The organism is Streptomyces sp. ME19-01-6, from assembly GCF_033793745.1.
Taxonomy (GTDB): Bacteria; Actinomycetota; Actinomycetes; order Streptomycetales; family Streptomycetaceae; genus Streptomyces.
This window is the reverse complement of record NZ_JARAXF010000004.1, coordinates 664,723-707,858: the sequence shown is the minus strand read 5'-3', so window position 1 is coordinate 707,858 and position 43,136 is coordinate 664,723. Positions and strand designations below refer to the sequence as shown.

Here is a 43,136-nt window from a genome sequence, read left to right as displayed (position 1 = left end):
GCGATCGCGCACGCCCGGCGTGGGTGTTTGTCACCGCACCCGCACCGGCCCCCTGACACCTGTCGGGGGCTGGGTGGATGCGACCCGTGACCGTCCTGTCGTAGAGGGCAGTCGGGAGCGCGACGAGGTGCGAACGACCGAGCGTACAAGCTCGGCCGTTCACGGCCGAGAAGGTGACATCGGGAGGTTGGACACCATGACCATCACCATCCCGGAGCTTGGCATCTGCGAGGTCGTCTCCAAGGGCAACAGCATCAAGGACACGAGCGAGATGGTCGGCTGGTACGCCGACGCAGCATCCCTGCCTATCTTCTGGTCGACCCCCGAGACGGGACCTGGACCCTGTACACCGTCCCTCGCGATGGCGCCTACCAGGGCGTACTCCACGGGCTGTACGGGGAGGACGTCGAAGTCCCGGCGCTCGGCGTGAAGATCTCCACCAGAGGCTTCACTCAGTACGCATGACGGCGGCGCCGAACCAGTGACCTGGTCCGGCGCCGCCGTCATGGGGCCGCGCGGAAGCGCTCAGAGGCGCTCGGGGGTGCGGATGCCGAGCAGGTCCATGCCCTGGTGGAGGGTGCGGGCGGTCAGGTCGCACGGGAAGAGGCGGTTCTCGACCTGGGCTGGGCCGCCCTCGGCTTCAGGACCGGGCACTTGTCGTAGAAGGTCGTGTAGTGCGAGGCCAGCTGGTACAGATACGCGGCCAGCTTGTGCGGCTCGTGGCCCGCCGCGACCTCCCGCAGCGTCTCCGCGAACTGGTCCAGGTGCAGGCCCAGCGCCCGCTCGGCAGGGGCGCAGGGGCAGCTCGGGGTGGGCGACCGGCTTCTGGCCCTCGGTGGCGAGGCGCAGGATCGACTGGATCCGGGCGTACGCGTACTGCAGATACACCGACGTGTCGCCGTTGAGCGAGACCATCTGGTCCAGGTCGAACTTGTAGTCGCGGGCGGCCGAGGTAAACAGGTCCGCGTACTTCACCGCGCCGATGCCGACCTGGGTGCCGCGCTCGGCGATCTCCTCCTCGGTGAGGTCGATCTTCCCCTCGCTCTTCTCACGGACGACGGCAGTCGCCCGCTCGATGGCCTCGTCCAGCAGGTCGATCAGCCGCACCGTCTCGCCCTCACGGGTCTTGAACGGCTTGCCGCCCTTGCCGAGAACCGTGCCGAAGGCGAGCTGGTAGGCGTGAGTCTTCTCGTTCAGCCAGCCGTACACCAGCGAGTCGGCCTGCAGGTTCAGGACGCGGTCCCGGATCGCGGACAGGTCGGTGGCCGCGTAGCCGAAGCCGCCGTCCGACTTCTGGACGATCAGCGGCACCGGCTTGCCGTCCGGGCCCTTGACGTCGTCGAAGAAGACGCACAGCGCGCCCTCGGAGCGCACCGCGATGCCGGACTCCTCCAGCAGCCGGCAGGTCTCGGCCAGCATGTCGTTGTAGCCGGACAACCACCCGGCGCCGGGACCGCTCCTTGAACTCCTCGTCGGAGTCGAAGAGCGCCCGCGCGGCCTTGTAGAGGCGGTTCAGGTTGGACATGGCCTCCTCGCCGGAGGCGGCCAGGTCCTTGTCGGCCTTGTGGTCCAGCTCGTGCGGGTGCTCGATCAGATACTGGATGAGCATGCCGAACTGGGTGATCACCGCCGAGCGCAGATGGCCGACGTGCATCTCCTTGGCCACGTTCGGCTGGGCGTAGTCGACCACGGTCGTGCCGGGGCGCTCCGCGTACGGAACGCCGAGGCGGGGGTCGGCTGCGCGGGCGGCGAGGGTCTTCTCGATCGCCCCGTCCGTCACCGTGATGTTGAGGAAACCGGGGCCGGAGACCTCGATGTCCGCGATCACCTCGCCGGCCGGCAGGCTCTCCACCACCTTCGCGGCCAGCTCGCGCGGGTTGCCCTTGAGCTTCTTCGCGCGCGCCAGCATCCCGTTGGCCTGGAAGTCGGCCCGGTCGCTACGTCGCAGCAGCGGGTCGGCGGCGCCGGCCTCCGGCAGGGCGGCCGAGAGGGCGTCCGTGAGACGCTGGTGGACCGTGGCGGCAAGGGATGGGACCGAGGCCATGGGAGGTATGCCGTGCCGATAGATGGTTGGATGCACCTCAGTATTTCACGGCGTGTCCAACGCTTTGTCCGGCGCTTCGGCCCCCTGTGGAAAACCTTTGGGGGCCTCGTTCCGTCTGGGACAATGGTCTGGCCATGACCGCAAGGAAGGAAGTGCCGACCGTGGCTCAGAGCACCGAGACCGACTGGGTCTCCCGATTCGCCGACGAGGTCATTGCCGAGGCGGAGCGTCGCGCCCCCGGCAAACCTATCGTCTGCGCCTCGGGCCTCAGCCCGTCCGGCCCGATCCACCTCGGCAATCTGCGCGAGGTCATGACCCCGCACCTGGTCGCCGACGAGATCCGGCGGCGCGGTTACGAGTGCGTGCACATCCTGTCCTGGGACGACTACGACCGGTATCGCAAGGTCCCGGCCGGGGTCGACCCCTCCTGGGCCGAGCACATCGGCAAGCCGCTGACCTCCGTCCCGGCCCCGCCCGGATCCCCGCATCCGAACTGGGCCGAGCACTTCAAGGCGCCGATGATCGAGGCGCTGAAGGAGCTGGGCATCGAGTTCCACGGCATCAGCCAGACGGAGCAGTACACCTCGGGCGCGTACCGCGAGCAGGTCCTGCACGCGATGCGCCACCGCGGGCAGATCGACGCCGTGCTGGACCGCTACCGCACCAAGGACAAGGCCAAGGCTGGGGCTGGGGCGAAGAAGGCCGCGGGGCAGCAGAAGCCGGTCGACGAGGCCGAGTTGGAGGCCGCCGAGGGCTCCGGCGCGGCCAGTGAGGACGACGGCAGCGCGGGCGGCGCGGGCTACTACCCGTACAAGCCGTACTGCTCGGTGTGCGAGCGCGACCTGACCACGGTCACCTCGTACGACGACGAGACGACCGAGATGGCGTACACCTGCGCCTGCGGCCACGGCGAGACCGTCCTGCTGCGCGAGCACGACCGGGGCAAGCTGGTCTGGAAGGTCGACTGGCCCATGCGCTGGGCGTATGAGGGCGTGGTCTTCGAGCCCTCGGGCGTCGACCACTCCTCGCCCGGCTCCTCGTTCGTGGTCGGCGGGCAGATCGTGCGCGAGGTCTTCGGCGGCGAGCAGCCCATCGGCCCGATGTACGCCTTCGTCGGCATCAGCGGCATGGCCAAGATGTCCTCGTCCAAGGGCGGCGTGCCGACCCCGGCCGACGCGCTGGAGATCATGGAGGGGCCGCTGCTGCGCTGGCTGTACGCGCGCCGTCGGCCGAACCAGTCCTTCAAGATCGCCTTCGACCAGGAGATCCAGCGGACCTACGACGAGTGGGACGCCCTGGAGCGCAAGATCGTCGAGGGCACGGCCCAGCCGGCGGACACCGCCGCGTACGGCCGCGCCACCCGCACCGCCTCCGGCGAGCTGCCGCGCACCCCGCGTCCGCTGCCGTACCGGATGCTCGCGTCGGTGGTCGACATCACCACCGGCCATGACGAGCAGACGTTGCGCATCCTCAGCGAGCTCGACCCGGAGAACCCGGTCAAGTCCCTGGACGAGACCCGGCCGCGGCTCGACAAGGCCGAGCGCTGGATCAACACCCAGGTCCCGGCCGAGCAGCGCACCCGCGTCCGGGACGAGCCGGACACCGAGCTGCTCGCCTCGCTCGGCGAGACCGAGCGCGAGTCGCTGCGGCTGCTGCTGGACGGGCTCGACACCCACTGGTCGCTGGACGGGCTGACCACGCTGGTGTACGGAGTGCCGAAGCTCCAGGCCGGGCTCGCGGCGGACGCCAAGCCGACGCCGGAGCTGAAGGTCGCGCAGCGCACGTTCTTCGCGCTGCTCTACCGGCTGCTGGTCGGCCGCGACACCGGCCCCCGGCTGCCGACGCTGCTGCTGGCGGTGGGCGCCGACCGGGTGCGCAAGCTGCTCGCGGCCTGACAACCCTCCAAGGCGCCTCCAAGGCGCCTCCAAGGCGCCTCCAAGGCGCGTCAGCGCTTCTCAAGCGCCGGGCGGGCCGGACTCCTCGGGAGTCCGGCCCGCCCGCGCTGTAGCGGATGGATGCGTTACGGGATGGACTCGGTCCCCATCTCCAGCTTGTAGCGCTCCTTGCAGTCCTCCAGGTGCCTGCGCACATCGCCGTCGTTGAGGTCGGTGATGCCGTACCTCTCGCGCAGCAGCCGGCCGAACTGGTAGGGGGAGGGGAACTTGCCGTTGTTGGTGACGTGCTGGCGGAAGGCCCCGTAGTACGCCTCGTCGCGCGGCATGTCGTCCGGCAGGTTCGCGGGCGGTATGGCTCCCTCGGAGAGCTCGGGCTCGCCGAAGGGCTCCAGTCCCCGCTGGGCCGGCACATACGGGACCTGGCTGCTGGTGCCCTGCCCGCCCAGCGCGCGGACACGGCCCGGGCCGACCGGGACGGTCAGCTGCGCCCCGGCGGCCTGCGCCTCGTCGGTCTGCGGCGGGAACTGCTGCGTCTGCGGCTGCTGGGCCGCCTGGGCCTCGGGCCGCGGCTGCTGGGTCTGGGGCTGCTGCCCCTCGTCCTGCGCCTGCGCCTGCGGCTGCCCGGCCGCCGGATGCCCCGCGGCCTGCTCGAAGCCGGTCGCCGCCCGCCCGTCGTGCTCGGGCGTGGCCGGCTGCTGGTACCCCTGCTGCTGGTACACCGGCAGGGGGAAGGAGAGCGGAAGCTCACGCTCCTGGGCCCCGGCCCGGTCCGCCCCCGCGGCCCCGACGGCCCCCTGCGCCCCCGCGGCCCCGGGAATCCCACCGGCCCCGGGAATGCCAACGGCACCGGCAGCCCCGGGAACGCCCGCGTTCCCGCCCCCGTAGGGCAGCGCGGGCAGCGCCGCAGGCGTCAGCTCGGCCGGATCCAGGCCCGCCGCCGCCAGCCCCGCCGGGGCGGTCTCCGCCAGCGGCACCCCGTAGCGCGCCAGGCGCAGCGGCATCAGCGACTCCACCGGGGCCTTGCGGCGCCAGGCGCGCCCGTAGCGGGCCCGCAGCCGGGCGCGGTAGACGAGGCGGTCCTGTTCCAGCCTGATGACCTGGTCGTAGGAGCGCAGCTCCCACAGCTTCATCCGGCGCCACAGCCGGAAGGTCGGCACGGGCGCCAGCAGCCAGCGGGCGACGCGGACCGACTCCATGTGCCGGTCGGCGGTGATGTCGGCGATCCGCCCGATGGCGTGCCGGGCGGCCTCGACGGAGACCACGAACAGGACCGGGATGACGGCGTGCATGCCGACGCCGAGCGGGTCGGGCCAGGCGGCCGCGCCGTTGAAGGCGATGGTGGCGGCGGTCAGCAGCCAGGCTGTCTGGCGCAGCAGCGGGAAGGGGATCCGCAGCCACGTCAGCAGCAGGTCGAGCGCGAGCAGGACGACGATTCCCGCGTCGATCCCGATGGGCAGGACGTTGGCGAAGGCGCCGAACCCCTTGTCGTGGGCGAGGTCGCGCACGGCGGAGTAGGAGCCCGCGAAACCGATCGCGGCGATCACCACCGCTCCGGTGACGACCACCCCGATCAGTATGCGGTGCGTACGTGTCAACTGCATCGCGGCCACCCGCGACCCCTCCCCCGTGCTACGGCATTCGGCGCCCCAGCGTCGCATACACGTCAAGGGCGGTGGACGGGAAGGGGGTCGCAACGGCTCTGACCGACGGCCGGTAGCGGTTACGCGGCGCTGCTGCTCGCGCCGCTGCCCGCGCTGCCCGCGCCGCTCGCGCCGCCCTTTTCGGCGTCCTTCTCGACGGAGGCGACGACCTCCCTGGCCCCGGTCTGGGCGTCCTTGAGCAGCGCCTTGGGGTCCGGGGTCTTCTCGTCCTCGTAGCCCGCGCCGTTGTACTCGAGGGTCAGGACCACGTTCGCGACGCGGACCACGATGGTCTGGTTCCGGAACTCGTCGCCGTCCTTCTTCGACTCCGTGCTGACGGTGGTGGCCGCGTCACCGATGCCGGACACCTGCCCCGTCTTGGCGTTCTTCGCGCCGTCGGAGCTGGTGGCCTTCTGGGCCTGGTCGGCGGCGTAGGCCTGGGCGCGCTTGTCGCCGGAGCCCAGCGACAGCTCGGATCTGAAGAGTTTGAGGGAGACGGTGAGCTGCCGGTACTTGAACCCGTTGAGGCCGGTCCACAGGCAGCTGGCGGACTGGTTGGCGTCGGCGGAGGGCAGTTCCTTGCCCTTCTTGCTCTCGGCCTTCGGGACCAGCTTGTCGATCGTCTTGGCGGACAGGGTCGGGCAGACCGCCGGGAGCTTGCTGTACTTTGCTGCCGCGACGGTCGGCGTCGGGCTGGGCGTGGCCGACTTCGACGCGCTGGACGAGTCCTTTGAGTCCTTGTCGGAGCCGGAGGAGCAGCCGGCGACGAGCACCACCGGTACGGCTGCGCTGACGAATATACGGGCGAGTCGAGGGGCTGTTCGGTGCATGGGTCCTTCGCTCGTTCTCGGTCGATGGGCGGCCGTCCCGCCCTCGTCATGAGACGGCACGGTACGCGGCCAATGCGCGCACGGCCCAATTCGGGCGCCTTGCGCAACACCCCGTCCACCGGTCTACTCGTTGAGCCGCCCGGTCAGCTCCTGGGCCAGATCTTCGGCGTTGACCTGCAGTTCTTCGCTGCTGGGAATGTGCTTCTTGTTGGTCGACCACTGGTCGTACTCAATGGTGGCAATCACATTCGAGGACCTGAAGACGACGGTGACATCGCGGTGGATGCCGGAGTCGCTGGTGATGAGCTGGTCGTCGAGGAAGGCGTCGTCGGCGAGGTCGTCCAGGCGGCGCGGCGCGGCGGTCTTTGAGGTGTCGGAGTCGCCGCCGGAGGCGTCGGTGCCCGGCTCTTCGGTGCCGGAGGCGTCGGGCGTGGCGCCCTCGACTTTGGCACCGTTTGTCTTGGAAGCGTCTTTCCCGGAGCTGTCGTTCCCGGAGCCGTTCTTCCCGGCGTCGTCTTTCCCGGAGTCGGAGGAGGCCGACGCGGACCCCTTCGGGGTGTCCTCGTCCGACGACCCGGAACCGGAGCCGGAGGGGGCGCTGGGGGTGTCCGAGGCGCCCGGGACGTGCGCTGCGGTGGCCTTCTTCTCGTACCGCTCCTTCGCCTGGTCGTCGTCGCTGACCGTCGGGTCGTACGAGACGACGCGCTCGAAGTCGAGCGTGAGATAGCGGGTGCCGCTCCCCGTCTCCAGCTTCCAGCGGCAGCCGACGCGCCGGTTGGTGTCGTAGGTGACGGTGGCCTGGCCGTCGTAGACCGGGTCGTCCTCGTCGGCGCCGGGCAGCAGCTGGCGCAGCGTCTTGGCGTCGACCGCGCCGCACGCCTCGGGGAGGGTGCGGTACTTGCCGGGCGCGGCGGCGGCCGGCGCCCCGGAGTCGCCGGGCTTGCCGTCGTCGAGGCCCGTGTGTGAGGCGGTGCTGGTGCAGCCGCTGAGGCCGATGGCGGCGAGTACGGTGGCGAGCACGGCGGCGGCCCGTGCGGCACCCGGTACGTACGCCCTTCGCTGCTGCGCTGGCTGCACTGTCCCCGTCCCTTCAAGATCTCCGAGCGAACACAGAGGGAAAACTGCTTGCCGCCCGTGGGCGGGGCCTGCAGACAATGTCTATCGCACGCGCCGCCACGTCCGCCGGTCGCCCGCCGACATCGGGGGCCTTGGTCCGGCTTTTGCGTTTTCGGTCTTCTATGGGGGAATGAGTAAAACATGTCGTATGTCGAGCTGCCCGGGGCGCGGGTTCCGATCCGTATGTGGACCGATCCCGCGACGGTCGAAGGTGTGGCCATGCAGCAGCTGCGCAACGTCGCGACGCTGCCGTGGATCAAGGGCCTGGCCGTGATGCCGGATGTGCACTACGGAAAGGGCGCCACCGTCGGTTCGGTGATCGCGATGCAGGGCGCCGTATGCCCGGCGGCGGTGGGCGTGGACATCGGCTGCGGCATGTCGGCGGTCCGGACCTCGCTGACGGCCGAGGACCTGCCCGGGGACCTCTCGCGGCTGCGGTCGCGGATCGAGCAGGCGATCCCGGTCGGCCGCGGGATGCACGAGGATCCGGTCGACCCCGGGCAGCTGTACGGATTCTCGGCGCCGGGATGGGACGACTTCTGGGGGCGGTTCGGCGAGGTCGCCGAGGCGGTCAGGTTCCGTCAGGAGCGAGCCGTGAAGCAGATGGGTTCGCTCGGCTCCGGTAACCACTTCATCGAGTTCTGCCTCGACGAGTCGGGCTCGGTCTGGCTGATGCTGCACTCCGGTTCCCGGAACATCGGCAAGGAGCTGGCCGAGTACCACATCGGCGAGGCCCGGAAGCTGTCGCACAACCAGGGTCTGGTCGACCGCGACTTGGCGGTCTTCATCGCGGACACCCCGCAGATGGCGGCGTACCGGCACGATCTGTTCTGGGCGCAGGAGTACGCGAAGTACAACCGCGCGGTCATGATGGCGCTCTTCCAGGACGTCGTCCGCAAGGAGTTCAAGAAGGCCAAGCCGGTCTTTGAGCCTGTCATCTCCTGCCACCACAACTATGTGGCGGAGGAGCGCTACGAGGGCATGGAACTGCTGGTGACCCGCAAGGGCGCGATCCGGGCGGGCAGCGGGGACTACGGGATCATCCCCGGTTCGATGGGCACCGGTTCGTACATCGTCAAGGGCCTGGGGAACCAGGCGTCGTTCAACTCGGCCTCGCACGGCGCGGGTCGGAAGATGAGCCGTAACGCCGCGAAGAAGCGCTTCTCCACGCGGGACTTGGAGGAGCAGACGCGAGGCGTGGAATGCCGTAAGGACGCCGGGGTCGTGGACGAGATCCCGAGCGCGTACAAGCCGATCGAGAAGGTGATCGACCAGCAGCGGGACCTCGTCGAGGTGGTGGCGAAGCTCAAGCAGCTGGTGTGCGTGAAGGGCTGACGCCCGCCCGGGTGCCGCGAGACGACGGCCCGCCCCGGTGTCGTACCGGGGCGGGCCGTCCGCGTGTGCGTGAGGGGGTCAGCGCTCCCGGTGCACCTTGTGCTGGGCTGCCTGCGCGCGGGGGCGGATGACCATCAGGTCGATGTTGACGTGCGAGGGCCGGGTGACCGCCCACTCGACGGTGTCGGCGACGTCGTCGGCGGTGAGGGGCTCGGCCACGCCCTCGTAGACCGCGGCGGCCTTGTCCTCGTCGCCGCGGAAGCGGTTCAGCGCGAACTCGTCCGTCCGGACCATGCCCGGGGCGATCTCGATCACCCGCACCGGGTCGCCGCACAGCTCGAGACGGAGGGTGGCGGCGATGGCGTGGGAGCCGTGCTTGGCGGCCACGTAACCGCCGCCGCCCTCGTAGGCGACGTGGCCCGCCGTGGAGGACATCACGACGACGGTGCCGTCGCCGGAGGCGATCAGCGCGGGCAGCAGGGCCTGTGTGACATTGAGCACGCCCACCACGTTGACCTCGTACATCGCCCGCCAGTCGGCCGGGTCGGCGGTCGCGACCGACTCGGTGCCGAGGGCCCCGCCCGCGTTGTTGACGAGCACATCACAGCGGTCCAGGCCCGCGGCGAAGGCGTCCACGGCGGCGCGCTCGGTCACATCCAGCGCGTACGCCTCGGCCTCGTGCCCGGCCTCGGTCAGCTCGGCGGCGAGGGCCTCGACGCGTTCCTTGCGGCGGGCGGCGAGGACGACGCGGAATCCGGCGGCGGCGAGGCGGCGGGCGGTCGCGGCCCCGATCCCGCTGCTCGCACCGGTGACGACTGCGGTACGGGTGGTCATCAGCCCTCCTGAGGCGACGTGTTGGGCGGGATCAGCGCATGTGCGATGTGCTTGTCATCCATACGCAGGATATGACGTACAGATTTGCCGCCAATCGGGGGACTGAAGATCGAAATCCGCTACGGCGGCAAGGGCCCGGGGAAGGGTGCACTGCGTCCGGCGCACTGCCAGGCCGGAGCCCCCTGTGCCAAGGAGTGAATACAGCCCATGACCCAGCACATCAGATTCACCCAGCTGCCCCGTCGTGCCCTCCGACGCTGGGGTGTCGCATCGGCCGGCGCCATCGCGGCCGCGGCACTCGTCACCGGTGCGCCGACGGCCGCCTGGGCGGCCGGCAGTGCCACCCCCGGCCCCCACTCGGGGGCAAGCAGCAACTGCCAGCAGGGCCACGAGGGGCAGCACGGGAACGGCCACGACAACGGCCGTGAGCATGAGAACAACGGTGAGCACGAGAACGGCGAGCACGACAACGGGCGCGAGCACAACAACGGCCGTGAGCACGACAACCGCCGTGAGCACGAGAACAAGGGCGAGCACGAGAACGGCGAGCACAACAACGGGCGCGAGCACAACAACGGCGGGCAGTACGGCGGCGGCCAGAGCCGGAGCCTCGCGCAGCCCTCCGCCGGCCAGGCGATGCATGAGGAGAACGCCGCCGAGCCCGAGGGTTACCAGGGCGACGACTACCGCTCGCTCCCCGTCGCCGGCCCGGCGTACGCCGGCATCGCCAAGTACACCGCCGGTCTCGCGCAGCCGTACGGCGCCGCCGAGTCCGACGCCGCCGCGAAGCCCCGCCAGGAGGCGCGTCACGGGGACGAGAACCGTCACGGGGACGAGAACCGTCACGAGGACGAGAACCGCCACGACAAGGGCGCACGCCACGACGACGAGCACAAGCGCGGCGGAGACCCCGTGACGCTCGAGGAGGCTGTCGAGATCGCCGAGTGCGAGGTCGGTGGCCGGGCCGTCAGCGCCGAGCTGGAAGACGCGTGCGAGGAGGAGGACGAGGCCAACAAGGGCCAGGCACACGACCAGGACCACAAGCGCGAGGACTCCAGGCGCAAGGAGGACTCCCGCAAGGACAACCACGGCAAGTACCCGCAGCAGCGGACCGCCGACAACAACAAGGACCGGGACCGGGACGACAAGACCCGGGACCACAAGAGCTGGGAGGACAAGAAGCGGGACCACGAGGACCCGCGGCACGAGCAGTCCAGGAAGCAGGTCTGGGACGTCGACGTCAAGCGCGGCCACGAGGTCTGGGAGGTCCTGATCGACCCGGACACCGGCTGCGTCCTGAGCGTGACCCGGGAGGCGGACGAGGTCGTCACCGACCACGCGGCGAATACATGATCACAGCCACGCCGACCAGGCAGATGAGCGCTCCGGCCACGTCGAAGCGGTCAGGGCGGTAGCCGTCGGCGACCATGCCCCAGGCGAGCGACCCGGCGACGAAGACGCCCCCGTACGCCGCGAGGATGCGGCCGAACTCCGCGTCCGGCTGGAGCGTGGCCACGAACCCGTAGGCGCCCAGCGCGATGATCCCGGCGCCGGCCCACGCCCATCCCCTGTGCTCGCGCACCCCTTGCCAGATCAGCCAGGCGCCTCCGATCTCCAGAAGGGCGGCCAGGCAGAACAGGGCAACGGAGCGTGCGACGAGCATGGGGGAAGGGTACGGGGGGCCGGTCGGCCACCTAGAAAATTCCGAGCTCTTATGAGAGCGACGGCCCATTACAACGGTCATTATTGATCAATTACAAATCTTGCTGGCTAACTGGGTAATTCCCCTGCTATAACTCGAATTTGGGTTGGCGCTAGGGGGAGGGGCAGCCCGATGGCCGGTGGGAACGGGGTCCACGTACACGGCGATGTCGAGGGACAGGTCGTCGTCGGCGATCGCAACGTCGTGATCAACGCCGAGCGCGGCTCCTCGGTGACCGTGCGGAGCGAGCCGCCGCCCTCGGCCCGCCGCCGCGCCCGCCCCGCGGGGCGCGCACTGCCGCACCGCGCGCCCGAACTGCTGGGCCGCGAAGGGGAACTGGCGGCGCTCCGGCGGTGGCTGTCGCAGGGCCACCCGGTGCAGATCTGCGGCCCGCCAGGCGTCGGCAAGTCCGTACTGCTGCGCCGGTTCGCGGCCGACGCCGCGGCCCGCGGTCAGGACGTGGTGTATCTCCCGGCGGCCGGGGCGCCCGTCGACGACCTCGTCCAGGAGCTTTTCCAGGCGTGCTACGAGGCGCCCGACTACAAGCCGGCGCCCGCGGTGACACAGCAGCTGATGGCGTCGGTCCACGCCCTGGTCGTGGTCGACGACTTCCAAGGCTCGGCCGAAGACCTGACGGAGCTGGTGGCGGCCGCGCCCGGGTGTGACGTCCTGGTGGTCACCGCCGAGCGCCAGGAGTGGGCCGAGGGGCGGACCCTGCGCCTGGACGGGCTGCTGGAGGAGCCCGCGCTCGCGCTGCTCACCGAGGAGCTGGGCCGCCCCCTGCGGGGCGATGAGCGGGACGCGGCAGAGCGGCTGATCGCCACCGTGCGCGGCCACCCCCTGACCCTGGTCCAGGCCGCCGCGGCTCTGCGCGCCGCGGGGCGTGCGGGGCCCGGTGGTCCTGCCGGTCCCGCCGGGCCTGCCGAGCCTGCCGGACCTCCCGGGCTTGCCGTGGACGAAAGAGCGCTCGCCGTTGGGCTGGCGGGTGAGCTCAGTGATGGGGCGGGCAAGCTCTTGCGCATCCTGTGCGCCGTCGATCCCCTGCCGCTGTCCCCGGCGCTCCTGTCCGTGATCGCTGCCGGACCAGCCGGACCAGCCGGACCAGCCGGCGCTGCCGGACCCGCCGGTGCCGCCCGAGTGGACCGGGGTGCCGTCGCGGAGCTGGAGGTTCTGCGTCTGGCCTCCCCGGAGGGCGGCGGCTTACGCGCCACGGGTCGGCTCGCCTGCCTGGTCGCCGAGCGCACCGGTCCCGCCCAGGACCCGGCCGGCCTCGCCGCCGCGCTGGTGGGCTGGGCGCGGGGGGCCACGCGCCATGACCTGGCCGCCGAGTCCGCCGTGATCCGCCGCGTTCTGGAGGTGGCCGCGCTCGCGGGCGGCCATGAGGCCGTCCGCGACCTCGCCCGCTTCACGGCCCCCGCCCTGGCCCGTTCGCTGCGCTGGGGGGCCTGGCGGCAGGTCCTGGGCCTCGGCGCGGGCGCGGCCCGCGCGCTGGGAGCCGCCGCCGACCTGGCGTACTTCACCCATGAGGAGGAGGCGCGCAGACGGGCCCTCGGCCTGGCGGTCGGGGTCGCGGCCGGCCTGTCCTTCGGCGTCGGCACGGCCGCCGGCCACCTCGGCGGCCCCGCCTCGGGCCACGCCGCGAGCCAGGCGGTGGGCCACGCCGCGGGCCATGGCTCGGCCGCGGCCGGCAAGTCGGCGCTGAGCTCGTTCGCGGCAAACCCGGTCGCCATCGGGACGGCGGCGGCCCTGCTGGTGGCGGGTGGCGTCTTCGTGGCGTTCGCGGGCACGGGAAACGAAAGCCCCCGCGCCGATCCCACCAGCTCCATCACGACCCTCGGCCCGACCCGCGCCCCAAGCCCGACCACCTCCGCCACCCCGACCGCCACGGTGACCACCGGCTCGCCCCCGACGAGCGCCGCCCCGACGACCACCATCGCCCCCGCCACCGCGACCACTCCCGTGCCCACCACCGGGCAGCCCACCTACGGCCCCGGCCAGTGCCCGCCCGTCGACCTGTCCGTCGACCCCTTCGGGCCGGTGGCGGCTGGGCAGCAGGACAGCAAGAGCGTCACCTGGACCAGCTACTGGGAGTGCGACGACGAGAAGACGCTCACCGTCAGCGACCCGAGCGCCTGGCGTGTCCGCGCGACCTCATGCCCCGCCACCCAGAAACCAGGCCCCCCGAGGTCCGCCTCCGGCAACTGTGTCTTCGAGGTCGTCTTCATCCCTCCCGCGTCCGCCGAGCCGGGCACCACATACACCGCGGAGGTCAGGATGCGCGACGACTGGGGCCATGTGGCGATGACCCTGTCCCTCAGCGGCAGCACCGCCTCCGCCCTTCCCACCGGCCCCGCCGAGACCCCCTCTTCGCCGCCGTCCGACCCCGTCGGCGGCTAGAGCCGCTTCGCGCTGCGGAGCAGTTGGGCGTAAAAGCCGTTGCCGTCGATGCGCGAGGCGCCGCCCTTGTCGCCCATGGTGGGGCCGTTGACCTCCTTGCGGCTGGAGATGAACACCCGGTGGCCGTCGGTGTCCACGCCGAGGTACAGCGCGACGTGGTCCATGTGGTTCCCCGTGCGGTGGTCCATCTTGAAGAAGAGCAGGTCGCCGGGTTGCAGCACATCGATGTTGGCCGGGCGCTCGTACCAGGGCGAGGGTCCCTGCAGCTTGATGATGTCGGTGCCCACCTGTGAGCGGGCCATGCCATCGGCGGTGCGCGGCAGCCCGTCCCCGACGGTGTTCGTGGCCCTCAGCGGGTAGCGGGCGCGATATCCCCACACCATGCGCATGAAGCCGGAGCAGTCCAGCGCGCGGTAGCGGTCCTTGCGCGGCTGCATCGTGGTGCCGTCCCGGAAGGTGTACGGGATGCCCAAGTAGTCGTAGAAGTCGTTCTGTTCCAGGCGGTCCACACCGTCCTGCTTGAACGGCCCGAAGACGGCGTCACCCGCGTACGGTATGCCCTCGTCGTCTTTCTTGACCGGCGAGCCCTGGCTGTACTGGAAGGCGATCGCGAAGATGTCGTCCTCCTCGCTGCCGTAGTACTGCTTGAACCAGTCCTTGAACCACTGCTCCTTCTCCGCCCCCTGGCGCCAGGGCTCGGGCATCAGCCGCACCCAGTCCTCCGTCACCACGCGGGACTTGGTGTTGGCGGGCTCGGAGAAGGTGCGGCTGGCGCCCTTGAGGGTGGCGGTGCGGGCGCCGTCCGTGAAGGTGGCGAGCACCTGGCCCTTCGAGCCGCGCAGCACGGTGCGCTCCGGGTTCTTCAGCCGCTCCCAGGTCCGGGCCCCGGTGTCCTGGGCGCTGGTCTCCAGCTGCGGGTCGTCCGTGACCTTCTGCACCGCCGGGGCCTTGGAGTCCTCCTCCTTCCGCAGCTCCACGGTCAGATAGGCGCTGGTGCCGAGCAGCGCGAGTACGGTCACGGCGTGCAGCACGCCGCGTTTCTTCGAGGTCTTCTTGGCAGACATGGTCGGCTCCGATGGTGGGGTCAGGCGGACGGCATGACGCCGAGCAGGATCCCGGCGGTGAGGACGACATACGCCATGAGCGTCACCGAGCCGGTGGCCAGCAGCGTGGGCCCCTTGGGCTGGCGCACCAGCTGGTAGGCGATCAGGCCGGGGACGATGAATCCGAGCGTCTGGTTGCTGTACATCAGCGGGAACTCGATGGTCAGCGCGATCATCACGGTGGCCTGCAGCAGCACGCCGGTGAGCACGACCGCCGCGAACAGCCGCTTGCCGTAAAGGATCACGAAGCGCTGCAGCAGCAGGACGCATACGTAGGTGAGGACCGTGACGCCGACGACCATCGCGGCGCGCTGGAGGTCCTCGACGAGGGTGAGCGCGAGCCAGCCCGGAGTGATCATGCCGCCGGGCGAGAGGTTCGTCGTCAGATAGCAGACGAGCGAGAACATGAGCCCGAGCGCGATACCGAGCGCGGCGATCTCTGGGGTGAGGACGGAGGGGATCAACGCGGCTCTCCTGAGCTGTGCCACTGCTGGTCTTCGGCGGGGGGCTGGTCTTCGGCAGCGGGCTGGTCTGCTGCGAGGGGCTGGTCTGCTACGGAAGGCTGGTCCGCTACCGGGGGCGGGTCTGCCATGAGGGGCGTGGGCGGTACTCGGGGCTCGAAGTAGCCGCGGGGGCGGGCCTGGCCGTCGTGCGCCGTCGGCTGCGGGGTGTGCTGCCGCTGCGCGTAGCGCGTCTCGTACGCCTCCGGGTACCGCTGGTAGGGGTCGATGCGGGGCGCGTACAGCTGCATCGTGTCGACGTGTTCGGGCAGGGCGGGCCGGGCGGGCAGGGCGGGCCGGGTCGGCTCGGTCGGCCGGGTGCCCCCGGCATCGGCCGGGGCGTCGGCGGGCGCGGGGGTGCCGACACCGTCGCCGGCGCCGTGGGCGCCGGCCCTGGCGCTGCTCCCGGCACTGGTCACGGCGCTGGGCTCGTCGGGGGACTCGTCGGGGGACTCGTCGGGCGGGAGCTCGGCGAGGTGCTCGAGGAGCAGTTCACCCTGGCCGTGGATGTTGCCGATGGCGACCAGCGAGGAGTTGGGCCCGAGCATGCCGAGCATCTGCGCCATGAACTCCTCCGGGTCGCGCCGGTCGCCGCCGAGATCGACGGCGCGCGAGCGGTACGAGGCCGGGATGGCGTCGATGGCGGACTTGGCCGGGTGGCCGATCACGAAGACGTGCTCGGGGTCGAGGTCGGGGATGATCTCGCCCATCTGGCCGTTGCGTTCGACGCGGTCGGGGCGGCAGTTGATCACCACGTTGAGCGGGCGGTGGATCGCGCCGAGGTCGAGCAGCTGGTTGATGTTCATCAGCGTCGACTCGGGGTCGTTGGCCGCGAAGACGTTGGCGAAGCGCAGCCGCTTGCCCTCGTCGGTGCGGTAGCGCTCGACCGACAGCACGCCGGGGTCCGGCGGCGCGTCGTACATGCCCTGCAGGGCCACCTTGCGCTCCACACCGAGGAGTTCGGCGACGGTGAGCGCGATCGCCACGTTCTCCTTGAACGTGAACCAGCTGAAGCCGCGCAGCTCCTCATCGGTGACCGTCTCCGGATCCGCGTAGATCAGACGGCAGTTCCGGGCGTCGGCCTCCTCCTGGAGGATGTGCAGGCGCTCCTTCTCGGCGGTGACGCAGATCCCGTCCTCCGGCATGGAGCGGGACAGCGAGCGCGCCACATCGTCCAGGGTGGGGCCCATCTCGGCGAGGTGGTCCTCGCGGACGTTGCACAGCACGCCGATCGTGGAGCGGATCAGCTTGGACTGGTTGATCTCCTGCAGGGCCGGCATGACGGCCATGCACTCGATGACCAGCGCGTCCGGGCGGTACGCGGCGGCGCGTCGCACGATGCCGATCTGCTCGACGACGTTGGCGATACCGAACTTGCGGTAGACCGGCTCCTCGGTGGCGTCGGGGTGGATGAACCGGGCGGCCGTACCGGTGGTCTTGGCGACGGTGACCAGGTCGCCGCCGCGCAGCGCGCCCGCGCACAGCCGGGTGATGGACGACTTGCCGCGGATGCCGTTGACCAGCACCCGGGTGGGGATGTTGTCCAGGTTGGCGAAGTGCCGCCGCTGCTCCACGACCCCGGCGACCAGCAGTATCGCGCTGCACACCATGAGCACGGTGTAAAGGAAGAGCACGGTGTTTTCAGTTCCTTCCGGCGAGGGACCGCGCGCCGTCGCGCCCGCGCTGCTGCCCCTGCAGCTGCTGCCGGATGAGCTCCAGGCTGCGGACGACGGCGCCGACCTCGTCGTGGTGGCGCGGGAAGAGGACGGTACGCCGGTCGCCGTCCGCGAGCGCCTCGGCCTGGTCGGCGAGCGCGCGCAGCGGGCGGACGACCACGATGTGCAGCCAGCCCAGGCAGGCCGCCGCCGCGGTGAGGCCGAGCAGCCCGACGAGCACGGTGCGGTTCTGCAGGGTGTACGCGGGGATGTCGAGCCGCGACGCGGGCTGCCAGCTGACAACGCTCCAGTCGAGGACCTTCGCCACGCCGCCGCCCGTCATCGGGGCCGCGGCCGCGATCCGCACGTCGTCGCCGCGCTGGACCTTGGCCTGCGCCTGCTTGCCGTCGACCAGTGGGGACAGGTGCCCGGGCATCTTCTGGAAGGCCAGGTAGCCGGTGTTCCCGGCGATGACCCGGCCCTTGGCGTCGACCACCCGGACCTGGCCGAGGCCGGCGCGGCGCAGCAGCGCGTTGACGAAGTCGATGTCGAACTCGCCCACGACCGCGGCGCCCGCCCGCCCCTGGAGGGGAGCGGTGGCGCGGATGAGGGGCTTCTTGCCGCCGTGCCCGGACAGCTTCAGGGGCTGGTCGGAGGGGCGCTCGCCGGACGAGTGGTGGGGCTCGTGCCCGGCCCGGGCCAGCACCTCGCCGTCGCCGCCGACGACGTAGACGGACGCGTAGCGCGGGTGTTCCTCGATAGTGCGTTCCAGTACGGCCGTCATGTCGTCGGCCGAGGTGCGGTCGCCGATCAGGGCGGCGACGGCGGACAGGTCCGCGTGGCCCTCGTTGAGCGCCCGGCGCACCCGGTCGCCGATCGTTTCGGTGCGCGCCTTCTGATCCATGACCACCTGGGTCGGGATGCGTACGGAGGAGTCCGGGCGGTTGAGCAGCAGGGTCAGCGGGACCGACCAGGTCAGCAGCAGCACGGCGGAGACGGCGACCAGGGCGCGGGTGCCCAGGCGCCGGCCGCGGCGCGCACCGGACGCGCCCTCCGCACCCTCGGGGGACTCCCCGTGCAGCTGCTGCCGCAGCCGCTCCAGGGCGCCGCCGATGCGGGCGGCCTCGCCGAACCGGGGCACGGTCACCGGGCGGGCCAGGTCGCCGCGGGTGAGCCGGCGGCTCTCCAGGAACAGCCGGATCAGGGGGCGCTGGACGGTGCCGAGCAGCACCGCGATGGCGAGTGCGCCGATGACCAGCAGCGCACCCGCGGCGGCCAGCCCGAACGCGGGCCTGGCCAGCTGGGAGGCGCGCTCGGTGACGCCGACCTGGGTGACGATGCTCAGCCCGAGGTCGCTGGCCACCGTGGACTCGCCCGGCTCGGCGGCGGCGAGCGAGGCGTAGCCGCCGACGGTCCGCCGGTCGCCCGAGGCGTCGCCGGTGAGGCTGCCGCTGACGCCCGCGTAGCCGCCGGCGCCCGGCTCCTTGGCGCTGATGGGGTTCTGCCGGGACTTCCTGGCGGCGGTGGTGGCGAACGTCTTCAGCTCGCGCTGTGCCCGCTCGCTGTCGAGGGCCCCGTCGCTGCTGAGGATCGTGCCGGTCGCGTCCACGACGCCGATGGCGCGGTCCTCGGCCAGGCGCATCCCGGGCACCTTCAGGTTGCTGGAGGCGATCAGGAGCTGCTGGGGCCGGCCCTCCCAGGAGAGCAGGGCGAGGGCGATCAGCCGGGTCTGGCCGTTCTTCAGCCGGACCAGGCGGGGCGCCAGGCCGTCCTTGCCGGAGAGCTTGGTGCGGTCGATCACGGTGAGCGGCACGGTCTCGCCCCGGGCGGCGAGCAGCTTGCCCGACCTGATCTCGATGACCGCGGTGCCGCTCCACTTCTGGTAGACGCTGCCCGTTTTGTCGAGCACGGCGTCGGCGGAGACGGGCTTGCCCTCGCTGAAGAGGATCGAGGTGCGGTTGAGGTCGGTGACCGACTCGTCGAGCGAGGCGCGCAGTGCGACGGCCCCGTCCTCGGCGAAGTGCTGCTGGGAGGTCAGCACGGCCTTGGGAACGAGGACGTTCTCGGTCTTGCCGAAGGTGAGGGCGGTGATTCCCGCCAGGGAGAGGAGCAGAGCCGAGAGTACGGCTATGGGAGGACGAATGCCGCCTATCAGCGACATATCAGCCCGTCGGCGGATCTTTCGCCGCCGCTTCGGCGCCGAAGCGGCCACGGGGGCTCCTCTCTGGAATTGCGTGGGGGTGTTCGCGCCGCTTCGAGGGCGCGCCAACGCGCGAGCCCCCCGGGCGCGCGGCCGCGCGTAAATACGCGACCCGTGGGGATTGGATCAACCAGAGGGGTTGAAGGTTGTGTGAGGAGAGGAAAATGTGAGTCAGATCGCTCGATCCCGAGCGCTGCTGATCGATGGCCGGAACCCGTTGCCCCGCTATCGTCCGATTCATCATGAGAGCCGACTCCACCATGAGAGCCGACCGCCCCCGGAAGACCACCCGCGCCGCCCCGAAGACCTCTTCCGCCGCTCGGAAAACCCGCTTTGTCATCGGCGTCGCGGCGCTCACCGCCGTGGCCGCCCTGCTGACGACGGTCCTCGCCCTGCGCGGCGACAGCCGCGACGACGGAACCACCGCCCCCAAGGCGGGCACCGACCTCGAGCGCCGGATCACCGACTACACCGCCCGGTTCGGCGCGGACACCGGCTATCTGCCGCCCAAGCGCTCCGACCGCCAGGGCGTCGCCCGCGCCGTCGGGCTCCTCCTGGACGGCCACCGCGAACAGGGCGCGGCCCGCCTCGACGCCCTGGACTTCGACCTCCGTACGATCACCGACAGCGCCACCGGTCGGCGCTACGCCGAGATCGCCGACCGTACCGACACCGGCCCCGCGCCGCGCGGTTGGGGGCGCGTCTACCTCGACCTCTCGGCCCCCGTGCGGTGGTCCGTCCAGATCCCGCACCCGGTGGCGGACGCCCGTACCGAACAACTGGGCGTCGGCGTCCTGCGCTCCACCCCCGGCGGCGCCCTCGTGCTCGCGGGCGCCCACCGCGACGCGGGCGCCGGTGACGCGGCCGACGTGGCCCACCGGCGCTACACCGTCTTCTCCGCCGTCTGCGCCGAACTCGCCGAACGCGGGCTCCCCGGCATCCAGATCCACGGCTTCGCCGACGACTCGGCCCCCGACTACGACGTCATCGCCTCCACCGGCCGGGCCACCCGCGAAAGCCGCACCGACGCCCGTACGCTCGCGAGCGCCCTCCGCGCCCGGGACTTCACCGTCTGCCGCGCCTGGGTCCGCTCCTGCCCCCTGGAGGGCCGCACCAACGAACAGGGCCGCGCCGCCGCGGCACAGGACAGCACCTTCCTGCACGTCGAATTCGCCAACGCGGTCCGCACCGACCGCAAGGAGGCCGCGCGCGCCGTCGCGGCGATGAACGTGGTGACCGCCCGCTGGTCGAAGCGGACTCCCCACCCGGACGCGACCGGCTGACCGGCCGCGCCCGGGTGGCCCCCAACGACGCGGACGGGCGTTACGGCGTCGTCCCCAATGCCTCCGCCGACTCGGCCGGATCCGTGGCGGCAGGCGCCGCCTGTCCGGCGGCGGCTCGCCGGAGCGGTAGGAAGGAGGCGAGGGCGAAGGCGAGGAGGGCGGCGCCGGCGCCGATGGCCATGACCACCTTGAATCCGTTCTCGGAGGTCAGGGCGTGGCCGTGGAAGTCGGTGGTCATCTGGGCCAGGATGACGCCGGCGACGGCGCTGGCGAAGGAGGTGCCCAGGGAGCGCATCAGAGTGTTCAGGCTGTTGGCGGCGGCGGTCTCGGAAGCCGGGACGGCGCCCATGATCAGGGCGGGCAGCGCGCCGTAGGTGAAGCCGACGCCGCCGCCGATGACGCAGGACACCAGGATCAGGTGCCAGACCTCGGACATCAGCACGATGTTCAGCCCGTAGCCGGTGGCCACGATCAGCGCGCCGATCATCAGCGTCACCTTCGGGCCCTTGGCCTTGGTGACGGCGGCGGAGACCGGGGCCATGGCCATCATGACCAGGCCCTGCGGGGCCAGGACCAGGCCGGCGGTGAGCATGGACTTGCCGAGACCGTAGCCGGTCTGCTCGGGCAGCTGGAGCAGCTGCGGCAGGACCAGGGACATCGCGAACATCGAGAAGCCGAGCGCGATCGAGGCGAGGTTGGTGAAGAGCACCTGGCGGCGGGCGGTGCTGCGCAGGTCGACCAGCGGCTGCCCGGTCCGCAGCTCGTACGCTCCCCAGGCGAGCAGGACGACGACGGCGGCGGCGAGCAGGCCGAGGGTGGTGGCGCTGGTCCAGCCCCAGTCGGCGCCCTTGGAGACGGCCAGCAGCAGGGACACCAGCCCGGCGGACAGGCCGAGGGCGCCGAGCAGGTCGAAGCGTCCGCCGGTGCGCACCTTCGATTCGGGCACGATCACGCCGACGAGCGCGAGGGCGACGGACGCGAGGGCGGCCGAGATCCAGAACAGGGCGTGCCAGTCGAAGTGGTCGGCGATGAACGCGGCGGAGGGCAGGCCGAGGGCGCCGCCGACGCCGAGGGAGGCGCTCATCAGCGCGGTGGAGCCGGCGAGCCGCTCGGGCGGCAGCTCGTCGCGCATGATGCTGATGCCGAGCGGGACGACGGCGGCCGCCAGGCCCTGCAGGGTGCGTCCGACGATCATCGGGACCAGGGACTCGCTCAGCGCGCAGACGACCGATCCGGCCACCAGCAGCACGAGGCTCACCAGCAGCATGCGGCGCTTGCCGAACATGTCGCCGAGGCGGCCGACGACCGGCGTGGCGACGGCGGCGGCGAGCAGCGTGGCGGTGACCGCCCAGGTGGCGTCCGACGGCGAGGCGTCGAGGTACGTCGGCAGCTCGGGGACGATCGGGATCACCAGGGTCTGCATCAGCGAGACGACGATTCCGGCGAGGGCCAGCACCGCCACCACGGCGTTCGGCCTCGGCGGGGCGGAACCCCCGGCGGCGGGTCGGGCGAGGGCGTCGGACATGGCAGGGGCCTCCAGGGGACAGGACATACCAAAAGGGTTGAGTGGCGTGAGCAAGTTGTGGAGCTACGGCTGCCCGTCGAAGGTGACGACGACCTTCTCCGCGGCCCCCGGCGTCAGGGCGAGTTCGAAGGCCCGCTCGACCTCGGAGAACGGCACGCGGTGGCTGATGAGCTTCGCGAAGCGCTCCTGGTGCTCGACGAGTTCGGGAGTGACCTCGAAGATCTCGGTGGGGTAGCCCTGAGAGGCGACGAGGGTCAGCTCGCTGCGCAGCATGCCGCCGAGGTCGATGGCGTCGGACTTCTTCTGCACGGCCACCATGGCCAGCTTGGCGCCCCACTTCGCGGATTCGACGGTGGTGTTGAAGACGGCGGGGACGCCGGCCGCGTCGATGTAGATGTCGGTGCCGGCCCGCGGCTGGCCGAGCGCGTTGGCCGCCCGGCCGTGCAGTTCGGTCAGCCGGGCGGTGACGTCCTCGGCCGCGGAGTCGATGACCGCGTCGGCGCCGACGGCCAGCGCCGTGCGGAGGCGCTCGGGAATGACGTCGGCGACGACCACGTGCTCGACCCCGCGCAGCTTCAGCCAGATGACGGCGCCGAGACCGATGGGTCCGGCACCGAAGACGACGACCTTGTCGGTCGGCTTCGCCTCGGACCGGTTGACGCAGTGGCGGGCCACCGCCATGGGCTCGTTGAGCGCGGCGACGTCGAAGGGCACGGTGTCGGGGAAGGCGGTGACGCTCCTGCCGACGACGGCGTCCTCGATGAGCAGGTACTCGCTCATACCGCCCAGCGCGCCCCCGCAGCCGATGATCCCGGAGGGGGCGCCCTGCGGATCGACGACCACGCGATCACTCACCTCCAGGCCCCTGACCTCGGCGCCCACCTCGACGACCTCGCCCGCCGGCTCATGGCCCAGCGGCAGCGGGACCATCGACCCGCCGGGCCCGAAGGGGACTCCGCCCAACTGGAGGAAGTGGGTGTCGGTGCCGCGGATACCGCAGGCGCGGGTCCGTACCAGGGCGTCCTTGGTGCCGGGGGCGGGGCGTTCGGCGTCGACGACGTCGATCTTGTGCTGCTCGCCGGTCCGGACGGACTTCATCGTGGTCATGGCGGGGCTCTCTTTCCAAAGGGGCGGGGGCACCGGTGTCGCCGGGCCCGGCGGCGGACAGGGGGTTCCGGCCGCCGGGCCCGGGGATCGCGCCGACCCCCGTCCCCACGGGTTCGGCGCCTGTCGGGGCCCTCTCCGCTCTCGGTGGCCCCGGTCCGGGTGCCCACGGCCGGGGGTGCCGTGGGCTGACTTGCTTGACTCAGGCAAGCATGAGGACTTACTTGAGTCAAGCAACTTTGTGGGATTTTGCTTGACTCAGTCAAGTAGCTGTTACGGTGGCCCCATGTCCACACCGTCATCCGCAGGGGCGCCCGTCTCGACCGACGTGATCGCGATCGAGCGCGCCCTGACGCGCATCGCCTACCTGGCCGGCCGGGCCCGGCAGCACGAGCGCCTGATGGCCCTGGCCGGACTGTCCCTGGACCGGGCCGCCGTGGCGATCCTGCGGCACATCGCCGAGAGCGAGCCGCTGCGCCCGGGAGTGCTGGCGGTCCGGCTGTCCGTGGAGGCCTCCCATGTCACGCGGCAGCTGGGGCAGTTGGAGAAGGCCGGCTATGTGATCCGCATCCCGGACCCGGACGACCGCCGCGCCCAGCGCGTCCAGCTCACCGACGCCGGCCTGGCCGCGGTCGAGCGCATCCGGGAAGCCAGCCGCCGCGGCATGGCGATGGCCCTGGCCGACTGGTCGCCCGAGGACCTGGGCCAGCTCGCCGGACTCTTCCACCGCCTGGCCGACGACTTCGTCACCCACGCCGAGGCGGACGTCGAGGTCCCGCCCCCGGCCTCAGCCTGACGGGGTCAGTGCCGGCTGGGGTGATCGCTCCGGCGAGCGACTCAAGATTCCGGATCAGTGCGGGCACCCAGGTTGGCCAGGTAGTCGTCCAGGAGCTCGACCTGCCGCTGAGGCGGGAACGCCGCCGGGTCGAACAGGGCCTGGACCACCAAGCCGAGAATGAAGGACCCGGCGCCGGCCGCGATGTGCGCGGGGTCGCCAGGGGGCAGCTCGCCGAGCTCCTGGGCCGCGGCCACTCGCTCGCTCAGCCTGTCGCGGCTCTGGGCGTACTTGCGGGCGTAGTCGGTGCTCAGGGCGGGGTCGGAGAGCGCGGCGTCCCAGGAGGAGACCCAGATCCGGTTGCTGTCGGTGGCCGTGGGAGTCAGCGGCAGGATATCGAGCAGCGCGTCCCTGAGGGCGGCCAGACCTTTGCCCGTCTGGCGGCGGGGACGGGAGATCGTGCGCTGTTCGAGGAGGTCGAGGGCGTACTCCACCAAGGCGTGTTTGGTGGGGAAGTAGTGCGTCAGCAGACCGGTGGTCGCGCCGAGTTCGGCGGCGACGGCGCGCAGGGTCAGGCCGGCGAAGCCGCGGGTGGCCATCACCTTCCAGACGGCTTCGGAGACATCGCGGCGGCGGGCCTCGTGATCTCCCTTGGTGCGTGGCATGCCGCCACGGTACATTGCCGTAACGCCTGTTATGTGAATGGGGAGGCCGCTCGTGTTCTCGCTGTCGCTGTGTGACGCCGCTCGCCTCGGTCCGCTGGAGGTCTGGCATGCCGAGGAGTTCGCCGACCATATGGATCGGGCTCGCGAGCACATTCGTCCATGGGTCGGGCCCACATTCGTCACCGATGACGTCGACGGGGCGCGGGCCACGCTCAAGCGGTACGCCGAGCGCCAGGCCGTTGACGGTGCCCGCCTGTACGGCATCTGGCGGGAGGGAGTGTTGGCCGGCGGCGTGATGTTCACCGATTTCGACGCCGCTTTCGGTACGTGCGAGGTCGGCTGCTGGCTGGAGCCGTCCGCCGAGGGCCACGGTCTGGTCACGCAGGCGTGTGGCGCGTTGCTGGACTGGGCGTTCACGTCCCGGGGGCTGCACCGGGCCGAGTGGCATTGCCGGGCCGACAATGACCGAAGCTCGGCGGTGGCCAAGCGGCTCGGGATGACGCTGGAGGGCGTGCGACGCGAGGCATGGCCGTACGAGGGCGTGCGCTACGACAAGCAGATCTGGGCGGTCCTCGCCCCCGAATGGCGAGCCCTGGGCCGGTGACCGCCAGGAGGTCGGGGTGTGGCGCCCGGGAGCCCCGGCCGGTGCGCACGCTGGTCGATGTCGCGCTGGGCAAGCCCTGGTCGGACGCATGGGTGGCGCCGCATACGCCGCGGTGCTCTTTCCCGTCGACCTGCTCAGCGAGCGGCACGCATGGCCGTTGCCCACCGGCCTTGGCGAGGGCGGTGGGCGCGGACTGTCCCTTCGTCGGCAAGATCGACTGCCACCAGCGCCCCCACCACGGCCAGCCCCGCCGACACCACCATCGCCACGTCCGCGCCCCGAGCCGACCCCCCGTCGGTTCCCGCAACGATCGCGATCGTCAGCGCGACGCCTGCGCACGAGCCGACGTACCGGAGCGTCTGCTGCGCTCCCGACCCCATCGCCACCCGGGCCGCCGGCACCGATCCCACGGCGAGCAGGGGCAGGGCGGCGTTGAGCAGGCCGCTGCCCACGCCGGCGACGATCAGGCCCGGCAGCAGGCGGTGCCAGGAGCTGGCGTCGATGGAGCCGAGCATGGTCAGAACTCCCGTGGCGTGCAGGGCGAAACCGAGTGCGAGCTGATCATCGGGGTGGCGGTCCTGCGTTCCGCGGCTGCAAAGAGGGCTAGGAGGACGACGGCGGTCAGGAGCAGCAGGTAGACCGGTGGGCGCAGCCGCCCCAGAGTCAAGGCCGCGATCAGGGAGACCTGTGCCGTTGCGAAGGCGGCCGCGCCGAGCAGGTCGGGACGGCCGCCGCGCGGGGAGCGGGACTCGGCCAGGGTGCGAGCCCCGACGGCCGCGAACAGCAGCGTGGTGGCGCCGAGGACGCCGTACACCAGTCGCCAGTCGGGCAGGGCGCCGCTGGCGACAGGGCCCGCCGCGATACCGGCGCTGACGCACGCGCCCCACACGCCGGTCAACCGCAAGCGGCCGCGTCGCGGGCTGGGGAAGGCATGCGCCAGCAGGCCCAGGCTGCTGGCGAGCAGCGCCGCGCTGGCCGCGCGCTGCGCGAACCGGGCCAGGGTGAACTGCCAGGTCGTCGTGGCGAAGGCGCCCAGCAGCGTGGTCAGGCCGAGGGTCAAGGGTTACGGTCGGATACTCAGGGCGAGGGTCAGCACGTCGTGGATCTCCGCGGCGACCGCCTCCATCGGCGCGATGCTCTGCTGCGCCCGGCACAGGACCACCGCACCCTCCTCCGCGGCGACGACAAGGGCGGCGAGCCTGCGGCTGCGCTCCTCGGGCAGGCCGTGCCGCCGGAAGCGGGCCGTGAACGCCTCCTGCCAGCCGGCGAAGACCGCGCCCGCGGACTGGGCCAGGTGCGGGGCCTCGTCGTTGGTCTCCACGGCTACCGCCACGATCGGGCAGCCGCCAGCTCCACCGCCTCTTCGACCAGCTGCGTCCGCCCGCCGGGGAAGTGGTGGTAGACCGAGCCGCGCGGTGCGCCGCCGTGGGCGAGCACCCGGTCGATGCTGGTCGCGCTCGCGCCGTACTCGCGCAAGAGGCCCGCCGTAGTGCGGACCATCCGCTCGCGGCTGTCGCTTCGTCCAGTGCGGCGAGTTCGCCCTTCTCCACTGCGGCGCGGAAGCGCTCGGTAGTCTCCATGGCCTCTCCCAATACTCAAGGATGTGAATAGTCATTTTCTTGAGTATGATGTAGGGGCGGGCGAGGAAAGAGGAGGGGCTGCTTCGATGGCCTTGCGGCATGCTGTGCTGGCAGCGATCCTGGACGCCGAGTACAGCGGATACCAGCTGGCGAAGGCGTTCGACGTCGGCGTCGCGAACTTCTGGCACGCCTCGCCCCAGCAGCTGTACGCCGAGCTGACCAAGCTGGAGAAAGAAGGGCTGGTCGCGGGTCGGCAGGTGGTCCAGGAGACCCGGCCCAACAAACGTCTGTTCCGGGTGACCGACGCCGGTCGCGCCGAGCTGGAGAAGTTCGCCGCAGCCGTATCGAAGCCCTCGTTCATCCGCGACGATCTGCTTGTCAAGGTCCAGGTCGCCGACCGCATTGGCACCGCACCGGTGATCGAACAGCTCGAAGAGCGAGCGTCCGCAGCCGAGGCCAAGATCGAGCTTCTCGGCAAGCTGCTGCGGCAGCTGCGCGGCGATGCGGACGAGGAGGAGTTCCTACGCCGAGGCGAGCGGATCGGGCCGTACCTGACCTGCCTGCGCGGCCTGACCTTTGAGCAGGAGCACCGTGACTGGTGCCTGCGGATCGCAGCCGTCCTCAAGGAAAGGCAGTCGACTCATGCCAAGCGGTGAATACCTGCGCTACGTCGCCCTGGGCGACAGCCAGACCGAAGGGCTCGGCGACGGGAACGACACCGTCGGCCTACGGGGCTTTGCCGACCGGCTCGCCGAGCACCTCGCGGCCGTCAACCCCGGGCTTCGGTATGCCAATCTGGCCGTCCGAGGACGTGTCACTGGCCAGGTGCGCACTGAACAGCTGGGGCCCGCCCTGGCCCTGCGACCCGACCTGGTCACCATCGTCGCCGGGGTCAACGACCTGCTCCGGCCCCGGTTCAACGCCGCAGAGGTGGCCAGGCACCTGGAAGAGATGTTCGCCGCACTCACGGCCGCCGGGGCCCACGTGGTGACCCTCACCTTCCCCGACGTGGGGAAGATCGCGCCCCTTGCCCGGCCCATCAGGTCCCGCGTGTTCGACCTCAATGCCCACATCCGCGCTGCGGCCTCCCGTCACGGGGTCACGGTTGCCGAGACCGGCCGACAGGCCGTCGCCACCGACCCACGGCTGTGGACCGCGGACCGACTCCACGCCAGCCCCCTCGGCCACGAGCGCATCGCCGCAGCCGTCGCCCAAGCCATCAACCTGCCCGGAAGCGACGACTCCTGGACGCTCCCCCTGCCGCCACAGACAGTCCCCGGGGGCTGGCAAGCCGCAGGAACCGAACTGCGCTGGGCGGCCGCATTCCTCGGCCCCTGGCTCGGACGCCGACTGCGCGGTCAGTCCTCCGGCGACGGCCGCACCGCAAAACGCCCCCACCTCCTGCCACTGAGCGCCACGCCAGGCTCCCCCGCAGACACCGGTCAACGGGAATGTTCATAGGGACAGGACCGGCCCCGGGCGGTCTCCTCTTGAACGGGCCGGCGCTGTGCAGTACGCCGGAGTGGGCACGTTCACGCGTACCCGGCTGGGTTTCCGCAAGTACGCGGACAGCTGGTCCCGCTTGACATGGTGCAGAGATGAAACCAATGTGCCCTGGCCGCCTGACGGCCCCTCTCCGGCACCAAAAAGGCGAGGTCCGAAGACCCCGCCCGCTACCAGTGAAACCCCAAGTCAGGGCCACACCAGGCAGTACGGCTGGTGTCCCGCCTCGTGCAGCCGGTGGGAGAAGTCCTGCCACTCGTGCAGCAGCCGGTAGACCGTGAAGGCGTCGCGGGGGCCGCCGCGGTCGGGGACGGTGGACCAGATGAAGGCGGCGGCGCCGACCGCTTCCTCGCCGACGCCGCGGAGCGGGTCGACGGCGGTCATGGGGAGCTTGACCACGGCGTAGTCGGGGTGGAGGACGACGAGTTCGAGCGGGGGCACCTTGTGGAGGGGGACGCCTTCGATGCCGGTGAGGACCATCGCGGCCACCGTCTCCGGCTTGATCTTGGTGAACATGCCATGGCCGAGCTCGTCGCCGCCGAGCTCCTCGGGGCGCATGGAGATGGGGACCCGGGCGGCGGTCGCGCCGTCGGGCGCGCCGAAATACTTGTACGTCACCCCCATGCGACCGCTCCCGCCCCTGTGTGCGCCGCCGTCGTCTCTGCGCCGATGGCGGCCGGGGCGGGCGCGCTCGGGACCTCGATCGTCGGTCCCTTCACCCAGTTCGCCACCGCGATGCATATCTCCACCCGACCACTCGCGGCACCTGCCGCGCAACCCGATCATCGTGTCAGAGACCTCCCCCGCGCCAGTCGCGTGAAACGCCCGGCGGCAGTTCTTAGTCAGCCTCTGACAACATGGCATGTGTGAGCTATTCGTACGCACCAGTTTCGCAGACGCTTTTCGACCGCGCGGCCGTCGTGACGCCCGGCGGCGTGAATTCTCCGGTGCGGGCCTTCCGCGCCGTGGGGGGTACGCCCCGGTTCATGGTGTCCGGTGCCGGTCCGTACCTCACCGATGCCGACGGGCGGGAGTACGTCGACCTCGTGTGCTCGTGGGGGCCGATGATCCTCGGTCATGCGCACCCCGAGGTGACGGCGGCGGTGCAGGCGGCCGTGGCGCGGGGGACCTCGTTCGGGACGCCGGGGGAGGGGGAGGTCGCGCTCGCCGAGGAGATCGTGGCGCGGGTCGGGCCCGTGGATCAGGTGCGCCTGGTCTCCTCGGGGACCGAGGCGACGATGTCGGCGATCCGGCTGGCGCGCGGGTTCACCGGGCGGGCGAAGTTGATCAAGTTCGCGGGCTGCTACCACGGGCATGTGGACGCGCTGCTCGCCGCGGCGGGGTCCGGGGTGGCCACCTTCGGGCTGCCGGACACGCCCGGGGTGACGGGCGCGCAGGCCGGGGAGACCGTGGTGCTGCCGTACAACGACCTGGAAGCGGTGCGGGCCGCCTTCGCCGCGCACCCGGACGAGATCGCGTGTGTGATCACCGAGGCGTCGCCGGGCAACATGGGCGTGGTGCCGCCGCTGCCGGGGTTCAACGCGGGGCTGAAGGAGCTGTGCGCCGAGCACGGCGCGCTGTACATCTCGGACGAGGTCATGACCGGCTTCCGGGTCTCGAAGGCCGGGTGGTACGGGCTCGACGGCGTGGAGCCCGACCTGATGACCTTCGGCAAGGTCATGGGCGGCGGCTTCCCGGCCGCGGCGTTCGGCGGGCGCGCCGACGTCATGGCGCGGCTCGCCCCGGCCGGCCCCGTCTACCAGGCGGGCACCCTGTCCGGGAACCCGGTCGCGACCGCGGCGGGCCTGGCGCAGCTGCGGCTGCTGGACGAGGCGGCGTACGAGGTGGTGGACGCGGCGTCCGCGCGGCTGCGGGCGATGGTGACGGAGGCGCTGGCCAAGGAGGGGGTCGCGCACCGGGTGCAGGCCGCCGGGAACATGTTCTCGGTGTTCTTCAGCGGGGACGAGGTCACCGACTACGAGAAGGCCAAGGCGCAGCAGGCGTACCGGTTCACGGCCTTCTTCCACTCGATGCTGTCCCAGGGCGTCTACCTCCCGCCGTCCGCCTTCGAGTCGTGGTTCCTGTCCACGGCGCACGACGAGCGGGCGCTGGAGCGGGTGGCGGAGGCTTTGCCGGGGGCGGCGCGGGCCGCCGCCGAGGCGACTGAATGATGGGCCCCATGACCCCTATGACGAAGAGCGACAACGAGATCACCGTCGTGCATGTGATGCGGCACGGCGAGGTGGAGAACCCCGCGGGTGTGCTGTACGGGCGGCTGCCCGGGTACCACCTCTCGGACCTCGGCCGCCGGATGGCCGACCGGGTCGCCGAGCACTTGGCCGAGCGCGACATCACCCATGTCGTGGCCTCGCCGCTGGAGCGGGCGCAGGAGACCGCGGCGCCGATCGCCAAGGCACACGGTCTGGACGTGGCCGCCGACCAGCGGCTGATCGAGGCGGCAAACGTCTTCCAGGGGAAGACCTTCGGCGTGGGCGACGGCGCGCTGCGCAGGCCGGCCAACTGGAAGCACCTCACCAACCCCTTTCGCCCCTCCTGGGGCGAGCCCTACATCGACCAGGTCGTGCGGATGATGGCGGCCATCGGGGTGGCGCGGGACACCGCGCGCGGGCACGAGGCGGTCTGCGTCAGCCATCAGCTGCCGATCTGGATCGTGCGCAGTTTCGTGGAGCGGCGGCGGCTGTGGCACGACCCGCGCAAGCGGCAGTGCACCCTGGCCAGCCTCACTTCCTTCACCTACCGCGGCGACAAGATCGTCTCGGTCGGTTACAGCGAGCCGGCCCGCGATCTGGTCCCGGCGCATCTGCTCGCGGGCGCCAGGCCGGTGAAGGGCGCCACGGCGCCCTCAAAGGGGTTCGGCGCATAACCGGCGTGTACCGGCGTGTAATGGAACGGAAACAGCGCGTCGACCATTCAATTCGGTGGCGCTGATTCGGAACCTCAGTATTCGCTCAGCCATCTCAACGGGCGTCCGCGGGACCTGGCGGACGTCGGACGCCGGTTACGGCGAGAGCGAATTGAGGACACGATGCGGGAGATCAGCCGGAGGGGGATTCTCGGTCTCGGAGCGGGAGCGGTGGCGTCGCTGGCCGCCGCCGGCTGCTCCTCCTCGTCGGATTCCGGTTTCACACCCCGGCCGGGCAGGACGACGCAGGCGCGGCCGACGCTCCGGCCGATCGGCGACGGCTCGACCGCGCACTCCGGGAAGCAGCCGAACCAGCCGTCCGCGCCGGAGCGGCTGGAGCCGGGTCAGAAGCCGCCGCAGTTCGTGGTCTTCTCCTGGGACGGGGCGGGGGAGGTCGGCAACGGCCTCTTCCCGCGGTTCCGCAAGCTCGCCGAGGACCACGGCGCGGCCATGACCTTCTTCCTCTCCGGGCTGTACTGCCTGCCGGAGTCGAAGAAGCGCCTGTACCGGCCGCCGAACAACCCGGTCGGCGCCTCCGACATCGGCTATCTCACCGATGACCACGTCCGGATGACCCTGCAGAACGTGCGCGAGGCGTGGCTGGAGGGCCATGAGATAGGCACCCACTTCAACGGCCACTTCTGCGGCGGGACCGGCACGGTCGCCAACTGGACGCCCGCCCAGTGGCGGTCCGAGATCGACCAGGCTGTGTCGTTTGTCACAAAGTGGCGGACGAACACCGGCTTCAAGGACCTCGACCCGCTGCCCTTCGACTACCGCAAGGAGCTCGTCGGCGGCCGTACCCCGTGTCTGCTCGGCCAGGACAACCTGCTGCCGACCGCCCGGGAGCTCGGCTGGCGCTATGACGCGAGCTCGCCCGGCGGGCTTCAGGTGTGGCCGTCGAAGAAGCAGGGCGTCTGGGACTTCCCGCTGCAGCAGATACCTTTCCCCGGGCATTCCTTCGAAGTCCTGTCAATGGACTACAACATCCTGGCCAACCAGTCCCGGAATTCGACGAATGCCCCGCCCGCCAACTACCCGGGCTGGCGGCGACAGGCAACCCAGGCGTACATAGCCGGATTCCAGCGGGCCTACGAGACCAACCGCGCTCCCTTCTTCGTCGGTAATCACTTCGAAAAGTGGAACGGCGGCATTTATATGGACGCCGTCGAGGAGGCGCTCAAGCACATCGCGGACGAAAAGCGGAAGGATGTGCGGCTGGTGTCGTTCCGGCAGCTCACGGACTGGATGGACGCCCAGGACCCCCAGGTCCTCGCGCATCTGCGCACGTTCGGCGTGGGACGGCAGTGGAGCGCCGCCGCCTGAGCGGGCGGTCCAGGTCCAGCCGGGCCTGAGGAGGGCGCCGAGGGGGGTGCCGAAGATCCGCGAAAGGCGCATGCGAAACTTTTCACATGAGTGCCCGCCGCGCCCCTCGGCGCCTCGCGACCCGCCGTCGCGCAACCGTGCTGGCCACCGGAGCCGCGGTTGCCGCGCTGACCCTGTCCGCCTGCGGAGCGGGCGGTACATCGGGTGGCTCCAGCGATACCAAGTTCATCCAGGGCAAGGGGGGCGTGGACACCGTCGCCAAGGGCGACCGCAAGCACGCCCCCGAGCTGGCGGGCAAGACCCTCGACGGCGGCAAGCTCGATCTCGCCGACTACAAGGGCAAGATCGTCGTGCTCAACGTCTGGGGCTCGTGGTGCACGCCCTGCCGGGCCGAGGCGCCCAACCTCGTCAAGGTCGCGAAGGACACCGAGGCGGACGGGGTGCGGTTCGTGGGGATCAACACCCGTGACCCGGACCCCGCCAACGCGATCCAGTTCGAGAAGGAATTCAAGGTCGACTACCCGAGCCTGTACGACCCGATCGGCAAGCTCATGTTGCGCTTCCCCAAGGGCAGCCTCAATCCGCAGGCCATCCCGACGACCATCGTCCTGGACCGGCAGGGCAGGATCGCGGCGCGCGCGCTCACCCCGCTCAGCGAGGAGAGTTTGCGCGAGATGCTCAAGCCGCTGATCGAGGAGAAGTGACGCTGTGAGCACCCTGGCCGCCGCCGTCTCCGGCGCCAACGAGACCGTCCTGACCGGGGCGCTGCTGGTGGCGCTGCCGGTCGCCGTCTTCGGCGGCCTGGTCTCCTTCTTCTCCCCCTGCGTCCTGCCGCTGGTGCCCGGCTATATGTCGTATGTCACAGGCGTCACCGGTACGGATCTGGGCGAGGCCAAGCGCGGCCGGATGGTGGCCGGCGCCTCGCTCTTCGTGCTCGGCTTCACCGCCGTCTTCGTCTCCGCCGGGGCGCTCTTCGGCAACTTCGGCTGGACGCTGCAGGAGCACAAGGAGACGCTCTCCAAGGTCCTGGGGGTCGTCACGATCGTCATGGGCCTCGCTTTCATGGGGATGCTGAAGGGCTTCGGGCAGCGGGAGTTCCGCTTTCATATGAAGCCCGGGATGGGCCTGGTGGGCGCGCCGTTGCTGGGTGCCCTGTTCGGCGTGGGCTGGACCCCGTGCCTGGGCCCCACGCTCACCGCGGTCAACGCCCTGGCGCTGAACGAGGCGAGCGCGGGGCGCGGGGCGCTGCTGATGGTCGCCTACTGCCTCGGACTCGGGCTGCCGTTCATCGCCGTGGCCATCGCCTACCGGCGCGTGCTGGGCGCGTTCGGCTGGGTCAAACGGCACTACGTCTGGGTGATGCGGATCGGCGGCGGCATGCTGGTCGCCCTCGGGGTGCTGCTGCTCACAGGTATCTGGGACAGCATGATGGGCGACATGCAGGCCTGGGCCTTGCGCTTCAACGTTGGGATCTGATCGATGTCCACCACCGATACCGACACCGCCACGGGGAGCGGAACCGTGCATGAAGCTGCCGAGGCCGCTGAAGCTGCCGAGGCCGCCGCATCCGCCGACGAGCGCGAGCTCGGCGCGGCGGGGGCACAGCTGTCCACGGCTCCCGCCGAGGAGATCAGCGTCCCCTCGATGGGGCCGATCGGCTGGGCCCGGTGGTTCTGGCGGCAGCTGACCTCGATGCGGGTGGCGCTGCTGCTGCTGTTCCTGCTGTCGCTCGGTGCGATCCCCGGCTCGCTAATCCCGCAGACGGGCATCGACCCGGTCAAGGTGGAGAACTTCAAGCAGCGACACGAGACGCTCGCGCCGATCTACGAGAAGCTGGGGCTCTTCCACGTCTACAGCTCGGTGTGGTTCTCGGCGATCTACATCCTCCTGTTCGTCTCGCTGATCGGCTGCATCGTCCCGCGCACCTGGCAGTTCATCGGCCAGCTGCGCGGCCGCCCGCCGGGCGCCCCGCGCCGGCTGACCCGGCTGCCCGCGTACACCACCTGGCGGACCGAGGCCGAACAGGAGCGGGTGCTGGAGGCCGCCCAGCGGATCATGAAGCGGCGCCGCTTCAGGACCCATACGGTCGGTGGCGCGGTGGCCTCCGAGAAGGGCTATCTGCGCGAGGCGGGCAACCTCCTGTTCCATATCGCGCTGATCGTGATGCTGGTGGCCTTCGCCGTCGGGCAGTTGTACAAGGCCGAGGGCGGCAAGCTGATCGTCGAGGGCGACGGTTTCGTCAACAACCTGACGCAGTACGACGACTTCAAGTCCGGCACCCTCTTCGACAAGAACGACCTCGCTCCCTTCGGCTTCCAGCTGGACCGCTTCACGGCGACCTACGAGCGCAGCGGCCCGCAGAAGCGCACCCCCCGCACCTTCCGCGCCGATGTCACCTACTGGGAGGGCGCGGACGGCAAGGAGCACAAGACCTCGATCGAGGTCAATGAGCCCCTGGAGGTCGCGGGCTCCAAGGTCTATCTGCTCGGCCACGGCTACGCCCCGGTTGTCACGGTCCGCGACGGGCAGGGCAAGGTCGCCTACCGCGGCGCCGTGGCCTCGCTGCCGATGGAAGGGGTCAACCTCACCGAGAACGTGGTGGTCAAGGTCCCGGACTATCGTGACAAGAACGGCAAGAAGGACCAGATCGGCTTCCAGGGCCAGTTCGTGCCGACCCTCGACCTCAGCACGGGCACGATGTTCTCCCAGTTCCCGGCGCTGGACAATCCGGCGCTGATCCTGACCGCCTATCACGGCAGCCTGGGCGTCGACGGCGGGGTACCGCAGAACGTCTACCAGCTCGACACGTCGCGGATGAAGCAGTTCAAGGAGTCCGACGGGTCGGCCTTCGCGAAGATGCTCAAGGTGGGCGACACCATGAAGCTGCCGAACGGCGCCGGGACCCTGGAGTTCGACGGCATCAAGACCTGGGCCACCTTCCAGATCTCCCACCAGCCTGGCACCGACTACGCGCTCGTCGGCGCCGTCGCCGCCCTGATCGGCCTCGCCGCCTCGCTGTTCATCCAGCGCCGCCGGGTGTGGGTCCGCGCGGTGACCGGAGCGGACGGCGTCACCGTCGTGGAGATGGCGGGGCTCGGCCGCAGCGAGTCCGCCAAGCTTCCCGAAGAACTCGCCGACCTCGCCGTGGCCCTGCAGTCCGAGGCCCCGCCCGCGCCGGAACCGGAGCCGAATCCGGACAACGACACCGCACAACTCGCTGATCCTGCCGAAGGAGCGCGCGCGTGAACCTCGCTGCCGAAACCAACGAGAGCCTGGCCAACATCAGCAATGTGCTGATCTACTCGGCCATGGCGGTCTACACCCTCGCCTTCCTCGCCCATATCGCCGAGTGGGTGTTCGGCAGCCGCAGCGCCGTCGGCCGCACCGCCGCCGCCATCACCGCCGACTCCGCCGCCTCCGCCTCCACAGCCTCGTCCAAGGCCTCCGTGCGGGGCACCCAGGGCGGCGGCACCGCCGTCCTCGAACGCCCCAAGATCGTCACCCGCTCCGCCGCGGGCACCCGCGACGTCCCCGACGGGCCCGGCGCCGCGGGCGGCACCGAACAGGGCGATCTGTACGGCCGGATCGCCGTCGGCCTCACCGTGCTCGCCTTCTTGATGCACGTCGGCGCCGTGCTCACCCGCGCCCTGTCCGTACAGCGCGCCCCCTGGGGCAACATGTACGAGTTCTCCACGACCTTCGCCATGGTCGCGGTCGGCGCGTATCTCACCCTTCTCGCGCTGAAGAAGAACGTGCGCTGGATCGGGCTCCCCCTGGTCACCACGGTCCTCCTCGACCTCGGTCTCGCTGTCTCTGTCTTGTACACCGCCAGCGCCCAGTTGGTTCCCGCCCTCCACTCGTACTGGCTGTGGATCCACGTCAGCTGCGCCATCATCTCCGGCGCCTGCCTCTACCTCGGTGCCGTCGCCACGCTGCTCTACCTCTTCCGCGACCGGCACGAGGAGAAGCTCGCCAAGGGCGAGGAGCCCGGCCGCTTCGCGTCCGTCCTGGAGCGGCTGCCCGCGGCCGGCAGCCTCGACAAGTTCGCGTACCGCATCAACGCCACGATCTTCCCGCTGTGGACCTTCACGATCATCGCGGGCGCGATCTGGGCCGAGGCCGCCTGGGGCCGCTACTGGGGCTGGGACCCCAAGGAGGTCTGGTCCTTCATCACCTGGGTCGCCTACGCCTGCTACCTGCACGCCCGGGCCACCGCCGGCTGGAAGGGCCGCAAGGCCGCCTACCTCGCGCTGATCGCGTTCGGCTGCTACCTCTTCAACTACTACGGCGTCAACATCTTCATCAGCGGCAAGCACTCCTACGCCGACGTCTGACCCGCCGCCGCACGAGGGGCCGGTTCGCGTGACCTGGGTCACGGGAACCGGCCTTCGTCGTCCGGACAGTCCCCGGTCGTGGAGACGACTCTTCGAACCCGTATCAGAGACGGGGACCCCGAAGCCTTCGGGGAGCTCTTTGACGCCTGCGCGCGCTCCGTCTACAACCACGCCTACCGCCTGACGGGGGACTGGTCGACGGCGGAGGACATGGTGTCCCTGACCTTCCTCGAAGCCTGGCGGCTGCGCGAGAGAATCGACGCGGAAGGCGGCAGCCTGCGGCCCTGGCTGCTGGGCATCGCCACCAACACCGTCCGCAACGCCCGGCGCGCCGCCCGCCGCCACGCCGCCGTCATCAACCGGCTGCCGCGCCGGGAGGCCGTACGCGACTTCGCCGACGACGTCGCCTCCCGCATCGACGACGCCGAGCTGCTCGCCTCCGTGACCACCGCCCTCCAAGCCCTGCGCCGCCCCGAGCGCGAAGTCCTCGCGCTGTGCGTCTGGTCCGGCCTCGACTACGCGGCCGCCGCCGAGGCCCTCGGCGTGCCCGTGGGCACGGTGCGCTCACGGCTGTCCCGCGCCCGCAAGAAGCTCGCCGCGGCCGCCGGAAAGACCCGGGAACCCGCCCGCCGCGGCGCACAGGTGAGAGATGGCCGCACATGCGCGGCCAGGCCCATCGAGGAGGGAAACCGATGAACGACATCCCGCCGCTCCCGGAGCGCGACCTTCCGCCGGGCCGTCAACGACTCCTCAAGGAGCACCTGATGCGCGAGATCCGGCAGCCCGACGCCAAGACCGCCGGAAAACCCCGTAGGACGTGGCTGCGCCCGGCCGTCGCGGGCCCCGCCCTCGCGGGCGCCCTCGCGCTCGCCGCGGTGTTGGGGGTCGCGGCGGTGGGCCTCGGTGACGGCGGCGGCGCCCGCACCGAGATCGCCAAGGACGGCAAGGCCACCTACGCCTTCGCGCCCCGGGCGGGCGCCGACACCAAGGGCGGCGCGGCCCGGGTGCTCGACCGCGTCGCGACGGTCGCCGAGAAGAAGAAGGCCGACGACGGCATCCGTGACGACCAGTTCGTGTACACCAAGAGCCTGGTCTCCTTCGCGACCGTCCAGGACGGCAAGCCGACCAGGCTCGCCCCGCTCCACCACCGCGAGGACTGGACGTCCGTGGACGGCACGCGCGAGGGACGGACACTCGAGCCGGGCGGGAACCCGCCCCTCGATCTGCCCAACGACCCCGACCCCGCCCCCGGGAAGCCCGGTTACGACCAGAGCACCAACTACCGCCATCTGCAGACCCTGCCGACCGACCCGGACGCGATGCTGACGTGGCTGTACGCCCACACCGGCCACGACGGGGAGCCCAAGGAGCGGGACAAGAACCAGGACGCCTTCGTCCTCGCCGGTGACCTCCTCCGGGGCATGATGCCGCCCAAGGTGAGCGCCGCCCTCTACCGCGCCGTCGCGAAGATCCCCGGCGTGGTGGTGGTCCCCGACGCCGTGGACGCCGCCGGGCGGCACGGCGTCGCGGTCGCGCGGGTCGACTCGTACAATCCCGGCCAACGCGACGAGTGGATCTTCGGAGAGAAGACCGACGAGTACCTGGGGACGCGCACCGTCGCCCTCAAGTCGTCGCACGGCGTGAAGGCCGGCCAGGTGACCGGGACCTCCGCGGTCCTCAAGCGCGCCGTCGTGGACGAGGTCGGCCGGCGCCCGTAGTCACAACAAGCCGGTGATACGCGAAGAGGCGTACGGGCCCACCGGCCCGTACGCCTCTTCGCGTCGCCTCTTAAAGGCTTACTCGTTCGCGTCCCCCGAACCCTCGTTGTTCTTGCGGCGCAGCTCCTCCTCGCGGCGGCGCAGGTCCGCCTCCCAGTCCTTGAGCAGCTCCTCGTCGTCCTTCTTGTCCTCCTCGCGGAGGGACTTGAGGAACTCGGGGTTGTCGTCCGGGGCGACCCACTGCTGCCGAGGCCCGGGCGAGGAACCTCCGCCGCCGGCGCCCGCGACCGCGGTCCGGTTCTTGCCCGCCACCAGCCAGGCGACCGGGCCGATCAGCACCTCGCCGAAGAGCAGCACGATGATCACCCAGACCACCTTGGGGAGATGGCGCACTTCCTCTTCGGGGGTGTTCAGGCAGTCGATGAAGGCGTAGATCCACAGCGCCAGGATGAGCAGGAAGGGCAGATACCTGAGCATGATGGCCGGTCCCCGGGGAATGATGGTGGGCCGTGCGAGGCCCCATGACGGATCCAGGGTAGTGCGTACCGGATACTGGAACGCATGGCTTATGACGATCTTCGCTCCTTTCTGCGGGCGCTCGACCGCGAGGGAGACCTCAGGCGCATCAAGGCCGAAGTCGACCCGTATCTGGAGATCGGGGAGATCGTGGACCGGGTGAACAAGTCGGGCGGCCCGGCCCTGCTCTTCGAGAACGTCAAGGGCTCGTCGATGCCGCTGGCGATGAACGTCTACGGCACCGACCGCCGCTTCCTCAAGGCCCTCGGACTCCGCTCGTACGAGGAGATCGGCGAGAAGATCGGCGGGCTGGTCAAGCCGGAGCTGCCGCACGGCTTCGGCGGGCTGCGCGAGGCGTTCGGGAAGCTCGGCGCCGTGGCGCATGTGCCGCCGAGGAAGGTGAAGGACGCGCCCGTGCAGGAGGTGGTGGTCACGGGCGAGGACGTCGACCTGGAGGCGCTGCCCGCGCTGTTCACCTGGCCCGAGGACGGAGGGTCCTTCTTCAACCTCGGCCTGACCCACACCAAGCACCCCGAGACCGGGGCGCGGAACCTGGGCCTGTACCGGCTGCAGCGCCACGACCGCCGCACCATCGGCATGCACTGGCAGATCCACAAGGACAGCCGCAACCACTACCAAGTGGCCGCCAGGCGCGGCGAGAAGCTGCCGGTGGCGATCGCCTTCGGGGCGCCGCCCGCCGTGACGTACGCCGCGACCGCGCCGCTGCCCGGCGACATCGACGAGTACCTCTTCGCGGGCTTCGTCCAGGGCCGGCGGGTCGAGATGGTCGACTGCAAGACGGTGCCGCTGCAGGTCCCGGCGCACGCGGAGGTGGTCATCGAGGGCTGGCTGGAGCCCGGGAAGACGCTGCCCGAGGGGCCGTTCGGCGACCACACCGGCTTCTACACCCCGCAGGAGCCCTTTCCGGCGCTCACCATCGAGTGTGTGACGATGCGGCAGCGCCCGCTGCTGCAGTCGATCGTGGTGGGCCGTCCGCCGACCGAGGACGGGCCGCTGGGGCGGGCGACGGAGCGGTTCTTCCTCCCGCTGCTCAAGATCATCATCCCGGACATCGTGGACTACCACCTTCCGGAGTCGGGCGGCTTCCACAACTGTGCGATCGTCTCCATCGAGAAGAAGTACCCGAAGCACGCCCAGAAGGTGATGCACGCCATTTGGGGCGCGCACATGATGTCGCTGACCAAGCTGATCGTCGTGGTCGACGCCGACTGCGACGTCCACGATCTGCACGAGGTGTCCTGGCGGGCGCTGGGCAACACCGACTACGCCCGCGACCTGACCGTCGTCGAGGGCCCGGTCGACCACCTCGACCACGCCTCGTACCAGCAGTTCTGGGGCGGCAAGGCGGGCATCGACGCCACGGCGAAGTGGCCCGAGGAGGGCTATACGCGCGACGGCGGCTGGCCGCGCATGGTCGAGTCCGACCCCGAGACGGCCGATCGGGTGACAAGGCGATGGAAGGAGTACGGGCTGTGACAGGCGCGTCGAGAACGGAGGCAGGCGGCATGGGCACGCCCCCCGCCGGGGTGGCCCGATGAGCGCCGATTCCGCGACCCCGGGCGTCCTCGGCCCAGAGTCCGCGCCGCCCGGCCGCGTCCGCGCCTTTCTGCGGCTGGTGATGATCGAGCACTCGGTCTTCGCGCTGCCCTTCGCCTATATCGCCTCGCTGACCGCGATGCAGCTGTGGGACGGCACGGTCCACTGGCTGCGGCTGCTGCTGGTGACGGTCGCGATGGTGGGGCTACGCACCTTCGCCATGGCCTGCAACCGGATCATCGACCGGGAGATCGACGCCCGCAATCCGCGCACCGCGGGGCGCGAGTTGGTCATCGGCGCCGTGCCCGTGCGCTCCGCCTGGATCGGCGCGCTGGTCGCGCTCGCCGTCTTCCTCGGCGCGGCCGCGCTGCTGAACCCGCTGTGCCTGGCCCTGGCGCCGGTCGCGGTCGTCCCGATGGTGGTCTATCCGTACGGGAAGCGCTTCACGAACTTCCCCCACGCCATCCTCGGCCTCGCCCAGGCGATGGGCCCGGTCGGGGCCTGGATCGGGGTCACGGGCGAGTGGTCCTGGGACGCGGTGATCCTCGGGCTCGCGGTCGGTATCTGGATCGGCGGCTTCGACCTGATCTACGCCTGCCAGGACGTGGCCGCCGACCGGGCCCACGGGGTGAAGTCGGTGCCGGCCCGCTTCGGTATCGCTGGGGCGCTGTACGGGGCGCGCGTCTGTCATGTCGTCACCACGCTGCTGCTGGGCTGGTACGCGCTGGCCACCGACGCCGGGTTCTTCTTCTGGCTGGGTCTGGTGGTCGTGGCGGCGGCGTTCTGGTACGAGCACTCGGTCGTGCGGCCCGGCGATCTGTCCCGGCTGAACCGCGCCTTCTTCACGGTCAACGGCTTCGTCGGCATCGCGCTGTTCTGCTGCGCGCTGCTCGACCTGCTGGTGCGGGGACTGAGCCTGTGAGACCCGCCGGTTAGGCTCGTCGTGTGGAGCCGCCGCACGAGCCGTACGGGCCGCACAGCCAGCCGTACAGGCCGCACGAAGAAGTGAGCCGGCGCCGGCCCTGGGTGGTCGGTGTCTCGGGCGCGTCCGGGACGCCGTACGCGGCCTCCGTACTGCGCGCGCTGCTGTCCGCGGGGGAGGCCGTCGACCTCGTGATCAGCCGGGCCTCACGGCTGACGCTGCTGGACGAGACGGGGATCTCCTTCCGGGACGCGCACTGGCGCCAGGACCTCGGCCGCTGGCTGGCGCGCGGTGCGGACGGCACGCCCGACGCCTTCGAGGCGCGGGTGGACGTGGCGGACGTACGCCACTGGGCGGCCGGGGACCTGGCCGCGGGCCCGTCCTCAGGCAGCTATGACGTCAAGGGGATGCTGATCGTCCCGGCGAGCACCGCGTGTGTGGCGGGGGTGGCGCTCGGCCTGTCGAAGGATCTGCTGCAGCGGTCGGCGAGCGTCACGCTCAAGGAGCGGCGCCCGCTCGTGGTCGCGGTGCGGGAGGCGCCGCTGAGCGGCCAGACGCTCAGACACCTGGTCGCGCTGGACGAGGCGGGCGCGGTCGTGGTTCCCGCCTCACCCGCGTTCTACGCGGGGGCGACCCACATCCAGGACCTGGTGGACTTCGTGGCGGGTCGGGTGCTGGACGCGGCGGGGGTGCCGCACAAGCTGTACCGCCGGTGGGAGGGGGAACTCCGGGGTGGTACCGCGGACGCGTAGCGGGCCGTACCGCCACTTCGCCTTGATACGTGGCCCGATACGGGGCTCGCCCGCACAGGCCGCAAGGTCGGCAGGTTTTAGAGGGCGAGATGCTCCTATGCCTTAGATTCTACGTGTAAACTTGCTGTATCTCTGAATAATGGAAGGCGCCGGCATATGGACGCGGTGGATAGGCAGCTCATCCAGGCCCTGCGGGAGAACGGGAGGGCCTCGTACGCGGAGCTCGGCCGCCTCGTCGGCCTGTCCGGACCCAGCGTCACGGACCGGATCAACCGCCTGGAGGCAGCCGGAGTGATCACCGGCTACCGCGCGACCGTCGACGCCGCGTCCCTCGGTCTCGGGGTCACCGCCCTCATCGGCATCCAGCTCTCCGACGCCGCCGATCATGAGGACGTGGCGGGGCGGATGCGCGAGCTGGCCGAGATCGAGGACTGTTGGTTCATCGCGGGCGACGACTCGTACATGCTCAAGGTGCGCGCCTCGGATGTGGACGGGCTGGAGCGGACCATTCGCCGGCTGTCCGGCACCAAGGGCGTCGCCCGTACGCGTACCACGATCGTGCTGTCCACGAAGTGGGAGAACCGGGTCGGCGAATTGCCCGACGACGTCAAGGCGTAGTCTCAGGAAGGCCACTTAAGCAAAGGCCTACATAAGCAGACGTATGGCAGACGTATGGGAGGCGGCCGCATGACTGCGTCTATCGAAGATGCGGGTCTCAAGCGCGAACTGGAAGAGAAGGTCCGCGCCGGAGAGCGGCTGTCGCGCGAGGACGGCATCGCGCTGTACGCATGCGACGAT

General features: G+C 70.9%; 40 protein-coding genes and 2 pseudogenes (1 of these 42 running past the window's edge). 24 read left to right on the top strand and 18 right to left on the bottom strand.

Annotation, left to right across the window (positions count from 1 at the left end):
* Positions 1-196 precede the first annotated feature (196 nt).
* The gene (locus PV419_RS13290) at positions 197-430 is read left to right on the top strand and encodes a hypothetical protein (RefSeq protein WP_319688157.1); all 234 of its coding nucleotides are present in this window, start codon (positions 197-199) and stop codon (positions 428-430) included.
* A gap of 95 nt (positions 431-525) precedes the next feature.
* On the opposite strand, the pseudogene PV419_RS13285 reads toward PV419_RS13290, so the two are convergent.
* Positions 526-2,044, bottom strand: a pseudogene (locus PV419_RS13285) (arginine--tRNA ligase).
* Positions 2,045-2,178: 134 nt separating this feature from the next.
* Between PV419_RS13285 and lysS the strand changes: the two are divergent.
* Positions 2,179-3,939, top strand: coding sequence for a lysine--tRNA ligase (gene lysS / locus PV419_RS13280; protein ID WP_319688156.1), 1,761 nt, complete (start codon positions 2,179-2,181; stop codon positions 3,937-3,939).
* A gap of 125 nt (positions 3,940-4,064) precedes the next feature.
* Here the strand turns inward: lysS and PV419_RS13275 are convergent, their stop codons facing one another.
* The 3 genes from PV419_RS13275 to PV419_RS13265 form a co-directional block, all read right to left on the bottom strand.
* On the bottom strand, positions 4,065-5,540 hold the full coding sequence (locus tag PV419_RS13275; protein ID WP_319688155.1) for a DUF2637 domain-containing protein: 1,476 nt from the start codon (positions 5,538-5,540) through the stop codon (positions 4,065-4,067).
* A gap of 119 nt (positions 5,541-5,659) precedes the next feature.
* Entirely contained in the window at positions 5,660-6,409 is a 750-nt protein-coding gene (locus tag PV419_RS13270) for a hypothetical protein (RefSeq protein WP_319688154.1), read from the bottom strand.
* A 123-nt stretch (positions 6,410-6,532) separates the two neighbouring features.
* Positions 6,533-7,486 (bottom strand): DUF3558 domain-containing protein, encoded by a 954-nt coding sequence (locus PV419_RS13265; protein ID WP_319688153.1) that lies wholly within the window; start codon positions 7,484-7,486, stop codon positions 6,533-6,535.
* Positions 7,487-7,666: 180 nt separating this feature from the next.
* On the opposite strand from PV419_RS13265, the gene PV419_RS13260 reads away from it, so the two are divergent.
* Entirely contained in the window at positions 7,667-8,860 is a 1,194-nt protein-coding gene (locus tag PV419_RS13260; protein ID WP_319688152.1) for an RtcB family protein, read from the top strand.
* A 78-nt stretch (positions 8,861-8,938) separates the two neighbouring features.
* Here the strand turns inward: PV419_RS13260 and PV419_RS13255 are convergent, their stop codons facing one another.
* Positions 8,939-9,694 carry an SDR family NAD(P)-dependent oxidoreductase gene (locus tag PV419_RS13255; protein WP_319688151.1) on the bottom strand — a complete coding sequence of 252 codons (756 nt, stop codon included), beginning with the start codon at positions 9,692-9,694 and terminating at the stop codon, positions 8,939-8,941.
* Positions 9,695-9,901: 207 nt separating this feature from the next.
* Between PV419_RS13255 and PV419_RS13250 the strand changes: the two genes are divergently transcribed.
* Entirely contained in the window at positions 9,902-11,047 is a 1,146-nt protein-coding gene (locus PV419_RS13250; protein WP_319688150.1) for a hypothetical protein, read from the top strand.
* Here PV419_RS13250 and PV419_RS13245 read toward each other — a convergent pair.
* Positions 11,022-11,357 (bottom strand): YnfA family protein, encoded by a 336-nt coding sequence (locus PV419_RS13245; RefSeq protein WP_319688149.1) that lies wholly within the window; start codon positions 11,355-11,357, stop codon positions 11,022-11,024. The two genes, PV419_RS13250 and PV419_RS13245, sit on opposite strands and share 26 nt — an antisense overlap.
* Before the next feature lie 171 nt (positions 11,358-11,528).
* Between PV419_RS13245 and PV419_RS13240 the strand changes: the two genes are divergently transcribed.
* Positions 11,529-13,793 carry a hypothetical protein gene (locus PV419_RS13240; protein ID WP_319688148.1) on the top strand — a complete coding sequence of 755 codons (2,265 nt, stop codon included), beginning with the start codon at positions 11,529-11,531 and terminating at the stop codon, positions 13,791-13,793.
* Here PV419_RS13240 and PV419_RS13235 read toward each other — a convergent pair.
* The 4 genes from PV419_RS13235 to PV419_RS13220 are packed head-to-tail and all read right to left on the bottom strand — an operon-like array spanning position 13,790 to position 19,212.
* A complete protein-coding gene (locus PV419_RS13235) occupies positions 13,790-14,857 on the bottom strand; it encodes an NlpC/P60 family protein (protein ID WP_319688147.1) in 1,068 nt (355 codons plus the stop codon). The genes PV419_RS13240 and PV419_RS13235 overlap by 4 nt on opposite strands.
* A 20-nt stretch (positions 14,858-14,877) precedes the next feature.
* A complete protein-coding gene (locus PV419_RS13230) occupies positions 14,878-15,360 on the bottom strand; it encodes a poly-gamma-glutamate biosynthesis protein PgsC/CapC (RefSeq protein WP_319688146.1) in 483 nt (160 codons plus the stop codon).
* A complete protein-coding gene (pgsB, locus tag PV419_RS13225) occupies positions 15,357-17,030 on the bottom strand; it encodes a poly-gamma-glutamate synthase PgsB (protein WP_319688145.1) in 1,674 nt (557 codons plus the stop codon). Before pgsB ends, PV419_RS13230 begins: the two co-directional genes overlap by 4 nt.
* Before the next feature lie 7 nt (positions 17,031-17,037).
* Entirely contained in the window at positions 17,038-19,212 is a 2,175-nt protein-coding gene (locus tag PV419_RS13220; protein WP_415925297.1) for a HAMP domain-containing protein, read from the bottom strand.
* A 281-nt stretch (positions 19,213-19,493) separates the two neighbouring features.
* On the opposite strand from PV419_RS13220, the gene PV419_RS13215 reads away from it, so the two are divergent.
* A complete protein-coding gene (locus tag PV419_RS13215; RefSeq protein ID WP_319688143.1) occupies positions 19,494-20,534 on the top strand; it encodes a hypothetical protein in 1,041 nt (346 codons plus the stop codon).
* Positions 20,535-20,574: 40 nt separating this feature from the next.
* On the opposite strand, the gene PV419_RS13210 is transcribed toward PV419_RS13215, so the two are convergent.
* Positions 20,575-22,059 (bottom strand): MFS transporter, encoded by a 1,485-nt coding sequence (locus tag PV419_RS13210; RefSeq protein ID WP_319688142.1) that lies wholly within the window; start codon positions 22,057-22,059, stop codon positions 20,575-20,577.
* A 63-nt stretch (positions 22,060-22,122) separates the two neighbouring features.
* Positions 22,123-23,166, bottom strand: a complete 1,044-nt coding sequence (locus PV419_RS13205; RefSeq protein ID WP_319688141.1) for a zinc-dependent alcohol dehydrogenase — start codon at positions 23,164-23,166, stop codon at positions 22,123-22,125.
* Between the two features lie 283 nt (positions 23,167-23,449).
* Between PV419_RS13205 and PV419_RS13200 the strand changes: the two genes are divergently transcribed.
* On the top strand, positions 23,450-23,959 hold the full coding sequence (locus tag PV419_RS13200; protein ID WP_319688140.1) for a MarR family transcriptional regulator: 510 nt from the start codon (positions 23,450-23,452) through the stop codon (positions 23,957-23,959).
* Between the two features lie 41 nt (positions 23,960-24,000).
* Here PV419_RS13200 and PV419_RS13195 read toward each other — a convergent pair whose 3' ends face one another.
* Complete coding sequence (locus PV419_RS13195; RefSeq protein WP_319688139.1) at positions 24,001-24,603, bottom strand: TetR/AcrR family transcriptional regulator; 603 nt, start codon at positions 24,601-24,603, stop codon at positions 24,001-24,003.
* Between the two features lie 52 nt (positions 24,604-24,655).
* Between PV419_RS13195 and PV419_RS13190 the strand changes: the two genes are divergently transcribed.
* The gene (locus PV419_RS13190) at positions 24,656-25,207 is read left to right on the top strand and encodes a GNAT family protein (RefSeq protein WP_319688138.1); all 552 of its coding nucleotides are present in this window, start codon (positions 24,656-24,658) and stop codon (positions 25,205-25,207) included.
* Between the two features lie 134 nt (positions 25,208-25,341).
* On the opposite strand, the pseudogene PV419_RS13185 reads toward PV419_RS13190, so the two are convergent.
* The 3 genes and pseudogenes from PV419_RS13185 to PV419_RS13175 form a co-directional block, all read right to left on the bottom strand.
* Positions 25,342-26,261: pseudogene (locus PV419_RS13185) on the bottom strand (MFS transporter); the annotation flags it as partial.
* Positions 26,262-26,270: 9 nt separating this feature from the next.
* Positions 26,271-26,528, bottom strand: a complete 258-nt coding sequence (locus PV419_RS13180) for a hypothetical protein (RefSeq protein WP_319688137.1) — start codon at positions 26,526-26,528, stop codon at positions 26,271-26,273.
* 2 nt (positions 26,529-26,530) lie between these two features.
* Entirely contained in the window at positions 26,531-26,707 is a 177-nt protein-coding gene (locus PV419_RS13175) for a TetR family transcriptional regulator (RefSeq protein WP_319688136.1), read from the bottom strand.
* Between the two features lie 166 nt (positions 26,708-26,873).
* Between PV419_RS13175 and PV419_RS13170 the strand changes: the two genes are divergently transcribed.
* Entirely contained in the window at positions 26,874-27,443 is a 570-nt protein-coding gene (locus PV419_RS13170; RefSeq protein WP_319688135.1) for a PadR family transcriptional regulator, read from the top strand.
* Entirely contained in the window at positions 27,430-28,248 is an 819-nt protein-coding gene (locus PV419_RS13165; RefSeq protein WP_319688134.1) for an SGNH/GDSL hydrolase family protein, read from the top strand. The genes PV419_RS13170 and PV419_RS13165 overlap by 14 nt, the downstream gene beginning before the upstream one ends.
* A 231-nt stretch (positions 28,249-28,479) precedes the next feature.
* On the opposite strand, the gene PV419_RS13160 is transcribed toward PV419_RS13165, so the two are convergent.
* A complete protein-coding gene (locus tag PV419_RS13160; protein WP_319688133.1) occupies positions 28,480-29,031 on the bottom strand; it encodes a hypothetical protein in 552 nt (183 codons plus the stop codon).
* Positions 29,032-29,147: 116 nt separating this feature from the next.
* On the opposite strand from PV419_RS13160, the gene hemL reads away from it, so the two are divergent.
* The 9 genes from hemL (at position 29,148) to PV419_RS13115 (ending at position 38,591) form a co-directional block, all read left to right on the top strand.
* Positions 29,148-30,461 (top strand): glutamate-1-semialdehyde 2,1-aminomutase, encoded by a 1,314-nt coding sequence (gene hemL / locus PV419_RS13155; RefSeq protein ID WP_319688132.1) that lies wholly within the window; start codon positions 29,148-29,150, stop codon positions 30,459-30,461.
* A gap of 17 nt (positions 30,462-30,478) precedes the next feature.
* Entirely contained in the window at positions 30,479-31,174 is a 696-nt protein-coding gene (locus tag PV419_RS13150; protein ID WP_319688192.1) for a histidine phosphatase family protein, read from the top strand.
* Between the two features lie 162 nt (positions 31,175-31,336).
* On the top strand, positions 31,337-32,539 hold the full coding sequence (locus PV419_RS13145) for a hypothetical protein (protein ID WP_319688131.1): 1,203 nt from the start codon (positions 31,337-31,339) through the stop codon (positions 32,537-32,539).
* A gap of 86 nt (positions 32,540-32,625) precedes the next feature.
* Positions 32,626-33,243 (top strand): TlpA disulfide reductase family protein, encoded by a 618-nt coding sequence (locus PV419_RS13140; protein WP_319688130.1) that lies wholly within the window; start codon positions 32,626-32,628, stop codon positions 33,241-33,243.
* Between the two features lie 4 nt (positions 33,244-33,247).
* Positions 33,248-34,015, top strand: a complete 768-nt coding sequence (locus PV419_RS13135; protein ID WP_319688129.1) for a cytochrome c biogenesis CcdA family protein — start codon at positions 33,248-33,250, stop codon at positions 34,013-34,015.
* A gap of 3 nt (positions 34,016-34,018) precedes the next feature.
* On the top strand, positions 34,019-35,785 hold the full coding sequence (locus PV419_RS13130) for a cytochrome c biogenesis protein ResB (RefSeq protein ID WP_319688128.1): 1,767 nt from the start codon (positions 34,019-34,021) through the stop codon (positions 35,783-35,785).
* A complete protein-coding gene (gene ccsB, locus PV419_RS13125) occupies positions 35,782-36,873 on the top strand; it encodes a c-type cytochrome biogenesis protein CcsB (RefSeq protein ID WP_319688127.1) in 1,092 nt (363 codons plus the stop codon). The genes PV419_RS13130 and ccsB overlap by 4 nt, the downstream gene beginning before the upstream one ends.
* A gap of 78 nt (positions 36,874-36,951) precedes the next feature.
* Positions 36,952-37,569, top strand: coding sequence for an RNA polymerase sigma factor (locus tag PV419_RS13120; RefSeq protein ID WP_319688126.1), 618 nt, complete (start codon positions 36,952-36,954; stop codon positions 37,567-37,569).
* The gene (locus PV419_RS13115; RefSeq protein ID WP_319688125.1) at positions 37,566-38,591 is read left to right on the top strand and encodes a CU044_5270 family protein; all 1,026 of its coding nucleotides are present in this window, start codon (positions 37,566-37,568) and stop codon (positions 38,589-38,591) included. Before PV419_RS13120 ends, PV419_RS13115 begins: the two co-directional genes overlap by 4 nt.
* 78 nt (positions 38,592-38,669) lie before the next feature.
* Here PV419_RS13115 and PV419_RS13110 read toward each other — a convergent pair whose 3' ends face one another.
* Positions 38,670-39,068, bottom strand: coding sequence for a PLD nuclease N-terminal domain-containing protein (locus PV419_RS13110; RefSeq protein WP_319688124.1), 399 nt, complete (start codon positions 39,066-39,068; stop codon positions 38,670-38,672).
* An 84-nt stretch (positions 39,069-39,152) separates the two neighbouring features.
* Here PV419_RS13110 and PV419_RS13105 point away from each other — a divergent pair, with 84 nt between their 5' ends.
* The 5 genes from PV419_RS13105 to mqnE all read left to right on the top strand — a co-directional run.
* Positions 39,153-40,604, top strand: a complete 1,452-nt coding sequence (locus tag PV419_RS13105) for a menaquinone biosynthesis decarboxylase (protein ID WP_319688123.1) — start codon at positions 39,153-39,155, stop codon at positions 40,602-40,604.
* Positions 40,605-40,662: 58 nt separating this feature from the next.
* On the top strand, positions 40,663-41,586 hold the full coding sequence (gene mqnP, locus PV419_RS13100) for a menaquinone biosynthesis prenyltransferase MqnP (RefSeq protein WP_319688122.1): 924 nt from the start codon (positions 40,663-40,665) through the stop codon (positions 41,584-41,586).
* A 23-nt stretch (positions 41,587-41,609) separates the two neighbouring features.
* On the top strand, positions 41,610-42,338 hold the full coding sequence (locus PV419_RS13095) for a UbiX family flavin prenyltransferase (RefSeq protein WP_415925292.1): 729 nt from the start codon (positions 41,610-41,612) through the stop codon (positions 42,336-42,338).
* A gap of 156 nt (positions 42,339-42,494) precedes the next feature.
* Positions 42,495-42,956, top strand: a complete 462-nt coding sequence (locus tag PV419_RS13090) for an Lrp/AsnC family transcriptional regulator (protein ID WP_319688121.1) — start codon at positions 42,495-42,497, stop codon at positions 42,954-42,956.
* A 69-nt stretch (positions 42,957-43,025) separates the two neighbouring features.
* Positions 43,026-43,136, top strand: the beginning of a protein-coding gene (gene mqnE, locus PV419_RS13085) for an aminofutalosine synthase MqnE (protein ID WP_319688120.1). Its footprint extends 1,068 nt past the window's final position; the window shows 111 of its 1,179 coding nt (coding positions 1-111); it begins with the start codon at positions 43,026-43,028; the stop codon falls past the right edge of the window.

What these genes read in the sequence shown, in the direction of transcription:
- PV419_RS13290 (WP_319688157.1), top strand. Translation starts at nt 197, where the DNA reads ATGACCATCACCATCCCGGAGCTTGGCATCTGCGAGGTCGTCTCCAAG.
- lysS (WP_319688156.1), top strand. Translation starts at nt 2,179, where the DNA reads ATGACCGCAAGGAAGGAAGTGCCGACCGTGGCTCAGAGCACCGAGACC.
- PV419_RS13275 (WP_319688155.1), bottom strand. Translation starts at nt 5,540, where the DNA reads ATGCAGTTGACACGTACGCACCGCATACTGATCGGGGTGGTCGTCACC.
- PV419_RS13270 (WP_319688154.1), bottom strand. Translation starts at nt 6,409, where the DNA reads ATGCACCGAACAGCCCCTCGACTCGCCCGTATATTCGTCAGCGCAGCC.
- PV419_RS13260 (WP_319688152.1), top strand. Translation starts at nt 7,667, where the DNA reads ATGTCGTATGTCGAGCTGCCCGGGGCGCGGGTTCCGATCCGTATGTGG.
- PV419_RS13255 (WP_319688151.1), bottom strand. Translation starts at nt 9,694, where the DNA reads ATGACCACCCGTACCGCAGTCGTCACCGGTGCGAGCAGCGGGATCGGG.
- PV419_RS13250 (WP_319688150.1), top strand. Translation starts at nt 9,902, where the DNA reads ATGACCCAGCACATCAGATTCACCCAGCTGCCCCGTCGTGCCCTCCGA.
- PV419_RS13245 (WP_319688149.1), bottom strand. Translation starts at nt 11,357, where the DNA reads ATGCTCGTCGCACGCTCCGTTGCCCTGTTCTGCCTGGCCGCCCTTCTG.
- PV419_RS13240 (WP_319688148.1), top strand. Translation starts at nt 11,529, where the DNA reads ATGGCCGGTGGGAACGGGGTCCACGTACACGGCGATGTCGAGGGACAG.
- PV419_RS13235 (WP_319688147.1), bottom strand. Translation starts at nt 14,857, where the DNA reads ATGTCTGCCAAGAAGACCTCGAAGAAACGCGGCGTGCTGCACGCCGTG.
- PV419_RS13220 (WP_415925297.1), bottom strand. Translation starts at nt 19,212, where the DNA reads ATGTCGCTGATAGGCGGCATTCGTCCTCCCATAGCCGTACTCTCGGCT.
- PV419_RS13215 (WP_319688143.1), top strand. Translation starts at nt 19,494, where the DNA reads ATGAGAGCCGACTCCACCATGAGAGCCGACCGCCCCCGGAAGACCACC.
- PV419_RS13210 (WP_319688142.1), bottom strand. Translation starts at nt 22,059, where the DNA reads ATGTCCGACGCCCTCGCCCGACCCGCCGCCGGGGGTTCCGCCCCGCCG.
- PV419_RS13205 (WP_319688141.1), bottom strand. Translation starts at nt 23,166, where the DNA reads ATGACCACGATGAAGTCCGTCCGGACCGGCGAGCAGCACAAGATCGAC.
- PV419_RS13200 (WP_319688140.1), top strand. Translation starts at nt 23,450, where the DNA reads ATGTCCACACCGTCATCCGCAGGGGCGCCCGTCTCGACCGACGTGATC.
- PV419_RS13195 (WP_319688139.1), bottom strand. Translation starts at nt 24,603, where the DNA reads ATGCCACGCACCAAGGGAGATCACGAGGCCCGCCGCCGCGATGTCTCC.
- PV419_RS13175 (WP_319688136.1), bottom strand. Translation starts at nt 26,707, where the DNA reads ATGGTCCGCACTACGGCGGGCCTCTTGCGCGAGTACGGCGCGAGCGCG.
- PV419_RS13170 (WP_319688135.1), top strand. Translation starts at nt 26,874, where the DNA reads ATGGCCTTGCGGCATGCTGTGCTGGCAGCGATCCTGGACGCCGAGTAC.
- PV419_RS13165 (WP_319688134.1), top strand. Translation starts at nt 27,430, where the DNA reads ATGCCAAGCGGTGAATACCTGCGCTACGTCGCCCTGGGCGACAGCCAG.
- PV419_RS13160 (WP_319688133.1), bottom strand. Translation starts at nt 29,031, where the DNA reads ATGCATCGCGGTGGCGAACTGGGTGAAGGGACCGACGATCGAGGTCCC.
- hemL (WP_319688132.1), top strand. Translation starts at nt 29,148, where the DNA reads ATGGCATGTGTGAGCTATTCGTACGCACCAGTTTCGCAGACGCTTTTC.
- PV419_RS13150 (WP_319688192.1), top strand. Translation starts at nt 30,479, where the DNA reads ATGACGAAGAGCGACAACGAGATCACCGTCGTGCATGTGATGCGGCAC.
- PV419_RS13145 (WP_319688131.1), top strand. Translation starts at nt 31,337, where the DNA reads ATGCGGGAGATCAGCCGGAGGGGGATTCTCGGTCTCGGAGCGGGAGCG.
- PV419_RS13140 (WP_319688130.1), top strand. Translation starts at nt 32,626, where the DNA reads ATGAGTGCCCGCCGCGCCCCTCGGCGCCTCGCGACCCGCCGTCGCGCA.
- PV419_RS13130 (WP_319688128.1), top strand. Translation starts at nt 34,019, where the DNA reads ATGTCCACCACCGATACCGACACCGCCACGGGGAGCGGAACCGTGCAT.
- PV419_RS13115 (WP_319688125.1), top strand. Translation starts at nt 37,566, where the DNA reads ATGAACGACATCCCGCCGCTCCCGGAGCGCGACCTTCCGCCGGGCCGT.
- PV419_RS13110 (WP_319688124.1), bottom strand. Translation starts at nt 39,068, where the DNA reads ATGCTCAGGTATCTGCCCTTCCTGCTCATCCTGGCGCTGTGGATCTAC.
- PV419_RS13105 (WP_319688123.1), top strand. Translation starts at nt 39,153, where the DNA reads ATGGCTTATGACGATCTTCGCTCCTTTCTGCGGGCGCTCGACCGCGAG.
- mqnP (WP_319688122.1), top strand. Translation starts at nt 40,663, where the DNA reads ATGAGCGCCGATTCCGCGACCCCGGGCGTCCTCGGCCCAGAGTCCGCG.
- PV419_RS13090 (WP_319688121.1), top strand. Translation starts at nt 42,495, where the DNA reads ATGGACGCGGTGGATAGGCAGCTCATCCAGGCCCTGCGGGAGAACGGG.